The organism is Haloprofundus salilacus (genome assembly GCF_020150815.1).
GTDB classification, from domain to species: domain Archaea; phylum Halobacteriota; class Halobacteria; order Halobacteriales; family Haloferacaceae; genus Haloprofundus; species Haloprofundus salilacus.
This window is the reverse complement of the sequence record NZ_CP083723.1, coordinates 114,347-172,017: the sequence shown is the minus strand read 5'-3', so window position 1 is coordinate 172,017 and position 57,671 is coordinate 114,347. Positions and strand designations below refer to the sequence as shown.

Annotated in this window: 45 protein-coding genes and 2 pseudogenes (2 of these 47 running past the window's edge); 19 read left to right on the top strand and 28 right to left on the bottom strand. The window is 60.3% G+C overall.

Translation table 11 applies throughout. The features are described from left to right. From LAQ58_RS00760 to LAQ58_RS00750, 3 genes are all read right to left on the bottom strand, one after another. Positions 1-2,139, bottom strand: partial view of a PGF-pre-PGF domain-containing protein gene (locus LAQ58_RS00760; RefSeq protein WP_224448719.1) — the 5' portion only. Its footprint begins 426 nt before the window's first position; the window shows 2,139 of its 2,565 coding nt (coding positions 1-2,139); it begins with the start codon at positions 2,137-2,139; the stop codon falls past the left edge of the window. Between the two features lie 409 nt (positions 2,140-2,548). Continuing rightward, positions 2,549-3,991: a hypothetical protein gene (locus tag LAQ58_RS00755; RefSeq protein ID WP_425490679.1), complete on the bottom strand. Its 1,443-nt coding sequence runs from the start codon at positions 3,989-3,991 to the stop codon at positions 2,549-2,551. Continuing rightward, positions 3,984-4,727 (bottom strand): ABC transporter ATP-binding protein, encoded by a 744-nt coding sequence (locus LAQ58_RS00750; protein ID WP_224448717.1) that lies wholly within the window; start codon positions 4,725-4,727, stop codon positions 3,984-3,986. The genes LAQ58_RS00755 and LAQ58_RS00750 overlap by 8 nt, the downstream gene beginning before the upstream one ends. Before the next feature lie 291 nt (positions 4,728-5,018). Here LAQ58_RS00750 and LAQ58_RS00745 point away from each other — a divergent pair, with 291 nt between their 5' ends. Next, a complete protein-coding gene (locus LAQ58_RS00745) occupies positions 5,019-5,270 on the top strand; it encodes a hypothetical protein (protein ID WP_224448716.1) in 252 nt (83 codons plus the stop codon). A gap of 887 nt (positions 5,271-6,157) precedes the next feature. Here the strand turns inward: LAQ58_RS00745 and LAQ58_RS00740 are convergent. Continuing rightward, positions 6,158-6,433, bottom strand: coding sequence for a PadR family transcriptional regulator (locus LAQ58_RS00740; RefSeq protein ID WP_224448715.1), 276 nt, complete (start codon positions 6,431-6,433; stop codon positions 6,158-6,160). A 249-nt stretch (positions 6,434-6,682) separates the two neighbouring features. On the opposite strand from LAQ58_RS00740, the gene LAQ58_RS00735 reads away from it, so the two are divergent. Next, positions 6,683-8,533: an ABC transporter ATP-binding protein gene (locus tag LAQ58_RS00735; protein ID WP_224448714.1), complete on the top strand. Its 1,851-nt coding sequence runs from the start codon at positions 6,683-6,685 to the stop codon at positions 8,531-8,533. A gap of 183 nt (positions 8,534-8,716) precedes the next feature. Here the strand turns inward: LAQ58_RS00735 and LAQ58_RS00730 are convergent, their stop codons facing one another. Continuing rightward, positions 8,717-9,880, bottom strand: coding sequence for an FAD-dependent monooxygenase (locus LAQ58_RS00730; protein WP_224448713.1), 1,164 nt, complete (start codon positions 9,878-9,880; stop codon positions 8,717-8,719). Positions 9,881-10,097: 217 nt separating this feature from the next. Here LAQ58_RS00730 and LAQ58_RS00725 point away from each other — a divergent pair, with 217 nt between their 5' ends. Then, positions 10,098-10,769, top strand: a complete 672-nt coding sequence (locus LAQ58_RS00725) for a helix-turn-helix domain-containing protein (protein WP_425490678.1) — start codon at positions 10,098-10,100, stop codon at positions 10,767-10,769. Positions 10,770-10,958: 189 nt separating this feature from the next. Here LAQ58_RS00725 and LAQ58_RS00720 read toward each other — a convergent pair whose 3' ends face one another. Both LAQ58_RS00720 and LAQ58_RS00715 read right to left on the bottom strand, forming a co-directional pair. After that, positions 10,959-12,542, bottom strand: coding sequence for an ArnT family glycosyltransferase (locus LAQ58_RS00720; RefSeq protein ID WP_224448711.1), 1,584 nt, complete (start codon positions 12,540-12,542; stop codon positions 10,959-10,961). A gap of 220 nt (positions 12,543-12,762) precedes the next feature. Beyond that, positions 12,763-14,430, bottom strand: coding sequence for a gamma-glutamyltransferase family protein (locus tag LAQ58_RS00715; protein ID WP_224448710.1), 1,668 nt, complete (start codon positions 14,428-14,430; stop codon positions 12,763-12,765). Between the two features lie 153 nt (positions 14,431-14,583). Here LAQ58_RS00715 and LAQ58_RS00710 point away from each other — a divergent pair, with 153 nt between their 5' ends. From LAQ58_RS00710 to LAQ58_RS00700, 3 genes are read left to right on the top strand one after another with little or no spacing between them, the layout of a single operon-like run. Continuing rightward, positions 14,584-14,790, top strand: a complete 207-nt coding sequence (locus LAQ58_RS00710; protein WP_224448709.1) for a hypothetical protein — start codon at positions 14,584-14,586, stop codon at positions 14,788-14,790. A gap of 6 nt (positions 14,791-14,796) precedes the next feature. After that, on the top strand, positions 14,797-15,285 hold the full coding sequence (locus LAQ58_RS00705) for a hypothetical protein (protein ID WP_224448708.1): 489 nt from the start codon (positions 14,797-14,799) through the stop codon (positions 15,283-15,285). Next, entirely contained in the window at positions 15,282-15,731 is a 450-nt protein-coding gene (locus LAQ58_RS00700) for a hypothetical protein (RefSeq protein ID WP_224448707.1), read from the top strand. Before LAQ58_RS00705 ends, LAQ58_RS00700 begins: the two co-directional genes overlap by 4 nt. Before the next feature lie 4 nt (positions 15,732-15,735). Here the strand turns inward: LAQ58_RS00700 and LAQ58_RS00695 are convergent, their stop codons facing one another. Then, entirely contained in the window at positions 15,736-16,869 is a 1,134-nt protein-coding gene (locus LAQ58_RS00695; RefSeq protein WP_224448706.1) for an outer membrane protein assembly factor BamB family protein, read from the bottom strand. 289 nt (positions 16,870-17,158) lie between these two features. Between LAQ58_RS00695 and LAQ58_RS00690 the strand changes: the two genes are divergently transcribed. Beyond that, positions 17,159-18,235 carry a TrmB family transcriptional regulator gene (locus LAQ58_RS00690; protein WP_224448705.1) on the top strand — a complete coding sequence of 359 codons (1,077 nt, stop codon included), beginning with the start codon at positions 17,159-17,161 and terminating at the stop codon, positions 18,233-18,235. Positions 18,236-18,306: 71 nt separating this feature from the next. Here LAQ58_RS00690 and LAQ58_RS00685 read toward each other — a convergent pair whose 3' ends face one another. The 8 genes and pseudogenes from LAQ58_RS00685 to LAQ58_RS00650 form a co-directional block, all read right to left on the bottom strand. After that, a complete protein-coding gene (locus tag LAQ58_RS00685) occupies positions 18,307-19,014 on the bottom strand; it encodes a DUF2270 domain-containing protein (protein ID WP_224448704.1) in 708 nt (235 codons plus the stop codon). 270 nt (positions 19,015-19,284) lie between these two features. Then, the gene (locus LAQ58_RS00680) at positions 19,285-19,506 is read right to left on the bottom strand and encodes a hypothetical protein (RefSeq protein WP_224448703.1); all 222 of its coding nucleotides are present in this window, start codon (positions 19,504-19,506) and stop codon (positions 19,285-19,287) included. A gap of 185 nt (positions 19,507-19,691) precedes the next feature. Further along, positions 19,692-22,628, bottom strand: coding sequence for a PAS domain S-box protein (locus LAQ58_RS00675; protein WP_224448702.1), 2,937 nt, complete (start codon positions 22,626-22,628; stop codon positions 19,692-19,694). Between the two features lie 265 nt (positions 22,629-22,893). Then, the gene (locus LAQ58_RS00670) at positions 22,894-23,499 is read right to left on the bottom strand and encodes an OsmC family protein (RefSeq protein ID WP_224448701.1); all 606 of its coding nucleotides are present in this window, start codon (positions 23,497-23,499) and stop codon (positions 22,894-22,896) included. A gap of 206 nt (positions 23,500-23,705) precedes the next feature. After that, positions 23,706-24,515 carry a helix-turn-helix transcriptional regulator gene (locus LAQ58_RS00665; RefSeq protein WP_484494503.1) on the bottom strand — a complete coding sequence of 270 codons (810 nt, stop codon included), beginning with the start codon at positions 24,513-24,515 and terminating at the stop codon, positions 23,706-23,708. A 194-nt stretch (positions 24,516-24,709) separates the two neighbouring features. Then, positions 24,710-25,297 (bottom strand): carbohydrate ABC transporter permease, encoded by a 588-nt coding sequence (locus LAQ58_RS00660; RefSeq protein ID WP_224448699.1) that lies wholly within the window; start codon positions 25,295-25,297, stop codon positions 24,710-24,712. A gap of 40 nt (positions 25,298-25,337) precedes the next feature. Continuing rightward, positions 25,338-25,520 (bottom strand): annotated as a pseudogene (locus LAQ58_RS19030) (extracellular solute-binding protein); the annotation flags it as partial. Between the two features lie 36 nt (positions 25,521-25,556). Beyond that, the gene (locus LAQ58_RS00650; RefSeq protein ID WP_224448698.1) at positions 25,557-25,754 is read right to left on the bottom strand and encodes a hypothetical protein; all 198 of its coding nucleotides are present in this window, start codon (positions 25,752-25,754) and stop codon (positions 25,557-25,559) included. A gap of 104 nt (positions 25,755-25,858) precedes the next feature. On the opposite strand from LAQ58_RS00650, the gene LAQ58_RS00645 reads away from it, so the two are divergent. Continuing rightward, the gene (locus LAQ58_RS00645; RefSeq protein WP_224448697.1) at positions 25,859-27,817 is read left to right on the top strand and encodes an amylo-alpha-1,6-glucosidase; all 1,959 of its coding nucleotides are present in this window, start codon (positions 25,859-25,861) and stop codon (positions 27,815-27,817) included. An 82-nt stretch (positions 27,818-27,899) separates the two neighbouring features. Here the strand turns inward: LAQ58_RS00645 and LAQ58_RS00640 are convergent, their stop codons facing one another. The 4 genes from LAQ58_RS00640 to LAQ58_RS00625 form a co-directional block, all read right to left on the bottom strand. Further along, positions 27,900-28,439 (bottom strand): GNAT family N-acetyltransferase, encoded by a 540-nt coding sequence (locus LAQ58_RS00640; protein WP_224448696.1) that lies wholly within the window; start codon positions 28,437-28,439, stop codon positions 27,900-27,902. A gap of 439 nt (positions 28,440-28,878) precedes the next feature. Further along, complete coding sequence (locus LAQ58_RS00635) at positions 28,879-29,637, bottom strand: LolA-like protein (protein WP_224448695.1); 759 nt, start codon at positions 29,635-29,637, stop codon at positions 28,879-28,881. Positions 29,638-29,911: 274 nt separating this feature from the next. Beyond that, the gene (locus tag LAQ58_RS00630; RefSeq protein ID WP_224448694.1) at positions 29,912-30,553 is read right to left on the bottom strand and encodes a pyroglutamyl-peptidase I; all 642 of its coding nucleotides are present in this window, start codon (positions 30,551-30,553) and stop codon (positions 29,912-29,914) included. Further along, entirely contained in the window at positions 30,550-31,935 is a 1,386-nt protein-coding gene (locus LAQ58_RS00625; protein ID WP_224448693.1) for a M28 family peptidase, read from the bottom strand. Before LAQ58_RS00625 ends, LAQ58_RS00630 begins: the two co-directional genes overlap by 4 nt. A gap of 171 nt (positions 31,936-32,106) precedes the next feature. Here LAQ58_RS00625 and LAQ58_RS00620 point away from each other — a divergent pair, with 171 nt between their 5' ends. Further along, on the top strand, positions 32,107-33,585 hold the full coding sequence (locus tag LAQ58_RS00620; RefSeq protein WP_224448692.1) for a carotenoid oxygenase family protein: 1,479 nt from the start codon (positions 32,107-32,109) through the stop codon (positions 33,583-33,585). A gap of 186 nt (positions 33,586-33,771) precedes the next feature. Here the strand turns inward: LAQ58_RS00620 and LAQ58_RS00615 are convergent, their stop codons facing one another. Together LAQ58_RS00615 and LAQ58_RS00610 are read right to left on the bottom strand one after the other, a co-directional pair. Continuing rightward, positions 33,772-35,178: an FAD-binding oxidoreductase gene (locus LAQ58_RS00615; RefSeq protein ID WP_425490724.1), complete on the bottom strand. Its 1,407-nt coding sequence runs from the start codon at positions 35,176-35,178 to the stop codon at positions 33,772-33,774. Positions 35,179-35,554: 376 nt separating this feature from the next. Continuing rightward, entirely contained in the window at positions 35,555-36,457 is a 903-nt protein-coding gene (locus LAQ58_RS00610; protein WP_224450199.1) for a helix-turn-helix transcriptional regulator, read from the bottom strand. A gap of 168 nt (positions 36,458-36,625) precedes the next feature. Here LAQ58_RS00610 and LAQ58_RS00605 point away from each other — a divergent pair, with 168 nt between their 5' ends. The 3 genes from LAQ58_RS00605 to LAQ58_RS00595 all read left to right on the top strand — a co-directional run bounded on the left by LAQ58_RS00605 (position 36,626) and on the right by LAQ58_RS00595 (position 40,095). Next, positions 36,626-37,708: a class I SAM-dependent methyltransferase gene (locus LAQ58_RS00605; protein ID WP_425490723.1), complete on the top strand. Its 1,083-nt coding sequence runs from the start codon at positions 36,626-36,628 to the stop codon at positions 37,706-37,708. Positions 37,709-37,773: 65 nt separating this feature from the next. Further along, positions 37,774-38,562, top strand: coding sequence for a creatininase family protein (locus LAQ58_RS00600; protein WP_224448689.1), 789 nt, complete (start codon positions 37,774-37,776; stop codon positions 38,560-38,562). A 282-nt stretch (positions 38,563-38,844) separates the two neighbouring features. Continuing rightward, positions 38,845-40,095, top strand: a complete 1,251-nt coding sequence (locus LAQ58_RS00595) for an inorganic phosphate transporter (protein WP_224448688.1) — start codon at positions 38,845-38,847, stop codon at positions 40,093-40,095. A gap of 168 nt (positions 40,096-40,263) precedes the next feature. On the opposite strand, the gene chrA is transcribed toward LAQ58_RS00595, so the two are convergent. Continuing rightward, a complete protein-coding gene (gene chrA, locus LAQ58_RS00590) occupies positions 40,264-41,613 on the bottom strand; it encodes a chromate efflux transporter (RefSeq protein WP_224448687.1) in 1,350 nt (449 codons plus the stop codon). A 234-nt stretch (positions 41,614-41,847) separates the two neighbouring features. On the opposite strand from chrA, the gene LAQ58_RS00585 reads away from it, so the two are divergent. Then, entirely contained in the window at positions 41,848-41,988 is a 141-nt protein-coding gene (locus LAQ58_RS00585; RefSeq protein WP_224448686.1) for a DUF7503 family protein, read from the top strand. On the opposite strand, the gene LAQ58_RS00580 is transcribed toward LAQ58_RS00585, so the two are convergent. After that, positions 41,985-44,051 (bottom strand): hypothetical protein, encoded by a 2,067-nt coding sequence (locus LAQ58_RS00580; protein ID WP_224448685.1) that lies wholly within the window; start codon positions 44,049-44,051, stop codon positions 41,985-41,987. The two genes, LAQ58_RS00585 and LAQ58_RS00580, sit on opposite strands and share 4 nt — an antisense overlap. A gap of 447 nt (positions 44,052-44,498) precedes the next feature. On the opposite strand from LAQ58_RS00580, the gene LAQ58_RS00575 reads away from it, so the two are divergent. Next, complete coding sequence (locus LAQ58_RS00575; protein ID WP_224448684.1) at positions 44,499-45,590, top strand: DnaJ domain-containing protein; 1,092 nt, start codon at positions 44,499-44,501, stop codon at positions 45,588-45,590. On the opposite strand, the gene LAQ58_RS00570 is transcribed toward LAQ58_RS00575, so the two are convergent. Together LAQ58_RS00570 and LAQ58_RS00565 are read right to left on the bottom strand one after the other, a co-directional pair. Next, complete coding sequence (locus LAQ58_RS00570; RefSeq protein ID WP_224448683.1) at positions 45,580-46,815, bottom strand: DnaJ-like cysteine-rich domain-containing protein; 1,236 nt, start codon at positions 46,813-46,815, stop codon at positions 45,580-45,582. The two genes, LAQ58_RS00575 and LAQ58_RS00570, sit on opposite strands and share 11 nt — an antisense overlap. A 294-nt stretch (positions 46,816-47,109) precedes the next feature. Further along, positions 47,110-47,715 carry a hypothetical protein gene (locus LAQ58_RS00565; protein ID WP_224448682.1) on the bottom strand — a complete coding sequence of 202 codons (606 nt, stop codon included), beginning with the start codon at positions 47,713-47,715 and terminating at the stop codon, positions 47,110-47,112. A gap of 107 nt (positions 47,716-47,822) precedes the next feature. Here LAQ58_RS00565 and LAQ58_RS00560 point away from each other — a divergent pair. The 3 genes and pseudogenes from LAQ58_RS00560 (at position 47,823) to LAQ58_RS00550 (ending at position 53,114) form a co-directional block, all read left to right on the top strand. After that, positions 47,823-48,469: pseudogene (locus LAQ58_RS00560) on the top strand (sugar phosphate nucleotidyltransferase). A gap of 64 nt (positions 48,470-48,533) precedes the next feature. After that, the gene (locus LAQ58_RS00555; protein ID WP_224448681.1) at positions 48,534-51,524 is read left to right on the top strand and encodes a LamG-like jellyroll fold domain-containing protein; all 2,991 of its coding nucleotides are present in this window, start codon (positions 48,534-48,536) and stop codon (positions 51,522-51,524) included. Between the two features lie 144 nt (positions 51,525-51,668). Next, positions 51,669-53,114 (top strand): oligosaccharide flippase family protein, encoded by a 1,446-nt coding sequence (locus LAQ58_RS00550; RefSeq protein WP_224448680.1) that lies wholly within the window; start codon positions 51,669-51,671, stop codon positions 53,112-53,114. Between the two features lie 55 nt (positions 53,115-53,169). Here LAQ58_RS00550 and LAQ58_RS00545 read toward each other — a convergent pair whose 3' ends face one another. Then, positions 53,170-54,126 (bottom strand): glycosyltransferase, encoded by a 957-nt coding sequence (locus LAQ58_RS00545; RefSeq protein WP_224448679.1) that lies wholly within the window; start codon positions 54,124-54,126, stop codon positions 53,170-53,172. 86 nt (positions 54,127-54,212) lie between these two features. Here LAQ58_RS00545 and LAQ58_RS00540 point away from each other — a divergent pair, with 86 nt between their 5' ends. Beyond that, a complete protein-coding gene (locus tag LAQ58_RS00540) occupies positions 54,213-55,355 on the top strand; it encodes a glycosyltransferase family 4 protein (RefSeq protein WP_224448678.1) in 1,143 nt (380 codons plus the stop codon). A 1-nt stretch (position 55,356) separates the two neighbouring features. On the opposite strand, the gene LAQ58_RS00535 is transcribed toward LAQ58_RS00540, so the two are convergent. Next, a complete protein-coding gene (locus tag LAQ58_RS00535; RefSeq protein ID WP_224448677.1) occupies positions 55,357-56,916 on the bottom strand; it encodes an O-antigen ligase family protein in 1,560 nt (519 codons plus the stop codon). Positions 56,917-57,011: 95 nt separating this feature from the next. On the opposite strand from LAQ58_RS00535, the gene LAQ58_RS00530 reads away from it, so the two are divergent. Further along, positions 57,012-57,671 carry the 5' portion of a glycosyltransferase family 4 protein gene (locus LAQ58_RS00530; RefSeq protein ID WP_224448676.1) on the top strand. Its footprint extends 468 nt past the window's final position, so 660 of the gene's 1,128 nt are visible here — the first part of the coding sequence; the start codon lies at positions 57,012-57,014; its stop codon lies off the right edge, out of view.

Here is a 57,671-nt window from a genome sequence, read left to right as displayed (position 1 = left end):
GACCTCGAAGTACTCGAGAGCGGATTGCTGAGCCAGCTCCGGGGCGTGCTTCGGCGCCTCGGCAGGGTCGGAGACATCCATCTCAAACTGCCCAGGACTATCAAATGAGAAGTCGAAGGAAATCGAATCAACGGAACTGCTCGTGCCTTCGACCATCGATTCGAAGTCTGCAGTGAACGAGCTGCCGGATAGCACCTTCTTTGCGGAGAGGCTTGCGCCAGTCTCAGATTCATCGATCGTTACCTCGACAGGATTTGTCGGGGTGGAGTCATCCGATTGACTGGCTGGAGCACCTCCACTGCTTGGGGCGTCGTCAGAGGGACTCTCCTCGGAATCATCAGTCGGTGGCTCGTCGTCTGAAGTCTCATCTGAGGTTTCGTCGGTCCCTGAGTCAGTGCTGGTCTCCAGTGTGAACGTCTCGAGTCGATCGTCCTCGACGGTAATTGTCTGTGACTGAGCGTCAGTCTGAGGATCCTCAGCGTCCGGGGGAGCGACGAGAATGTCGATTGTCCCTGTGACTTCGATTCCAGGTTCGCCGCCTGAGATGAACTTTCCGTCAGCAGTCGTGGATCCTCTAACGGCAGTATCGTCGACGACTTCCGGATTATCGTGTGTGACGGTGACCGTAGCACCCTCTACAGGCGTGCCGTCTTGATCGACAACCTCAATCTCAAGTAGATGGCCATTGGGAATTGTAACGACTCCGACATCCGTGTCGGTAGCTGTGTCGACCATCTGTGCGGTGTAGAGGTCGGCAATTCCATCTCGTTTACCGAGGACGTCATCAGATTCACCCATCTGGACGAACGAGAGGCTAGTATCAGCAGTGCCAGGTGCTTCCACGGTGAAAGATCCATCAGTCTGTGCTTCGGCAAACCGGATGAATTCCTCCGAATCGTCTCGCGCAATTACGTACTCCCCACCCAGTGGGTCACCAGCACTGGTCTCGACCGTACCAGAAATCGTAGGGGGAAGATCGAACGTCACCTCCTCACTCATCGGTCCATCGACTTGGTAGTTGAAGGTCTTAGAGGTCGTTCCGGAGTACTGGTCCGGTGGTTGGACAGTGACCTCAACTGGGCCTGCAAGTTCGATGCCAGTGGTCTCTCCATCGTCGTGGACCAACTGTCCCTCAGCATTCGTGTTCATATGCAGTCCCCAATCGGAACCATCGTTCGCGACACTGTTGATCCAGACATTAGCGCCTTCAATTGGCTCTCCGTGTTGGTCGATAACCGTCAGTTCGAACACATGGCTGTCTGGAATCGAGAGGTCTCGAGTTTGCTCTCGGTCGGTTGCTGCAAGTTGTGAGTCCGCATAGATGGCAGGAACTCCGTCACGTATCGTCGAGGGGTCAATCTCTGAGAGTTGTCTGTAGACGACCTCGTACTGCGAATCACGCGGGACTGAGACCATATACGTACCATCTTCGACCGGGCCACTCCGCCCTCGCGGTCCATCAGCGTGGTTGTCGACGATCGTAACGCGCCCAGAGGTAATTGACGTTCCATCCTTCTTCGTGACGGTGCCGTCGACCCAGGTCCCCTTCTCGGTACTGAGCGTGAGATGGTCATCTTCAGAGACAGTCGTTTCAGTCCTCGTACGCATGTAGCCTTGCTCTCGGTTTTCTACAAGTTGGAGCGTAACGTCACCAGCAACTTCGACTCCTTGGGTGACTCCATCCGCTTGGACGAGCTGTCCCGACTCATCGGTCGTGAGACCGGATATCAGAGAAGAGTGCAAAGAGTCGAAGAATCCGGAAAAGACGTTCACGTCGGCGCCTAAAATTGGATTCTCACTCTCATCAGTAACGTCGGCAGTGAGGACGTATGCTCCTGGGAGTTTGATTTCTCCTAGATTCGTTGGTTCCTCAATAGTGTATTCCCCAAGTAGGTGTGTATCTGGGATACCATCGCGGGGATAGGTTCCGTCAGTAGAGGTGTCCTGAACGTATACGACCGTATAGGTGCCAGCGTAAACGTCAGTTGAGAAATTCCCATTCGAAGTAACCTCCGCCACTACAAATGTATCTGTAGTAGTGTTAGTGAGATGAACCTCACCGCCGCTCACTGGGTCGCCGTTTGCGTTGACGAGTTGCCCCTCAAAGGTAGACGTCGACGTTGTGGTAGTCGTACTCATCGTCTCTAACAAGATAGCATTAGAATTCGAGTCCGAGTCGACTCCGACAGCCACAGCTGGCCCTATCGCTGTAGTACAGAGGAAAAACGCACAAAGAATCGCCCCAAGCGTACGAGCGTCTGTCCTCATTGAGACCACCAAGAGAAGTGTTTGTGTGCTGGCTGTGCCATCCGCAAATCATTTCTAGTAATAATCACATACCAGCGTCATATCCATATCGTATAAACATTCCGGGTAGTCTATTGAGATTGAATGTTTTGTGCGTATTTGGAGTGGGTTCCGTAGCATACACATCGAAAAAGAGCACCACTACCGACGGCGAAGTCGGACAGAGCGGTGTCTGCAGAATTAATATGTGCAAATCGCAACCGCCTCTATGAGGGCAGGTCCTTTCTGGACACCTTGGTTTTCATCCTTCCTGATACCGGGTCGACCACTTCGGAATCGACCGTCGATACAAGACGATACCAGTAACACCGAGGATGATCCCACCACTACCGAGTACGGCCACGCTACCGACAGATAGTGGTGCGAGTGCAAATCCGACAACGAGAATCGGAACCAGCGGAAGCATCATTGCACCACCGAAGGCTGCAAACAGAGCAGTATCAAAGAGAAACTCGTTCGGGGAGAGCCCTGTGAGGTAGACTGTTACCCCAAAGATGTAACACGCGACGCCGACGAGCAAGACGGCCCCAACGAATGCCTCGAGACCTGGTCCCCCGCGCCAGACGAGCGCAAGCGCAAAGAAGGCAAGCCCAACAAGCGGACCGAGCAGGAGAAATGCCCGAAACTTCGCTTCAATGACGGCGGGTATGGAGACGGGATGGACGAGATACGAGTCGATGTCGTCGGACTGTGTAAGCCAGTTATACGTCGTGAAACCTGAGAGACCAAGGATCGCACCAAACGAGACGCCAACAGACGGCGAGACGCCCGTAATCTGACCGGCGAACTCAACGAGACTGACGGTGACGCCGAAGAGGATCGCTGCCGAAAAGAACACCTTCCAGAATCCACCAGAACTGCGATGCACGTCGAGAAGCGTCTTCGTCGCTAGCGGATCACCAATTCGACGCCACCATCGACGAAAGGACGGTTCGACGGCACGAACCGGTTGAGTTGCGGTCGCGTCGAACGTGACAGCTCCAACCAGAAAGATCGCTAGAACGAGAGCCACTGTCGAACTGATTCGTAGAAGTGTCTGATCGAGAAACACGCCATATGGCGTGTATGCGACGACATCAACGCCACTGATGACCGCCGCGACGACTAACACGATGAGAACGGCAAGTAGCGCGAGGCCAGAAACGCCTCGTCGGGTTATACCGAGCCCTGCGATTGTCGCCCCTAGCCCGAGAACAAACGTCAGCATGAGGGTCGTCCACAGGACGAGTGCAGTCACGGCATTAGAAATCAGCCCTGCAAATCCACTGATGACGAAGACCGCTAGCACCGACCCTACCGTTATCGGCAATAAGAAAAGTAACGCATAGAAGACGACATCTTTCACGACGAAAATACCGAGCAGCCGATTTTGGGAGAGTGGAAGCGTCTGAGCGGTAAATACCAAGAGCGTCATGTCACCGAGGAGATTACGGAGGGCGTCTCGTCCGACGAAGCCAATCGATCCCGTGTGGAGCCCGAAGACGAATACAAGCGCGTGCAGACCGGCGAACACTGTTGCCGATTCGGTGCCGGTAGTGACGAGTAGCCACGACATGCCTGCAGTCAGAAGGCCAATAAACACCGGGAAGAGTGCGAAATGACTACCGCGAAAGAGGCGGCTGTGCATTCGCCACTCTTCGATGAACATCTCGACGAAGACACGGCGAGTTCGCCCACTAGTCATCTACTGTAACACCTCGATCGACGGTCGCGTCAACGTGCTCTAAGAAGACATCGAGAAGCGTCTTGTCAATCGAGAGCGCTGCCGGACGAACGTCTGCGACGAGTGTCCCGTTATACACGATTCCGACGCGCGAACACAGTTCCTCCGCCACATCCACGTCGTGCGTCGTGACGATTACGGTGTTGCCAGCATCCCTATACTCGCGCAGGAACCGCTTCACCCGCTCTTGAACGATTGGATCAAGGTTGGCGAGCGGCTCGTCGATAAACACCAGTTCGGGGTCGTGGAGGAATGCGCCGGTGATCATGGCCTTCTGCTGTTGTCCCCGCGAGAGATCCGTGGACAGTGTGTCGAGTTTCTCCGAGAAGCCGAGTCTGTCAGCCCACATCTCGATCCGTTCATCTATCTTCTCATCAGAAATCCCTCGAATTGCGCCAATGAACTCGAAGTACTCCCGGGGCGTCATGAAGCTGGGTGGCGACTCTTTCTCAGGAAGAATACCGACTCGTTCACGGGCGTAAGTTGGGTGCTCGACTGGGTCGACATCCAATACGCTAACGTGACCGCGCTCCGGTGTGAGCTGGCCGGTTAGAATCTCCATCGTCGTGGTCTTGCCGGCACCGTTTGGGCCAAGAAGCCCGAATAATTCACCTTCGTCCACAGCGAGGGAGAGTCCGTCAATCGCGGTGATGTCTCCGTACCTCTTGTAGAGTGCTTCGATTTGAATTGCTGTCACGGAAGTCCTGCTACCATCGTTTCTCAAAATAGATAAACAAGTAGGTTTATTGGAATATTCTGTAGAAGTAATCCTCCGATTTGAACTTCGGGCGAAGGGCCGGTGAGGATTCTACCACTGGTTCGCTGTGGAGGATTGGTTGGAGTTTGAGTTTCGTCTAACCTTGGGGTGACGAAACTCCCGATGTAGAGTGTTACTGAAAATCGATACTAGCCAAATACACTTAATTTAACGCCAATTATGTAGCAATTAACAGGTAGACTGACAATGTATAGTGTATATTTGATTGATATGTTCAGAGAGAGTGAGAACGTCAGCGCTGAAACGACCATTGCCAAAGAAAACCTCACAGCAATTCCAGAAGCGTTCCGCAGTTCCGAAAACATCCACGAGGGGGATACACTACGATGGCAGTACAGCAATGGCTCATGGACCGTTGAAAAAATCTCAACCGATACTGCAGAGTCACTCCTCAACAACCTCCAACACCGCCGCGACAAGCTCACAGAAACACTTGAAAAAGGAATCAATCAAGATGAGTAGAGACGACTGTCCAAAAGATGCTCAAGGAAAAAACCGGGTCAGAAGCTGAAGAAGAGACCCCGGATATCGCATAATTCTATTCGACAACTCACTGTGGCTGTCTCTGTATTCGGTGGTCGGTACTTGAATCCGTTCAGTATTCTTGTCTAAGAAGACCTGATTGCTGTGGCTCTAATTCAAAATCAGCGGGCTTGAGGCCTGTATTCCCCTAGTAGTGGGTTCGATCAATCTCAGCATAAGAAGCTCTGAGAGAATGGCGAAAGCAACATAGGGGAGCAGCTTTCGCCCTTCTTCTCTTGAGGTGTAATACGACAATATCACACCCAGTGCTGAACCAGTGAAGTTGATGAGTGTCCTGGTTCATGACAGCCCGAGAAGGCCATCACTATTCAAGCTGCCATACATTCATATTAAATTACTTGTTTGGGCGCTGTGTTTGTACAGGAAAATATCCACAGGATGGAGTCAATAGACGAACGCTTCCGATTACAGCGAGTTAAAGATCAACGAAGCGAGTCTGCTTCGTATTCGGCAATCTCAGTGGATTCACAGCGAGGACAGCAGGTAACTTTCTTTGAAACCGCCGCACCGCAATCGCGACACTCATAAAGCGCGGTTTGCGGTGTCTTCCACCTGACGGCCGCTTTGACTGATTCGAACATGGGTAACGGGGGACGTTCACGGATCCCGACACATCGTCTCTCAGGCGAGTACTTGAATTCTCTCAAAGCGTAGTGAAAGTGATAACCAGATACAAGAGACTCAGTTGGGTCGGAAAATATGTTCTAAGAAAAACGAAGACAAATTGCTCAGGAGCACACCTCAAGGATAAAGTCTGTTGAGGTCTCGTTCTGAGAAGATGCCTTGCTCTGCAATACGGGAGAATCTCACCCTTCGGCGTACTGCGCTTCCCACTCATTTCGTGCACGGATTTCACGAACGCCTCGTTCTGTAATCGAGTAAGAATTAGTCCGCCTGTCGACCGTCCCTTTCTTCACTAATCCCTTTTGTACGAGCGTGTCGAGATTCGGGTACAGGCGGCCATGATGGATCTCGGATTCATAGTAGTTTTCGATTTCATCCTTAATAGCAAGGCCATGTGGGCTGTCAAGGCCTGAAACGACCAGTAAGAGATCTCGTTGGAAGCCAGTTAAGTCATACATCCTACCAATCCAGACATTACTTTTATTATATATCATTTCCGACTCTGTGAACGATGAGGATTCTTTCGGTCGAGTAACAGCCCAAACCGGGAATCTCTGGAGCGGACGCGCAGTTCATGCTTGCTGGGACCGTTACCTCCGGTAAGGGCGTCTCCGGGCGTCGGCGAGTATATGTCACACGCAGTTCCATCACCAGCCACCGGTGAGACAAATCCGGTTGACGACGGGCGCGGACGAGAGACGGACCCGATGGTCCGACTGTTCTCGGCTTACGGACGAGACGACCGCTGGCTGTTCGCCATAGGTCTCGTCGCGAGCCTGTTCAGCCGACTCGTCGCGCTCGTGCCGCCGCTGGTACTCGGCATCGCCATCGACGCGCTATTCACCCCCGGGACGGAGACAGCCTACCGACTACCGATTGTACCCGACGGGTCGCTACCCTCGACGCTCGAGGGCCAACTGTGGCTCTCGCTCGGCCTGATCGTCGGTGCGTCAATACTGTCGGTTGCGTTCTCGTGGACGCAGGGCGTCTCGCTGTCGCTGTACTCGAACCGCGTCCAGCACGCGATTCGAACCGATACGTACGCGACGATGCAGCGCCTCGACGCGGCCTTCTTCGACGACAAGCAGACTGGCGAGGTGATGAGCATCCTCAACAGCGACGTGCGGAATCTCCGCGAGTTCCTCGGGACGACACTCAGCGGCGCAGTCCAACTCGTCGTCTCCGCGCTCGGCATCGGCGCGGTGCTGTTCTGGCTGAACGCGCAGTTGGCGGCCGTCACGCTCGTCGCCATGCCCGTTCTGGTGGTGTTCACCGTCGCGTTCATGCGGACGATTCGGCCGCGCTACCGGGCGCTCCGCGCGAGCGTCGGCGCGCTCAACACTCGACTGGAGAACAACCTCTCGGGCATCGAGGTCATCAAGACCTCCAACACCGAGACGTACGAGGACGGCCGCATCGAAGACGCCTCGTGGGACTACTACCTGAAGACGTGGGCGGTCGCCAAACTGGAGTACTTCTACCAACCGGGAATGGAACTGGCCGCCAACGTCGCGTTCGCCGCGACGTTCGCCATCGGCGGCTACTGGCTGGTCACCGGGTCCACGGGTCCGCTGGGCGGTCCGGGCCTGCAAGTCGGCGAGTTCGTCACGTTTCTCTTTATGACCCAGCGATTCGTCGACCCGCTGGCGGGCGCGGGCCGCATCGTCAACTCCTACGAGAACGCCCGCGCCTCTGGCGAGCGCATCTTCGGGTTGACTGACCTCCCCGTCACCGTCGGAGATGAGGAAAACGCCGTCGACCTCGGGCGCGTCGAGGGCCGCATCGAATACGACGACGTCTCCTTCGCCTACGAGGAGGACCGCCCCGTCCTCTCCGACGTGAACTTCGTCGCCGAACCCGGCGAGACGGTCGCGCTCGTCGGACCCACGGGCGCGGGAAAGTCGACGGCCGCGAAACTGTTGCTCCGACTCTACGATGTGACCGAGGGTGCAGTCCGCGTCGACGGGATTGACGTGCGCGACGCGACGCTCGACAGCCTCCGCCGCGCTGTCGGCTACGTGAGCCAGGACGTCTACCTCTTCGACGGTTCGGTCAGAGAGAACCTCACCTACGGCGCGTTCGACGCGACGGAGGCGGAGATGGTCGACGCCGCGAAAGCCGCAGAGGCCCATGCGTTCGTCACTGACCTCCCCGAGGGCTACGACACCCGCATCGGCGAGCGCGGGATAAAGCTCTCGGGCGGCCAGCGTCAGCGCCTCTCCATCGCTCGCGCAATGTTACAGGATCCGGACGTGCTCGTGTTGGACGAGGCCACCTCGGCGGTCGACACCGAGACGGAACTGCTCATCCAGCGGGCGCTAACCCGCCTGACCAAGAACCGGACGACGCTCGTCATCGCGCACCGCCTCTCGACGATCCGCCGCGCCGACCGGATTCTGGTCCTCGAAGGCGGGCGCGTCGTCGAACGGGGGACGCACGACGAACTCGTTTCGCTCGGCGGATTGTACGCGACGCTATGGGGCGTGCAGGCGGGTGAGTTCGACCGACTCGACGACGCGGCTGTCGCGCGGTTGGTGCGCGACGGTGCAGACGATTGAGTTAGGCGGACAGAGTGGTCGTTCCACCATTACATGGAAGAGAGACCACATCGAGAAGCGAGAGTTTTCATACCGGCAGTACGTCAATTGTACTATCGGTGTCTCGAAATCCACTGGCGTCCCAAATTCGGTGCGTATCTCTCCTCACACGAGGCCATGCCGAGGGGATTTAGTCAAAACGACTTACGGGAGTGGCGTACACGATGCTCGCTGTCGACGGGCGCGCTGAAAGAGGACGTCAGGCACAAGTTCGACCGCTAAATTGCGCGTTCTGGACCCAATTTGGGATTGGATCGATCCGAGCCTCCCAAGCAGATGTGACTCCGAACGAATTCGGTCAGCTCTCGGTTTACGCTTCTGTTCGTACAGTTTGAATGCTTCCGATGGGACATCTGTCGCAGAAAGCAAGTGAGCCAATAGAAGGCCGTCCTCGATTGCCTGTGCCGCGCCTTGCCCGGCAAACGGCAACATTGCGTGTGCGGCGTCGCCGGCGAGACAAACAGATCCCTGATACCACTGATTGAGCGTAGGTACCTCGTTGAGAGCGGTGACGAAGATGTCGTCTTCACCCAATGAGTCGAGTACCGTTGGAATGGGTTCGGGATACGCGGCGAGCTGTTTGCGGAGTTCAGCTACCGTTTTGAGGTGGTCGACCTGACCGTTTGCAAGGGAGCCGGGCGCAGTCCCAAACCAGTAGAATCGATCATCGCCGAGTGGGGCACCGCCGGAATAGGCCTCATTCCCCCAGATTTCAACACCCCGTGTTTGGTGCTTTTCGGGAAGGTCGACGGTCGTAACTGCCCGGTATGCGACGCTATCTATCGCCTCCAGTTCGACGTCGGGAGCGACGGCGTCACGGACAGTCGAGTTGATCCCGTCTGCTCCAACGATGACATCTGGACGGATGTGACTACCGTCGCTGAACTGAACAGTCGGCTCATGGGTGTCAGAGACCGAATGACACTTCATTCCGGTTTCCACATCGGTGGCTAGTTCATCGAGGAGGATGGCCTGGAGGTCGGCACGATGTATCGCTACGAATCCGTAGCCGAACTCGTCGCGTTCGAGTCGGTTTAAGTCAAATCGTTTCAACACTCGTCCGCTGGGCGATTGAATGACACTATCGTCGAGAGCAACGCCAGTGTCTCGGACACGATCGGCGATTCCGAGGCGGTTGAGGACGAGTAGTGCGTTCGTCTGCAAGAGGAGTCCGGCACCGATTGGTCGATACTCGACGGCCGCTTCGTAAACGGTCGGCGACAAACCTCGCTGTTCGAGCGCGAGAGCCGTAACCAGTCCGCAGATCCCGCCCCCGATAATGGCGATTTCGGATGTCTTTCGCGTCATAGCCGACTCCGACAGGTATCGATCGCCGCGTACGGGTAACCGACTTTAGCGCTAGCATAGCAAACATGAAATCGATGTGCCCGTCCTCCGTCGTTAGCTCTATCATGACCTACGGCGGGTTGCATCCGGCTCATACTGCTCTCTTCGAGATGGAGTACCAAGCGCCGACTGCAGCGTATCCACGTTTTATTAAATACTCTCGCCGATGATTCTCCGTATGCGATATTTGACGGTCCTCGTTCACCCCTCCAACCACAACTCCTTTCATCCGCTCGGGAAACGACTCACGGACGAACCCTCAATCACGCGTGAAGCAATTCACCACGTCGAACTCCTCGGTGACGGGACAGTACTGTTGTTCGCCGAGGGGAGCGGCGACCGAGCTCGGTATGAGGAGATAATGCGAGATTCGCCACACGTCATTGATTTCCTTGTCGCCGGCGAGGAGCGATGGATGGCAGTGAGTCAGTTTGAGCCGACGGATGTGTCAAGGCGTTCACTCGAACTGCAACGGGAGTCGGAGATTATCATCGAGACACCGATCCGCTTCACATCCGACGGCTCACTTCGAGTCACGTACTTGGGAACCGACGAGGGGTTCCAACGACTGTTCCAGACTGTCGTTGAAGAGGAGGCTGTCGCGTTCGAGATCATCGAGAATGGGGAGTACGAACCGGACGAATCCTCGCTCGCGAGGCGATTGACACCACGCCAGCAGGAAGTACTCGAGGCTGCAGTCGACATCGGGTACTACAGGAATCCTCGTCAGGCGACACATGCGGACGTGGCCGCCGTCGTCGGCATTGCATCCACGACCGCAGGAGATCACCTCCGGAAAGTCGAAGAGCGCGTATTTGACGCGCTTACTCGCGGCTCTCGTGACCAGTGACCTCGTGTTCAGTGTCCGACACTACATCTATTGCGCGCACCTTTACCGCCAATCGATTGTGGATTAAAATCGGCGAGAATACTCATTCTGTGAGGGTGCGACTTAGTGTTTTCATTGAGAGGGCGATACGTCCGAATTCGTAGTCGCTACTGGGAAATGAAAATTGAATTTGAAGGAAATTAGCCCGGATTACGACTCAGTCGACACAACGCGGAAGACGACGACGCCGTCGTTCTCGTACGCCGGTTCGTAGCCGTCGGCGACCATCAGCGACTCGACGAGTTCGTCGCCGCCGCCGGTTCGCTTGCCGCGGACAATGTACGTGCCCTTCGGGACGTAGAGGTACTCTGGCGTCACGTCGGCTTCGTTCAACGTGTCCGAGACGCAGTCGGCGGAGTCACAGGTCGACACGGTTCGATAGAGTCGCACTTGTTTAGAGTACGTCTCGGAGCCTTCCCACTCGACGCCCCACAGACCGATGGTCATCGTCCGTTTGCTGACGTCTGGGAACCACTCGGCAGCGTCGCCGACAACGACGAACGTCGCGCCCTCGGGCGTCTCCTCGTGGACCCACTCCATCGCCGCCACGTCGTCGTCGTCGACGAACTCAGGTGCGATGGAGGGTTCGGCGACGGTCATCGAGTAGCCGACGACGCCGAGACCGGCGACCAGCGTCGCCGCGATGGCAACGGCGGCGACCGTCCGGCGATTCGGTCGGGGGATTCGGTCGGTGACTGCGATTCGGACGCGCGGGAGCGTCAGCGCGACGACGCCGAACGTGCCGACGAAGGCGACGAACCGCGCCTGCTGGAACAGAAGCGCCGCCGCCACCGTCCAGACGCCGAGGAACGGCCGCCGCACGAGAAACAGCGCCGCCGCCAGAACGAGCGGAACCGCGAGCCACGGGGTGACGGCGAAGCCGCCGCCAATACCGCCGTGGGTCCCCGACGCGGCGGTGAATACCTCAAGGCCGTGCGTCGAGACGTTCCAGAGGAGCCACGGCGCCGCGATCGCGAACCCGCCAGCGGCGACGACACCGCCGCGGAGAAAGCCCGCGAGCGACCGGTCGAGCGAGAGCCACAGGATGACGAAACTGCCGACGAAAAAGAGCGTGTACGTCGGGTGGGTTAGAAGCGTCAGCCCGAAACAGAGCGAGGCGACGGCGAGCCACCGGCGGTCGTAGCCGGTCGTCTCGACGGCGGCATACAGTCGATAGCCCGCATAGATACCGCAGACGGCGAACAGAAACGCCGGTGCGCGGACGAGGCCGCCGGCGGTGATGTGCCACTGCAGCACCTTCGGGTTGAGCGCGACGAGCAGGCCGACGGCAGTCGCCGCCGGGCGGGAGGCGAGCACGTCGCGCGCGAGCAGATACGTCGGCACGAGATACGCGATGGTGATGAGCCCTGGGAAGAGTCGCGCCAGCGCGAACGGGCCGACGCCAGTCACGTCACGTATCACGGCGATGACGTAGAACATCAGCGGCGGATACGCGAAGGGGACGCCGTCGACGGTGTAGTAGGGAATCTTCGTCGGCGGCAGGTAGCCATTGGCCGCAATCTGCTCGCCCATCAGGTTGTACAGGCCCGCCCCGTAGCCGGGGTAGGCGTTGACCGTGAGATACAGAACGTACACCGCGACGCCGGCCAGCAACACGGGCGAGACGTAAAGCGCGTCGGCGCGGGAGAACAATCTCGCGACTGCGCTTGAGCGGAACCGCCCAAGCTCCGAGACGACTCCCGAGTCGTCGGCGTCGCCCATCGGCTGCGTCATGCGTTACCACCACCCAGTCTGCGCGTGAGGAGGGACAGAAGACGTAGAGGTGTCACAACTGCCTATTCACGCTCGGGGTGAAAATATGTTCTCGGTTTCCGCCGAGCGATGCAACGTCCGTCGAAGGCGTTTGCAATGTGTGAGAAATACCATTCAGTTCAATGACTTGACCTGCGCTGACGACTGGGGGCTCAGCACACCGCCGGTCGGCGCGGAAGGCTCAGTAGCCCAGCGCGTTGCCGTCCTTTCTGGGTTCCGTCGCCGCCGAGAGCACGCCGCCGTCGTTGCGAACGAACTGCGCGCCACCGAACATCAGCGGCGCAAGAATCTGGACCTCGTGGCCCATCCGGGTGAGCGCCGTCGGTACGCCTGCGTCGGAGAACTCCTCGACGGCTAACTGTCCGTCCTCGCGGTAGCGCCAGCGCGGCCGATCCAGCGCCGCCTGAATCGAGAGGTCGTAGTCGACGACGTTCGAGATGACCTGCACGTGGCCTTGCGGTTGCATGTAGCCGCCCATCACGCCGAACGCCGCCCAGTCATCCTCGCCGAGTTTGGCGACGGCGGGAACGAGCGTGTGGAACGGCCGCTTGCCGGCTTCCAGGGAGTTGGGGTGGTCGGGATCCAACGAGAACGACGCGCCGCGGTTCTGCAGCGCGATGCCCGTATCGCCCGCGACGACGCCCGAACCGAACCCGGCGAATCGGGAGTTGATGTAGGAGACGACGTTGCCCTCGTCGTCGGCGACGCACAGGAGGACGGTGTCGGCATCCTCGGCGTTGGCGTCGGGAACACCGAAGCTCACGTCGTGGTTGGCCGTCTCGCCGACGCCTTCGGCGCGCGTTTTCGCCCACTCTTTCGACGCCAACGGCGGAATTTCCTCGTACTCCGGGTCGGTGATGTAGCGGTGGCCGTCGTGGAACGCGAGCTTCATCGCCTCCGCGAAGTAGTGGACGCGTTCTGCAGAGTCGAGCGGGTGCTCGGATGCGCCGAGTTCCTCGGCGATGTTGAGCGCTTCCAGTGCGATTAGTCCCTGGTTGTTCGGCGGCAGTTCGTATATCTCCGCGCCGTTGTACGTCGTCGAGACGGGGTCGATGAACTCCGGTTCGAAGTCCGCGAGGTCGTCGACGGTCATGAAGCCGCCGAGGTCCTGAATCTCGCTCGCGATGGTTTCGGCGATGTCGCCCTCGTAGACGACGTCCGCGCCCTCCTCGGCGATGCGCTCCATCGTCGCGCCGAGTTTCGGCAACGACGCCATATCGCCCGTCTCGGGTGCTTTCCCGTCGAAGAGGTAGGCGTCACGGGCGTGCTCCGATTTGAACAGCTCCTCGCCGTGCTGCCACTGCGCGGAGACGACTTCGGTGACCGGGTAGCCGTTGTTGGCGTACTCGATGGCCGGCTGCAGCACCTCGCCGAGCGTCAGCCGACCGAGTTCTTCGACAGTCGTCTCCCACCCGCGGGCTGTCCCGGGAACAGTGACCGCGTGCGGGCCGAGAAACGGCATCCCGGCGTCCTCTGCGGAGTCGACGGCGTAGCCGCGCGACGCCGGATACCACGACGAACGCGTCTCCTCGTCGGCCTCGGAGATGGCTTCGCGGACCTTCTCGATGCTCGTGCCCGAAGGCGCGCCGCCGCAGGAGCGCATCGCGCCGACCTCGTCGTCGGCGGTGCGGTAGAGCGCGAACACGTCGCCGCCGAGACCCGTCGAGGTGGGTTCGACGACGTTCAGCGCTGCTGCGGTGGCGACGGCCGCGTCGAAGGCGTTGCCGCCCTCTTGGAGTGTGGTGATACCCGCCTGCGCGGCGAGCGGTTGGCTCGTGGAAACCACGCCGCGGCGACCGTAGACGGTCGACCGGCGTGAAGTGAAACTGTCGAGGTTACTGGTGTCCATACCACCTCTTAGCAAATAGACCTCAAAGAGCCACGCCAGTGGGGGGTTCTTGCCGGTGGTGGCCGTAACAGTCGTCACGGAACGCGGCGTAGAAACTACCGGAATAGTGTACTACCGGAGCGCTTTTGCGTCCGGCGTGCGCCCACAAGAGCGATGCGTTCGACGACCGACGAGACGGAGCGCCTCGACCCGATAGCGGCCATCGCAGCGTTCGGCCGCGCGGCGTACTCCGACCTCGTGACCGTCGTCGCGCTGAGCGTCGCTACGTCGTTGGCCTCGCTCCACCTTCTCACGCTCGGGGCGGCACTGCTAGCGCTCGTCGAGACGCTGACGGACGTCGTCGAGGGCGAGGCTCTGTGACACTCAGTGAGCGAACGGGCACGGCTGGCCGCGTTTCGTGAGTCGTTTCGGGCTAATCTCCGGCGCGGCCTCCCGTTCAGCCTTCTCGCGCTCGCCGTCGTCGCGACGACGTACGCCTACTCGACTATCGCGCTCGCGGTCCGTCGGCCGACGTTCCTGCTCGGCGCGCTGGCCGGACTGTACGCCGTCGTAATCGTCGTCGTCATCCTCTTTCGGGCCGCGTCGCTGATTGCCCGCGCACCGGAGGAGACAGACGGCCCGTCGGCGACGACGGCGCTCCGAGATGCAGCCTACCACCTACTGGAGACGCCGTCGTTCAGCGTCCTGCAGTGCTGTTTCGCTGCGCTGTTGCTCGGACTCTGCATCGCAGTCGGAATCGCGGTCGTGTTGCTCCTGCCAGGGCTGTTAGCGCTCCTGGAAGTCGTTTCCTTCGATGAGACCACCGGGGAGGGCGCCGAGCGAATCGTCCTCGCGTATCGGGGTGAACTCGTGTGACCAGCCGAGAACTCCACGTCGCCAGCGCCATCCCGGTGGCGTTTCTCGCCGTCGCGTTCGGGTCTCATCCCATCGTCGCCGTTCCGCTGGTCGTTGGCGTGTTGCTGCCTGTACTGGACGCCTTCCGAGCAGACACCCACCGCTCGTGGCTACTCCACACGTTTCTCTTCCCGACGCTCCTGTATCAAGCGGCGCTGCGTCTCGACGTGCTGTCGGCGGTTCCCTCGGTGGCGACGGCGATTCACTTCCTCGCGCTCGGGATGGGCTTGCATTTCTTGGCTGATTACGTCTATCCGCGCAGACAGACGAACCCTGGCGCGGAGTGGCCTGTCCGGCCAGTCGGATTTTCGGCACCGTGGGGACTGCTTTGGCTCGGCATCTCGTGGGCGATTCAGTGGTACGGCTACCTCGCCGCGGCGTTTCTGCCGTGGCTCGGCGGCGTGTAAATCGTCAGTCTAAGGGGCGCTCAACAGCGAACAGGTCGGTCGGCGTACGGAGATACAGTCGGTCACCGTCAACTATGGGTGCCGTTCTGAAGCCGTTCGAGGGAGCCTCGTAGCGGTTGTGCCGCTCGCCCGTGGCCGCGTCCAGCACTGAAAGCGTCCCGTTGGGGTCGACGACGTACAGTTTGTCGTTCACTACGGTCGGAGAGAAGTCCGCCTGCATGCTCGTCATCGACCGTCTGCCAAAGAGCGAATTGAGCGTATTTTGACCGGTGAATTTCCACAGTTCGGTCCCATCGTCCGAATCGAGTGCGTACACACTGCCGCGGTGGGTCGCAACAAAGAGGCGACCGTCAACCACCGATAGCGTCGAGTGTACTGCCGCATCGAGTGATCGCATCCAGCGACGGTCGCCGGTATCCGAGAACGCATAGCAACGGCCTTCTTCGAGGTCTGTGGTTCCGCTTCCGAAAAATATCGTCTCGCCGTCTGTAGCTGGCCGACACTGTATCCAGTCTTCCAGGATATCAAATCGCCAGTGATGGTCACCACTCTCGATATCGATCACGTGGAGGCGACCCTGAAGATCTCCGAAGAGGGCCCTGCCGTCGGTTATGAGCGGTCCCGGTCCCTCGATCAACCGTTCGACATCCCAGCGTTCCTCGCCGGTGTCTGGCTCGAACGCTATACCGGCACTGAAGACGGTCGATTCGGTGGCGAGGAGTGATACGCCGTCGGGTGGGCGGGCCTCGCTCTGCCACAGACGGTCACCGTCGTCGATATCGAACGCAGTAAGTCCCTCAGCTTCGGGAACATAGACGCGCTCACTGTCGGCGCCGACACCTGTGACTAGATAGTTGTCATACCGTCTTTCATTTCCGTTGACCGACGTCGGTTCATACTCGTGACTCCACCGCTCGACCCCATCTGTCTCTAAGACTGCGACCGTATGGAAGTCGTTGACTACAATCGAATCGTCTAACACGGTGGGCTGAATCTGGAACGGCTTGCCACCGATAGCCCGTCCGAGTTCGTAACGCCATACCGTGTCGACCGGCGAGGGTGACAGTGTAGTACAACCGGAGAGACCGACGAGACCAGCAACGACTCCGCTTTGGAGGAGGGAACGACGGGAGACCACGAGTCGATTTTTAATTCTGGTTACAAGTACTTTCTGTGGTGTAAAGGAGTGACAACGGTCGCCGGTGCTGACCTCGAAGAACGTCCGTCGTCGTAGATAACGAATCCATCTCGGACGAAGCGTTTCCACCTGTGTTCAGCACGGCTTCTGAAACCTATCTCCGCGTGCGGGATTCACCAGAGTCACTTGAACCGAACTCGTCGCGCGGCGTCGTAGGCGAGCTATCGCTCGTCCGTCGGAACACCGAAACGCCGAAACCGTCCGGACTCCCTCTATTCGGTATCCGAGCATGGACACCGACCAACTCCGCTCGACGTTAGAGCGGACCGGACTCACCCAGTACGAGGCGGACGCCTACATCGCGACGGTCGAACTCGGCAGCGCCCCCGCGACCGAGATAGCCGACGCCTGCGGCGTCCCGCAGGCGCGCATCTACGACGTCCTTCGCAACCTCGAGAGCGATGGCTACATCGAGACGTACCAACAGGGGAGCCTGCACGCCCGCGCGCACGACCCCTCGGCGGTCGTCGGCGACCTACAGGCGTACGCGGAGACGGTGACGAACGCGGCCGCGGAGATTCGAGATCGCTGGGAGCGTCCGACGGTCGAGAACCACCGCGTCAGCGTGCTCAAGCCTCTCTCTTCTATCTTCGACCGTGCGCGCGAGGCCATCGAGGACGCCGAGAACGAACTCCAGTTGGCGCTGACGCCCGCGCAGTTCGACCTATTCCGCGACGTGCTGTCGGCGGCCGTCGACCGCGGGGTCGTCGTCAAACTCACGCTGACGCCCGAGTCATCCGGCGACAGCGTCGACGAACGCGAGTTCGCCTTCGCGGGCGTGGCAACCGAAGTTCGTCTTCGAACCTTACCGACGCCGTTTCTCGTCCTCGCCGACCGTATCCACGTCTGCTTCGCGCCCGAAGCGCCGCTGCATCCGAATCACGAGTACGGCGTGCTCGTCAACGACTACTCGCTGTCGCGCGTCTTCGACTCGCACTTCCAGACAGCGTTTTGGGAGACGTGGGAACCGCTGTACTCCGCGCGCGACGGCTCGTTGCCCGCGACCTACACGAACATCCGCGAGTGCATCCGCGACATCCACGATGATGTGGAGGCCGGCCGCAAGGTGACGCTCACCGTGACCGGACAGGACCGTACCGGACGGCAAAAACGGGAACTCACTGGCCGCGTAGCCGATGTGAACTACGTCGCCGGCGATGGGGACGCCGGACCGCTACTGTCGAGTTTTGTCGAGGCGGCGACGCTCGAACTCGACACCGGCGACGAAGTCGTCAGCGTCGGCGGGTGGGGCGCGCTGGTCGAAGATATCGAAGGCCAGCGGTTCGTCGTCGGGAAAATCGAGTGATGCCAATCTCTCTTTGAACGTCTCCCGCGGCGAAGTATGAACTAAACCCTCGCATCGTGGCAGGGAGGATATCAATCACGTTTCCACTTCCCCGGCTCTTCTCCGTATATCTCCCCTGCCGCTTCACGGGCGTTCGGCCAGAACGCGACAACCGCGAGACAGAGATACACGACCAAAAGTACGGCCGCAACGACCGTTCCCGGTATTCCCGGCAACGCTCCGTCGTCGAACCACGCCGCTTCAGGTGTCAAAATAGTGACCTTGACGACCCATGTGATGCCGACGATGACGAACAGGAGACCGTATATTCGACGAATGCGTCGCGAGAGGGCCTCGAGCATCGTCACTTTGAACGTCGGATAGCGAAGATCTCTACCCAGTTCCTCGCGCCACTCCGAGTGTTCTACTCCTTTAGGATCTAACGCGTTCGCGAAGACGTTCTGTTGAACGATTCGTACTCGGCTTCGGTAGAGGTCGTAGAAGCGATATCGCCGAGCTTCGTAGCTGAGAAAGATAGCCAGGATCACGATACCGACGAGCAGCAGGTTCGGGGAGATGCCCGGGCCGGCAAACACGACCGAGAGGAGTGCTGCGATTATCGTGACGACCCAGTTAGTCGTCTGATCGATTCGATTCTGGGCGTTGTTCGCCTGGCTGACCTCTCCCCGGTAGTAGTGGGGAATCGTCGATAGGAGCGCTTCTGCATCGTGAGCGAATTCGGCAGCGACCTCTTCGTCTTCGTCGTCGAGAGAATCGACAGGAGAACTGTGATCGTTCATACGCTACGTCGGTTCCTGAGCGGGAAATCGTCGCTGTCGAGAAACGAAGACAGTACGTTCCTAGGACGGGTCAGTCGTGTTCTTCGAGTCAGAGAGTGAACCGCCTCGGAGTCAAGCCCCGAGACACTCGCCTTGCTCATCTGTAGACCGCGACGGTCTATTGAAATATACAAAACATGATAGAAATCGCATGCCGAACAGAGGGCGCGAACGTAGCACGAGTCGATAGCTGGTCAACAGGAGAGAATCCGTTCAGTACAGGGGGCCTACTTACCAACAGTCACTTTCATCAGGCGACCATTCACAAGCGTTGCCAGTAGTCAGGTCGTTTTCGGCGATGTACGTCGAGAGACAAGCGTAGTTACAGAAGTATAGCGGCGATCCGCAATCGTCGGTACAGTTACGGACGCAAATCGGGTCGTGGTCGAAAATACGCGACCCACAGTACTCACACGTCTCGTCCGCGTCTGGGGTTGTGACAGTCGTGGACATACCTTGACTACAAACCAGACAGCAGAAAGCGTTTCGTAGATTCAGTCTCTACGTTCAGCGCACAGCTTCTGACAGTGGTTTGGTTGGTTTCGGCAATTCTTCCGGATGTAGCGCGCGTATTCATCAGCAGGGCTGCTCGATAAGTCGCCGCTCGACCGCATCCGAATCGGTCTACTGAGGCGAAATCACGTCTCCGGTGGGCTCGCGACCGGAAGCGTGAACGAGAATGTCGATCCCGCGCCCGGCTCCGAGTCGACCCAAATCTCGCCACCATGCCGTTCGATAATCCGCTCACAGAGGGCGAGTCCGATGCCGGTTCCCGGATGCTCGTCGCGGGTGTGGAGACGCTGAAACACGTCAAAGATGCGATTGGTAGCGGTCGGGTCGATGCCGATCCCCTCGTCGCGGACCGAGATCACGTGCACATCGAAGTCACGCTCGGCGGTGACACGTATCTGCGGCGGTTCGTCGCCCGAGTACTCGATGGCGTTATCGAGGAGATTCTGGAACACTTGGCGGATCTGGCTGGCATCGCCCTTGACCCGGGGGAGAGGATCGGCGGTGATCTCCGCGTTACTCTCCTCGATCTTTACCTGGAGGTTCTCGATTACGCCGTTGAGGATGGGATCTAAGTCAACCGGCTTGAGTGGGTCTCCTCGCGTCTCCACCCGAGAGTACTCGAGCAAACTGTCTATCATCTCCCGCATGCGCTCGGCTCCGTCGATAGCGAAGCCGATGAACTCCTCGGCGTTTTCGTCCAGCTCGTCCGCGTACCGCTGGTCGATAAGCTGGAGGTAGCTCGATACCATCCGCAATGGTTCTTGGAGGTCGTGGGAGGCCGCATAGGCGAACTGCTCTAACCGCTCGTTCGACTCCTCTAAGTCGTCGACCAACCGCTCGAGATCCGCCTGGTACCGATGGCGCTCGATCGCCTCCGCAAGGATATTTGCGACGCTCTGAACGAAGTTAACGTCCTCCTCGGTGAACTTCCGGCGGTGGGTGTCGTGGGTCCCGAGGATTCCCCACGGATCGTCGACTGAGCCAATAATAGTGCTGATACCGCTTTTGACGTCGTGGGAGGTGAGAAGGTCGGGGCCGGAAAAGCGCGTCTCGCTGTCGAGGTCCTCTACGATGACGGGCTCATCGGAGAGCAGCGTGTAGCCCGCCTGGGAGTTATCGTCGGAGGCCACGGTAGCGCGTCCGACGATTCCCTCCTGCCAGCCGACGCCTTGCCGTAACAAGAGCTTGCGCTCATCCGGGTCGAGGTCGAGCACTTTACAGTAAGCGTTGTCCAGAACGTCCGCAACTCTCCGTGCCGCTTCGTGCATCAGTTCGTCGAGGTCGTCGGCCTCGAGGGCGAACTGCCCGAACTCGGCTATGGCTTCTTGCTGGTGGGCTCGGGTTTCGAGCCTCCGATCGGCTTCCTTGCGCGCGGAGATATCGCGAATAACGCCGGTGAAATACCGGTCACCGCGATACCGGACCTCACTGAACGAGACCGCCAACGGGATCTCCGCCCCGTTTGCGTGCCTCCCGGGCAACTCGACGTAATCCCAATCGAGCGCTCGCTCGCCGGCTTCCAGATACCGTGTGATGCCCGCGTGGTGCTGTTCGCGGTACTCTTCGGGCATGAGTTCGGTCAGCGACTCGCCGATCAGTTCGATCCGGTCGTATCCGAAGATATCGGAGACCGCCGGGTTGACCGATTGGATGACGCTATCTTCGTCGATCGTCACGATTACGTCGTTGATCGACTCGGTGACCGCGCGGTACTGCTCGCGGAGTTCGGTGATGTCGTCTTCGACGATGACGACCCGGTCGAGCGTCCCGTCGTCGCTCTCGATGGGAGCAGCGTCGATCGAGAGCCACTTGCGCTTGCCGTCGGGGAGTTCGATTTTCGCCGTCCAGTCGTAGATAGGTCTGCCGGACTCGCGGACGAGCGCGAATGGACGTGCTTCCGCGGGAACCCGATTTCCGTTCTCGTCGAAGAACACACGGTCGTCGGCGTCGAGTTTCGCGGCGTCTGGGCGAAGGTGGCGAAGGGCCATCGCCTGCTCGTTCATCCGCTCGACCTGGCCATCGGCGGTGTGGACCGAAATCCCGACGGGGGCCGCATCCATCATCTCCGCGAGCAGTTCCCGTTCGCGGTCGAGTTCGTCTTTGATCTGCTTCCGAGCCACTAGACCTCCGATGTCGGCCGCGATCGAGCTGACGAGTTCGACGAGGTGGTCGTCTATGCCGCGCTCCTCCGCCATATGAAATTCGAGCACTACCGCCACTTCTCCCTCCGTCATTACGGGGACGCCTACCCCCGCTTGAAGACCGAACTGGGACGCAAGAGCCGTGCGTGGATAGACGGTTTCGGAGACATCGGTGACGTCGGGGAACCAGACAGGCTTACCCGATTCGATGACTCGTCCGGGGATTCCCTCGTCAGGTGCGAAGGTGAAGTCGCGAGAAGACTCCTCAAAGGGTGTGTATTTCGGATCCTCGACGTAAGCCACGGGCAATCGCTCGGCTGTTCTGTCGTCAGTCACGATCCATGCCTGCCCGATGACCCAATCGGTCCACTCGCAAACCTCCTCAAGCGCTGCTTGGATCCCAGCTTCGAGCGACGTCGCTTCTGCCACCGACCGGCTCACTGATAGGTGGAGCTGATGTTCCTCGCGAGCTCGCTTTCGATTTGTCATGTCGCGCGTGACCTTCGCGAATCCTTCGAGGTCGCCGTCGTCGTTTCGGATGGTCGTAATCGTGACGTTCGCCCAGAACTGCGACCCGTCCTTGCGCACACGCCAGCCTTCGTCCTCGATGGATCCCTGCTCAGCCGCAGCGGCCAAGTTCCCCTCAGGGATTCCGGCTGCACGGTCTTCCTCGGTATAGAAGGACGAGAAATGCTCGCCGACGATCTCCTCCTCAGCATAACCCTTGATGTGTGCGGCGCCGGAGTTCCAGCTCGCGACGTATCCGTCGGGATCGAGGCGGAAAATCGCGTACTCCTCGACGGCGTCGACTAGAGCGCGAAACTGAAGGTCACGATCATCCTGCGGGTGTTGATGGGTGTCGGCTGATTCCTTCAACCCCTCCTGTGAAGAGAACGGGTTATCCCCAGCCTCATCTGTCATTACCGCTTCCTGGTTGTAAGGGCGGAAAACTCTGACGGGAGGAGAGTTCTGCTGCGCTGAACAACGGCTCTGTCTTCGACACAACCTCATGAAATTCACCGAATGAGGGTGTCAACAGCGCGCCTGCGACCGCAATCCGAGACTGACCGTCGCTCGGACAACGAAGTAAAGCGCGGAAACAGGCGAAAAGAGGTGCACCCCCGAACTCCCCTTGTACCCTGCCGTCGTCGCGACACAGGCGGAGTCGTCGTTCGTGCGTACACCTCTAGTCGTCGGCGTGAGCCACCGTGGCCGCGTCGACGGCGATATCGATGTCCTGTGCGAGCGAGACGAGCGCGAACACTGGCGCGCGGCGCGCCCACTCGTCGATCGTCTCCTCGTCGATGTCCTCGCCTTCGACCTCTACTTCGGCGGTGAGGTTCTCGAAGACGCCGTCGGCTTCGTCGAGGTCGGCGAGACCGAAGAGGACGCTCGGGTCGCAGTCCGTCCGGACGCGCGTCTGGAGTTTCTCGATGTCGACGCCGTTGGCGACGGCGTTGATGGTGATGCCCACGTTGATGCACGAGGCGAGCGCGGAGAGCGCGACCTCGATCGGTTCCATCCGGTCGGTTGCACCGACCCATCCACCGGCGTCCAGCACCTCCTTCCATCCCCCGTACGGAATCGTGTACTCGCGGGTCTCGCGCTCAATCGTCTCGCTGCCGAGCGTGTACGAATCCATCGTCGCTAAGCTGTGCGCGCACGTCCCTTCGTAGGTCGAGCGGGCCCCGAGTCCGAGTTGCACCGCGTCGGGGTTTTCGGCCGCGTATTCGGCGAACTCGCCGAGTTTGTTCAGGTCCACTCCGTGGCTTATTTGTTCTCTTTCTGCCATGATTTTGTTTTGCCTCCCGGCGAGAGGCGATACGAGTGTTGAGGATAGGTAGCTATCTCGTGACGTCTCGGCAGGTCCTACCATCGTTTCAGTTACTGGCCACGCGTCAACAGTTGCTCACCGAACTCCGCCGAGGAATCGATGGCCCAACCAGTCAGTCCTGCAAAGTAGAGGGGAAGACACCGAGCAACGGGATGATATCGCGATCACTCAATGTAGGCTTCGGGTGCAACCGGTCGCGCGTCGATCTCGAACGACGCATACATCGATTCCGCCCACTCGCGGATAACCGGAACGTCGGTCTCGATCAATGCCTGGACCGACCCACTGGCCTGTTCGTAACAGCTGAGCGTAACTCGATCTTCAAGGAGGCCAATTCCGCATTGGGGGAGTTCGTCATGCTCAAGAATGGTAAAATTGTCCCGTTTCTCCATCTCTAAGCTGCGCTGGGGGTACGTCGCGAAGAAGTATGCGTGGCAACTCGGTCGGTCGATCAACGTCACGTCTAATCCGGTATCAATCAGGGAGAAGAGCGCGTCGAAGCAGGGCTCCATCAAGGCAACCTCGGGTCGAAGATAACGGACCTCGTTCGTCTGCTGGAGAAGCGACTCGAATCGGTTCACGGGGCGGTAGGGGGAAGCGGGCTCCGGGAGCGTGACAGTCATTTCGGACCAAGTCTCGGTTGGGAACTGAGTCACTTCGTCTGGAAGCCAGTGCCAGACGGCACGTAACTTTCGTTCAGTTTCGACAAGGCTAGTCAGGTCCTCCATCCCGTCTGCGATAGCCTCTCCCAGCCGTGTTGCCACGTACTGGCATCCCTCCTTCCGGACCCAAGTACGGTCTTCGAATTGGCGCAACGTTCGTCGAATCGTTGACGAAGACACTTCGGTCAACTCACAGAGTTCGGAGCGACTCCAGGGACGCTCCGTCAGCGCGACGAGCGTTGGGACACGATGTTCAGACCGTGCGAGATACGCGATGTCACCAATCGGTGAGTCAATGTCGACAGGTTTCATGGTACCTCATACCACGCTACTCGTTAGCAAGCATCAGAGATAACTATTCGGACTGTTCATGCGAGTAGAGGTCAGATTTGTGATGTTTGTAGATGGAGTAGGAGTCTTCCACGCGCCGTTTTGCGAGGTACGATGGCCGGTTCGACCCCGAGCGCGCGGATGGGGAAACCTCGCCGTTTACGGCGAGGAGGATGTTATCCCTTCATCCCGCTGAGGCTCATCCCGCGGATGAAGTAGTTCTGCGCCGCGAGGAACGCAACGAGGACGGGCGCGACAATGATGAGCGCGGCGGCCATCATCAGCCCCCATGCGGCGAAGTACTGGTTCCGAACGGCGAACAGCGCGATCGGCAGCGTGTACATCTCGTTCTCGTTGGCGATGATGAGCGGCCACTGGAAGTTGTTCCACGCGCCCATGAAGGTGAAGATGCCGAGCGTCGCCAGCGCGGGCTTCGCCAGCGGCAAGTACACCTTGTAGAACGTCTGGAACTCGTTGCAGCCGTCGATTTTGGCCGCGTCGCCGAGCGCCGACGGGAGGCTCTTGAAGTGCTGCCGAAACAGGAAGATGCCGAACGGTCCGGCTATCAGCGGTGCGATGAGTCCCTGGTAGGTGTTCGTCCAGTCGAGTTCGACGAGGATGAGATAGACGGGTATGAGCGTCACCATCCCTGGAATCATCATCGTCGAGATGAAGCCTAAGAAGAGCTTGTCGCGGCCCCAGAAGTCGAGCTTCGCGAGCGCGTAGCCCGCGAGGCTGTCGAACGTGAGGTTGAACAGCGTCACCGCGCCCGCGAAGATGACGGTGTTGGTCGTCGTCTCCGAGCGAATCCATCTCCAAGAGCACGTCCTCGGAGGCGAAGGAACTGAAGTAGCTCCCGTCGAGGTAGAAGACGTCCGGCGCGTTGCCCGCGCCGAGTTGCGTCTTCATCTTCTGTTTGTACTCCGACTGCACCGCGTTGTACTGGACGCTGATGTTCTCGTGGTCGGATTCGAACTCCGAGAGCAGTTCCTTGACGAGTTCGGATTCGGTGTCGTCGTCGGCTCACCCGGACAGCGTCAGGTCACCCGAAGGCGCGCCGCCCGAGCCACCGCTTCTGGAGCCGTTCGACCCGCCCGAACCGCCGGAGCCGCCCGAGTCGTTCGTACACCCGGCGACCAGCCCCGCCGCACCCGCAGCGGAGGCCGCACGCACGAATCGACGCCGTGTCATCCCGTCCGACCGCGTGGTATCGTTTGCCATGTTCAGCACATACGGACACCGATTAATAAACATTCGAGGTTTCTCACTACTGGGGTAGTGTGGACCGGGATGTATAACTGACTCCCGACCGGAGTCCACGCCGAATGAAGACTGACAGCACGGTGGCGCACGGGTCAACGTTTCTCGTAACGGACGAGGAGGGCGTTCCGACGCGTAGCCACGACGGCTTCTACCACCGGGACACGAGACGCCTCGACCGGTACCGACTCGGCGCGACCGGACGGACGCTCGAACCGCTCGAACTGGTCGACGTTCGACCCGCCGAGCGACTCGTCCACCTCGCGACGCCGCTGGAACGCGGCGCGCGGGCGCTGCAGCTGAGCCGCCGACAGTTCGTCACCGACGGCCTCTACGAGTCCGTCCGCGTCACGAACCTCACGCGCGACTCGAAGTCGGAGACGCTCGAACTGTCGGTCGGAACCCGGTTCGACGACCTGTTCGAGGTGCGCGGCTTCGAGGGGAACGCCGTCCACAAGCGTGACATCGCCGTCGAGACGCACGAAAACGGCGTGACGTTCGCCTATGACCCCGAGGACGTGGACTTCTCCGCGACGGTGTCAGTCGCCGTGAGTCGCGAGGCAGACCTGAGCGTCGACACCGCAAATGGCCGCGCGAACGCGACGCTGTCGATTCCACTCGAACTCGACGCCCAGGAGACGCAGTCGCTCTCGCTCGCGGTGACGACCGACGGCCCGGCCTCGGACCCCGAGGCGGCCGTCAGCGCCGCGCGCGAACAAGTCCGCGAACGTGAGCGGACGTGGCGAAAGGAGACCGTCCTCGACGACGTCCCCGAGGTTTGGGAGTCGGTACTCGAAGAAAGCCGCGAGAACCTGCTGGAACTCCGCCTCGACACCGAGTACGGCCCAATGCTCGCCGCGGGCGTCCCGTGGTTCGCGACGTCGTTCGGCCGTGACTCGCTCATCGCCGCCTACCAGTCGCTCGGTCTCTCGACCGCGCTGGCGAAAGGGACCTGTCGCTATCTCGCTGCCCACCAGGCCGACGAAGCCGACGAGTTCCGCGACGCCGAACCGGGGAAGATTCTCCACGAGGTCCGCTACGGCGAACTCGCCGCCCGCGGCGAGGTGCCGCACTCGCCGTACTACGGCACGGTCGACGCGACGGCGCTGTTCGTCGTTCTCGTCCACGAGACGTGGCGGCGAACCGGCGACGACGCGTTCGCCGAGGAGATGCGCCCGCACGTCGAGCGCGCGCTCGATTGGCTCGACGAGTACGGCGACCGAGACGGCGACGGCTTCCTCGAATATCCGACCGACGGCGGCGACGGCAGCCTCACCCACCAGGCGTGGAAGGACAGCGGCGACGGCATCATGCACCCCGACGGGTCGCATCCAACCGGGCCGCTGGCGGTCGCCGAGGTGCAGGGGTACGCGTACGACGCGAAGCGCCGCGGGGCGGACCTCGCGCGCTACGCTGGCGACGAGAGTCGCGCGACCGAACTGGAACGCGAAGCCACCGCCCTCAAGCGGGCGTTCGACGACGCGTTCTGGCTGCCCGAGGAGGACTGTTATGCCGTCGCACTCGACAGCGAGAAGGAGCAGGTCGCGTCGGTGACGACGAACGCGGGTCACTGCTTGTGGAGCGGCATCGTCCCCGAGGCGCGCGCGGACGCACTCGTCGACCGCCTCGTCGCCGACGACATGTTCACTGGGTGGGGCATCCGGACACTCGCGTCGAGCCACGGCGCGTACAACCCCCAGAGCTATCATCTCGGCAGCGTCTGGCCGCACGACAACTCGCTGGTCGTCCTCGGAATGGCCCGCTACGGCCGCGTCGGCGCCGCCAGAAGAGTCGCGGAGGGTCTCGTCGCGGCCGCCAAGGCGCGCGGCAACGACCGCCTTCCCGAACTGTTCGCGGGATTCGAGCGCGAGGAGACCGAGGTTCCCGTCTCCTACGGCGAGGCCTGCGAACCGCAGGCGTGGGCCGCCGCCGCGCCACTGGCGTTCCTGCAAGCCGTCACCGGAAGCGTCGCGGAGGTGCCGGACGAACCGGATTCACGGGACGCGCCGACGCCGAGTTCGTAAGCGCTGAGAACCAGTGAACCACCTCGGGGGTCAAACTCTGAGGCACTCGCCTTGTATATCTATAGAACCAGCGCGTTGACCGTTATCGACACTGTTGCTGCCACTCGGTCGCGAGTAATCCGTACAAGAGACAGTCGTGGTATTCTCCATCGACGAAATCGTGGTCTCGTTGCCTCCCTTCCTCGATGAAACCGATCTTGTCCAAGAGATGTTGGGCTGGCTCGTTGAATCCGATCACCTCCGCGACGAATTTATGAAGCCGACAGTGGTCGAACCCATACTCGATGAGCAGTTCGATCGCCTCGGTTCCATAGCCTTCGCCGGAGTAGTCTGGGTGTATCCAACAACTTGGTTCTGCAACACCTGCTGTCTCGTTTATCTCTGAGAACCCGACTAATCCAATAGGTTCCGTCTCAGCGGTGACGAGGAAGCGAACTGAAGATGATGGCTCCGAGTCCGAAGAGAAGATGGCGCGAATTTCGTTTAGCGTATACGGTTTGGAGGGCTCCATCGTTTTCCAAATTTCTGGCGAATTGATCGTTTCGTGGATGAACGCGATATCCTCCTCTTCGACCGTACAGAGTGATACAGTACTCCCTACAAGAAAGGCTGGCCCAGGCATGAACAGACTTGCTCGAAGCTCCGCTTAACGATTGTGAATGGGTTTCACAGTGGTCCGATACGCGGTACCTCCGTAGAATGGTGATAGACGTGATTGATGACTACATCCTCTGAATCCAGCACGTGCCTTCGGACAGATACTGGGTAGTTCGGTGTGACCGTGCCGTACAGAAGGCGTGAATCTCGAACCGGGCCACCCCTCAGCTGTCGAGAGCGCAGACCGTTCAATAACGGTGATTCTGTTGACCATCTCGACTGTGACGTTTCCCAATCGTCGTCTTGGTTCACTTCGAGCGCTACATCGTCGCACTCGGCAGTTCCGCCGGGAACCTCATGCTATTTGTCATCGTGGCTGGGTGGTGTCGACGAAGGGGTCGGCTATGCCTGATGATGCCGACAAGGATGCTCGGGAACGGGAAGTCGACGCCCTACCGGGATCGTCACTCCCCGGGGCAGCCGAGTTCGTACTGATTCGTTCGCGCTTCTGCGGGCAGGTCGACCGAGACAGGTTCTCCGTAGTTGCCGAACGTGGTGGTCATCGTCGTCCTCGCCGTGTTGTCCCCTTCCGACACTGTGAAGCGGAGTTCCGTCCTGAGGAGCCGCCCGGTGTCGGCGTCAAGCCAGGCGCGAAGTTCAGCGTCGTCAACGCTTGGACCGCCGAATAGCGGTTGCGACTGTTCGTCCTGGTACTCAGTAAGTGCGTCGGCGGTTGGTTCGCCCGTGATGATCACAGCCTGCTCGCCGTCGACAGTCTCGGTACCACTCCAGTACAGCGACCCCGACTCCAGCAGCGACAACTGCCGGACGGCAGGGGTCCGGTTCACCCACTCGGCGTCGCCGTTATGTTCCTCAACCGCCCAGCCGTCCCACGGGTGTGCACACTCCTGGTAGACGGTCCGATTCACCACGAACATTCGTCGCGACTCGCCGTTGCTGGTGGCGTTCGAGCGTATTTCCCGAGCCACAGCGTCGACGGATCCGGTCAGGTCGATGTCGACCCGTTCGGTGCGACTATCGGCGGTGGCGGTAACGGTCATTTCCGACTCAAAACGGTACGTCTCGGTCTCCGTCAGGGCGTCCGTCGCGTTGTTGAGGGCCTCCACTGCGCGCTCCTCGCGCGTGTGGTCGGGGCCAAGCTGCACACACCCTGAAATCAGGAGACAGACAGCCAGCAGGGCATGGAGGGCAGGGCGGGCCATGCACAATGTGATACATGTTATGAATAAAAACTTTGCCAACTCTACGGACGAGACTGACAAGAAGGAACAACTACGCACGCTCTTTCTAACAGCCGTTCAGCAGACCAAAAAGAGAAATAAACAGGCGCTCATTGATGGATACATTCCTCTGTATTCAGCACACAATCTATGTCACGTTCTGAGGGTTTTCGATGAGCAACTCAGCCAAATTCGTGGCAAACGAGGAATCGAGTAGCGCTAATTCAGACAGGATGAGACGTATCAGTTTGACGGCTCAGCTGTCAAGCGCCGTCTCGAACGTCAGTTCGACGGCTCGTTTCTGCAGTTCGAACGGAAGACTCGCTTTCACCGCACCGCCCGCCGTCGCTTCACCCTCGCTTGCCTTCTCGGCGGCCATCTCGGGTGTCAACGGCATGTGGACGAATCCCATCGGCGTCTCTAGTCCCTCTCGTTCGAGCAACGCGCGGGTGTTGTAGAGGATGTTGTTACACAGGTGCGTCCCTGCCGTGTTCGAGACGCGTGCGGGGATGCCGGCGTCCAAGAGCGATTCGACCACCGACACCACGGGGAGCGTCGAAAAGTACGCGTCCGCGCCGTCGGCGTCGATGACTTCGTTCCGCGGTTCCGCATCCGCGTTGTCGGCGACACCGCCGCAGTCGTTAGTGTTGATGCCGATTCGTTCGATCGACACCCCGGAGCGGCCGGCCGCGAGTCCGGTCGAGACGATTATTTCGGGGTCGTAGTCGGCGACGAGCGTCGCCATCTCGTCGGCGGCCGCGTCGTACTCGACCGGAAGCACACGCCCGACGATTTCGTGTCCGTTCACCGTTTCGCCGTCGAGTTCCTCGGCGAGCGTCTCGGTCGGGTTTTCGTCGTCATCACCGAATGGTTCGTAACCGGTGAGCAACAGCGTCATCGGCCCTCGTTCGCCCCGCTTCTCGCGTCGTCGTCGTACGGCCATCGCCCGCCCATCTTCAGTTCGGTGACGTAGCCGGCGTCGATGCTGTCGCGAATCTCCTCGCGCGTCCGGTGCGGCGTCTCCACGTCGTCGCTGGCGAGATAGTAGGCCGTACTCGCGAGAATCGTCGCCACGTCGCGCAGGTCGCGTGGGTCGAGTTTGTCGAGTGTGTCGGCGTGGGTGTGGCCCCACCCGCGACCGCTCTGCTCGGAGGTCGAGGTGGCCATGACGGCCGGGACGCCCTCCTGGACGAACGCCCACTGGTCGCCGTGCGGCGAGATGGTGTCGCCCGATTGGATCGGCACGTCGAGCGCCTCGCCCACGGTCTCGAACCCCTCGCCCATCGCGTCGAAACCGTTGGTTCCCACGCGGACGTTTCGGGAGTTCGCCGGGCCGTCGACGTTGAGCACGCACTTGACCGCGTCGAGGTCGTGGCTCTCCGCCCAGTGGTACGCCCCCCAGAGTCCGATCTCTTCGGAGCCGAAGGTGACGAACCGGACTCGGCTGTCGAGGTCGGACTCGACCTGCGCGAGCAACCGACCGATTTCGGCGACGAGCGCCGACCCCGCGCCGTTGTCGTTGGCGCCATCGGCGATGTCGTGGGCGTCGACGTGCGCGGTGACCAAGACCTCCTGCTCGGCGTCAGCAGGTCCCAGGACACCCTCGACGTTTCTCGACTTCGTGGGTTCGTTCCGGCAGTCGACGTCGAGTTCGATGACGAACTCCACCTCATTCTCCGCGTAGCGGACGAGTCGCTCGCCGACCTCCTTGGAGACGCCGACGGCGGGGATGGGACCCGGACGGTTATGATAGCCGACCTCGCCGGTCGGCGGCAGTGACCCCTCGATGTGGTTTCGGAAGAGAAAGCCGACCGCACCGTGCTCGGCGGCGTTGACGTACTTCTCCATGCGGTGGAGCCACCGGTCGGCGTTTTCGGGGGTGTTGCTGGAGACGAGCGCGATTGCGTCCTCTAGGTCGGCGGCGGCGGCGTCGAACTCCTCGTACGTGCCGTCGCCCACGTCGACGACCGGACCCGAAACCGTCCCCGAGGGCGACCCCGGCAGCGCCAACACCTCGTGTTGGCTCTCGTGGCGACGCGGGTGCGACCCGCGGAGTTCGAGCGAGGAACTGCCGCGCCACCAGCCGGGGATGTCGAACTCGTCGATTTTCACGCCGCGCAATCCCGCTCTCTCGAACGCATCGGCGACGACCTCCGCGCCTGCCGCCTCGCCCTCCTGTCCGGCCATCCGGTTGCCGACGTCGACGAGCGACTGGAGCGTCTCCCACCCGAACGTGCTGGTCTGTGCGTCGCCGACGATTTCGTCGGGAAGTCGTGTCATGAGAGAGCCTTCGTCGGGGTAGACAAGAGTGTCGGGGAAGCGGTAGCCGGCGCCAGTGGTGGGGAACCCGGCTACAGTTCGACACAAACGCCATTCCGCTGGCGACCGACCGTCTCCTATGGACTGCGGAGTCGCAGTCGGACCAATAGCAGTATTCGGAGGAACGAGTCGATGAGCAGCGACCACCGACTCGGACTACGACCAGCCACCACCGAGCACACCGACAAATCGCTGCAGGTTGACGGCGAGATTCCGTCGTGGCTCGACGGGACGCTCGTCCGCAATGGACCGGGGTCGTTCGCCGTCGGCGACCGGCGAGTGAACCACTGGTTCGACGGGCTGGCGATGCTCCGGCGGTTCGCCATCGACGACGGCGAGGTCCGGTATACCAATCGATTCCTGCGAAGCCGACAGTTTCGCCACGTCCGCGAGCACAGCCGCCTCCGTCTCCGCGAGTTCGGGACGGACCCGCAGTGGCGCGGACTCGGACGCCTTCGACGGTTCGGCACCCGCGTGGCGACGGACAATGCCTCCGTCGACGTTGTCTACCTCGGCGGCCGCCACCTCGCGGCGACGGAGACGCCGCGGTGGACCGCCTACGACCCCGAGACACTCCGAACGCGCGGGCCGAGAGAGTTCGACGACGAGGTGGGGCGGGCGGGACCGCTTGCACACGTCCACTACGACCCGTTTCGCGAGGAGACAGTGGGCGTTGCGACGCGCTTCGGTCTGCGAAGCGAGTACCTCGTCTACCGCGTCCCCGACGGGAACGAACGCCGCGAGGTGCTCGCGCACATCCCCATACACCAACCCGGCTACCTCCACAGTTTCGCGCTGACGCCGAACTACATCGCGCTGCTCGTCCCGCCACTGCGGACGACTCCGCTCGCACTGCTTCGGGACCGGCCGTTCGTCGAGAGCTACCGCTGGCAACCCGAGCGCGGGATGCGTATTTTCGTCGTCGACAGAGAGAGCGGCGAACTCGTGACCAACGCGCGAACCGCGCCATGCTTCGTCTTCCATCACGTCAACGCCTTCGAACGCGAGGGTGCGCTTCATCTCGACGTCGCGGCATTCGAGGACGCGAGCGTCGTCGACGCGTTCCGCCTCGACGCGTTCGACTCATCCGATTTCTCGCCGCCGGGCGCGGAACTTCGACGCCTGCAGATCGGCCTCGCGTCGGGACACGTCGTCGCGCGGACGCTCCACCCGGGCCACGTGGAGTTCCCGACGATTCACTACGCGCGGCACAATACCCGGCCGTACCGCTACGTCTACGGCGTCGGTACCGAGGAGCGCTCGCCGCAAGGCTTCTCAGACAGGATTCTGAAAGTCGACTTAAAGGAGCGAAGCGGGCAGTTTCAGACCTCGGAGACGTGGACCGAACCGAACGTCTACCCGGGCGAACCACTGTTCGTCCCGCGCGAATCGCCACAGGCTGACGGAGAACGCGGAGACGACGTCGCCGAAGACGACGGCGTGTTGCTCTCTGTGGTGCTCGACGCGGACGCCGAGCGGTCGTTCCTCCTGGTACTCGATGCGGCGACGATGGCCGAACGCGCTCGCGCGGTGTTCTCAAAGCCGATCCCGTTCGACTTCCACGGGCAGTTCTACCGGACGGGCGAGCGACCGACGCGCTCGATGGCGTAAGCGCGGCGAGCGACCAAGTCAGAGATGCGCTCTATCGAAATTCTCTGCACGAGATTGGTTTTAGCGGGCATGCTGACTACAACGCGCGTACACAGCAGGTCAACTGTCCAAGTAGAGACGTGCGGCGAGCGTTTAAGACAGAACCGCTATTTATCAGAACCGGTCGATCCAAGGACGGAGATGAGTTCAAACGGTCGGTTCGATATTCTGGTTCAGGTGGAACCTGTTTTCTGGATCCCACTCCGCTTTGAGGGCGGCAAGCCGATCGTAGACTTCCTCACCGTAGGCTGCACGAATCCGTTCTTTGTCGTCGGTTTCGGTGATGAAATTGACGTAGACGCCGCCCGAGGCGTGCGGCGTGAGAGCGTCAAATAACTCCCGTGACCATTTGATGCTCCGTTCGTCCTCCGGTTCGCGCCACCGAGCTTGGAGATTCAGGACCCACGGGGCATCCCGGTGGGGATACGGTGCTGAATCAGCAGATTGGCGTGAGATTTCACCACCAAGCGCAAGCATTCCGATGGTAGACTCGGGTGTGGGGAGTCTCTCAGCGTGTTCACAGAGGACATCGATGACCTCGTCGGAGAGTTCCGCGTAATGTGACTTCCAGTAGTTTCGGGCGCCCTCGGCGTTCGCCGCGTCGAATGTCGACTGGAAGGCAGTGTACGGTTTCGGCCCGACTGCGTCGGCGACAGGATCACCAATTTCGCGCAGCGGACCGAGTGCAGTCTTGCCTTCGTTAGGGTCTCCCGCGTAAATCATCGCAATTAGTAGGATCCTCTCGCCGTGGATTTCTTGAGGTAGAAATGGTGCGGGCGGTGCATGCCGGATTGCCATGAGGCAGGACACGTTGTCAGGCGCCTCGTGCATGACGGCGGCGACTTCACGCATAACCTGAGGAGCGTCCTCAAAGGTATGAGCGACCGGACCCGCGAGGACGGTCGGACTGAGGTCGTGTAGGTCGAACTCGAAGGACGTCACGACGCCGAAGTTCCCACCCCCACCGCGGAGACCCCAGAACAGATCCGGGTTCTCGTCCTCGCTCGCTCGAACGAGTTCACCGTCGGCGGTGACGAGGTCAACCGATCGAAGACTGTCGACGGTCAGGCCGTACTTACGCGAGAGATAGCCGAATCCGCCGCCGAGTGTCAGTCCAGCGATGCCGGTCGAAGAGACGAACCCACCGGGGACGACTAGCCCGTGAGCTTGCGTCTCCTGATCGACATCGTGTAGGACAGCACCAGGCTCAACGCGGGCGGTCCTGCTCTCGGAGTCAACTCTGACAGATCTCATCTTCGAGAGGTCGAGCATGAGCCCGTTGTCACAGACGGCGTAGCCTGCAACGTTGTGACCACCACCCTTAATTGCAATCTCTAAATCGTGGTCGCGGGCGAAACCCACTGCCTGCATTACGTCGGCTGCGCCAAGTGCTCGCACGATGATCGCTGGATATCTATCAATCATCGCATTCCAGACGGTACGGGCCTCGTTGTATCCATCTTCATCTGGCAGCAAAATCTCACCTCGGACGCGCGTTCGGAGCTGGTCAGCCGCCTCACTTTCGAATGGCCGATGTTGTGTGAATGTTACCATGAATTTGTGAAGTAGGGGTGCTACACCCACCTTTATTCAGACCTACGGGCGAAAACCATGTAAAGAGCTAGCGTCCCTCACACCCAGAGTTTGGTACGGATGACTGAGCGAGCCGAACAGATAACAGAAATCGTGTACTGAGTAGCCGTCTAACCTAGCGGCTGTTTCACACTCTATATGCAGTAAATAGATCTGTTCGATAAACTGGTATCTCACTGGGAAATTTGCGGAATACACCGCACGTATCCATCCTACAAGTTCGAACTAAGCAGGATTCATCTCGCTCGAAGCCACGGGGACACGAGAATACAGCCGCAAACAGTGGAACCCTCTTTCTCGGTTTACGATGGTTACGAGAGCCTGTCCGCAGATGTTACTAATCCCCCGGGCTATCAAATAGAGTCGAATCCGCCTTGATCGACGCGTAGACCCGTTCGGCCCACTCGCGGGCGAGAGGCGAGTCCGTATCGACGAACGCCTGCAACAGTCCCGTCTCGTCGTCGTATCCACCAATCCCGACGCGTTCGTCGAAGATAGCGAGTCCATAGGGCAACTTCTCGCGGGTCCGAAGGGTAAATTGCCCGCTGTCGATTGCCTCGTTCGCCCGGGCCGGGTACGTGTCCAAGAGTTTCTCGACGATAGAGAGTGGGTATATGACTTCGCTCTCGGTGGCATCGAATATCTGCTGGTAGAACTCACCGATGCTCAACGGCGCCATGTGTGTCGTATTGAACCCCCAGAACGTCTCCGACTCGCTCACGAGCGAGATGAATCGTTCGACCGGTCGGTACGGAACGGCCGGTTCCGCGACAGTTACGGTCGCCTCAACCATCGGTTCGATGGCGAACTCCGCGTGGTGCGGACAGATCACGTCCAACAGTGGCCCCATCCGATGGACGCTGCTCACGTTCGCCTCGAATCGAAGTACCTCGTCGGTGACCGCCTCGCCACGTCCCGTCAACTGGAACCGGCTATCGACTTTCTCGACGAACCCCTGTTCGTCGAGCCACTTCGTCAAGCGGTGACTCGTCGCCCGCGAGACGTCGAGGCGCTCTTCGATGTCGCGGCGGTCCAGTGGCTCCTCACGGAGTGCTTCGAGGACTGGGCCGTGTCGGACGATATCGCCGAGCAGGTCCGTGTCGATGCGCGAACCGGCCGCGTCCATACGCTTGCCGAGGTATTTCTGATTCCGCGCGTTCTGCAGGACGGCCTCTAGAATCGGCGACCCTGGCGGTTTGAACACGAGGTCGGGTGATTGGTCGTCTTCGGGGGTGTCCATGTCATTCACTAGCGCAGTGTATGATGGCACTGGTAGTAATTCTAGCCCGTAGGATGCCGAGTTCCGTTCACGCTCTGAAACGTTTACTCACACCCTGAAACGGTGTTCAGTTGGTCGAACGGTATCTCTGTGGATGAGGCCAATACGTCTGTTGCCTACAGTTCAGGTATGGCACCACCGACTATCGCCGACGAACCGATCGATGAAGAAAAATTAGACAAACTCGTCGGAATGGCCGTCAACGAGCTCGGGGCGGCATATTACGCGCCACTGATCGTCATCGGCGACAGGCTCGGCCTCTACGAAGCGTTGTCCGACGGCGGGCCACTCACACCTGTCGAGTTGGCTGAGCGGACCGACACCGTGGAACCGTACGTCAACGAATGGCTCGCCGCGGGAGCGGCAGGCGGATACGTTACCTACGATTCGGAGACGGGCCGCTACAGCCTCACACCAGAACAGGCGGCGCTGCTGGCCGACGAGGATAGCCCCGCGTTCCTCGTTGGTGGGTTCCAGGGTTTGATGGGCTATCAGAAACGCCTCTCAGAGATCGAAGCCGACTTCCGAACCGGTGAGGGTGTGGGCTGGCACGAGCAAGACGAGGACGTGTGTCACGGCACGGAGCGCTTCTACCGGCCCAGTTATGAGACGAATTTCATCGACGAGTGGATCCCTGCACTCGATGGAATGGACGCGAAACTCACAGCGGGTGCCCGTGTGGCTGATGTGGGCTGTGGTCACGGCGCATCGACGATCATCATGGCCGAAGCCTACCCCGGTTCGGAGTTCGTTGCTATTGATTACCACGATCACTCTATTGAGGTGGCCCGCAAGCGAGCCGAAGAAGCTGGTGTTGCGGACCGTATCAGCTTCGAGGTGGCGACCGCGAAGGAGTACAACGGGACCGACTACGACCTCGTGATGATGTTCGACGCGTATCACGACATGGGTGATCCGGTCGGCGTGGCGTCACACGTCAGGGAGACGCTCGCCGACGACGGGGTGTGGATGTTAGTTGAGCCGTTCGCCAACGATCGGATCGAGGACAACCTGAACCCGGTGGGCAGGGCGTTCTACTGCGCTTCGACGATGGCCTGTGTGCCGAACTCGCTCAACCAGGGCGGCGACCCCGTCTTGGGAGCACAGGCTGGCGAAGCGCGTCTCCGTGAGGTGATTACCGAGGGCGGGTTCACGAGCGTCCGCCGGGCGACCGAGACGCCGTTCAACCTCGTACTCGAAGCCAGATCGTGATGACGAGTACACCACCGGTCGAGCGCGCGGTCGGTACTATATGCCCGTGGGGATAACGGGTGGACATGACCGAGACGGCCGAGACGACGAGGTACCGCGTCGCGGAGATGACGTGGCAGGAACTCGAAGACGCGCTCGCCGAGACCAGGACGCTGTTGCTCCCGGTGGGAAGCACCGAACAGCACGGCCACCATTTGCCCCTGGGTGTGGACGTATACATGCCCGAGGCAATCGGCGAGCGGGTCGCCGCAGCCAGCCCGGCCTTGCTCGCACCGCCGCTCTGGTACGGCGTGAGTCCCCACCACACGTTCAAGCCGGGGACGTTCACCGTCTCGACGGAGACGTTCCAGCGATACGTCTTCGATATCTGCGAGTCCGCGACCGACTGGGGGATCGAACACATTCTGCTTCTCAACGGCCACTACCTCGCACAGGACCCAGAACTCGACATTGTCGTCCGACGGCTGAGAAACGAACTCGGCATCGAAGCGTTCCACGTGCCGCTGGTCGAACTATTCGCCGACGTCGCCGCGGAGATCCGCACCGGGGACGTCTCGTTTCACGCTTCGGAGTTCGAGACGAGCATCATGCTCGAACTGTTCCCGGATCTAGTGGACATGGACCGGGCGAAAGACGTCCCACCGCCCGAAGAGTCGTTGCCGCTGACCGATTACGACGCGCTCGGCGAGAACAAGGTCGGGTGGGCACTGAGCGCGGACGACATGGAGGAGTTGACGCCGACCGGCAACATCGGCGATCCGACCGTCGCGACACAACGGAAGGGTGCGCAACTTGTCGAGGCGGCGGTGTCCGACATCCGCCTGCTCGTCGACGCGCTCGAAACGGCTGAGTAACAGCCGTCGGTCGAGATGACCCCGACTTTCGGGCAGATGGCATCCTCCGACGCCGTGTACAGTGTAGCCTCCTTACACAGAGGGGACGATTGATATTCTCGAGCCGCATACACCCTCTGTCTGCAGCACATAGATTCTCTCGAAGAAGTGGTATCTCACTGGGAAGCTAGCTGAATACAATGCGCGAGTGCAGCATGAGGGACACTCAACTGAGTGAAGAATCGGACTATTGCTATATACACCGTTTTGTGTGGCTAGTCTCTACGAGAGGCCAGTGCTAATATGGTGACCCTTCTCGCTGCGATAGGCGTCCTCGTTGCGGTGTTCGTGGGGTTCAATATCGGTGGCTCCTCAACCGGTGTCGCGTTCGGCCCGTCCGTCGGGAGTCGCCTCGTGCGAAAGACAACCGCTGCGGCACTGTTCACTTCGTTCGCACTCGTGGGCGCGTGGACCGTCGGGCGGAACGTCATCGATACGATGAGCAGCAGCATCGTCCCCGCCACACAGTTCTCGCCAGTCGCCAGCGTCGGCGTCCTCTTCTTCACCGGTACGTCGTTGCTCGTCTCGAATCTCTACGGTGTTCCAGCCTCGACGTCGATGACTGCTGTCGGTGCTATCGTGGGATTGGGACTCGCGACCGGGACGCTCAACCAGGCACTGATGTTCACCATCGTCTCGGCCTGGATCGTTGCACCGCTAGTTGGGTTCGCGTGTGGGGCGTTCATCGGTCGCTACGTCTACCCGTATCTCGACCGTCGCATCGCGTTCACCCGGTTCGAAGCCCACCTGATTCGGTTGGACCGCTCCGGGACCGTCCCACGGCCACGGTTTAACGAAAACGCATCGGTACGCGACATCGTTGGCTCGGCCACCGTTGTGATCATCGCCTGTTACATGGCGTTCTCCGCCGGGGCATCGAACGCGGCCAACGCCGTCGCGCCGCTAGTGGGCGCAGAGGGACCGCTGACCGTCGACCAGGGTGTTCTTCTGGCCGTCTTCGCGTTCGGGCTGGGCGGGTTCACTATCGCCAGACGGACGCTCGATACCGTCGGGGACGACATCACCGAACTCCCGATCCTGGCGGCGCTCATCGTTTCCGTTGTCGGGGGGACCATCATCACGGTGCTGTCGGTACTGGGCATCCCAGCAAGTTTGGCCGTGAGTACCACTTGCTGTATCATCGGCCTCGGCTGGGGTCGTGCGAGTCGGGCGGCGACAGTAGTCGAACTTGCGACTCCTGCCCCCCAGCGCAAGCTCGACCTCGATGTCTCGACGGGTGCACTCGTCACCTCCAGGGCCGAAAACGTCCCCACGAGTCCGACCGTCGGCGACCTGGCACGGGGCGAATCACCTCCGGAGGAGTCGAGCGAAGAACTACCAGATATCCCAGACATCGGCGAAGTGGGTGCGGCAGATCTGGATCGGGAGAGCCTCTTCGACCCCAGAGCAGTCAAACGCATTGCAGCAATGTGGGTCCTCACTCCGACGCTCGCTGTGGTCGGATCGTACCTGCTGTTCCTGATCCTGTTGTGATTGAGGAAGACGCTCGATTTGCGCAAGAGTGGCCGTCTCTACGATTCAAGCCCGAACTACGAGGATGCCAAGACACGTCCGAATCTGGTGACGTCCTCACGCGCCCTCAAGCACGAGACGTCCGCCACAGGAAATGAGATGCGTGACTCTCCAAGGGTTTCAGCAGAGCTAGAACAGCAGAAAGCCGAGACCCAACACGCCGCCGCCGATAATGAGATACGCCGCGTCGACGCCGCGGACGAAGAGCAGAAACGCGGCGACGGCGAGTCCGGCGGCGAACACCGTCCCGACTGTCGAACCGAGGAGAATCGCCTCCGTCGACAGCGACACCGTCGCGCCGATAATCGCGCCGACAACGGCGGCGTTGACGCCGAGGAGTGCGGTTTTGACGACTTCGTTCTCGCGCACGCGAGCGACGTACGGGAAGAAAGCGACAACGAAGACGAACGACGGCGCGAACGCGCCGACCATCGCGACGAACGCGCCGACAACGGCCCATCCGACGCCCTCGGGGAGAAAGAGTGCGTAGCCGACGAACGCCGTCGTCATCACGACCGGTCCGGGCGTCAACTGCCCGATAGCAATCCCGTCGACGAACTCTCTGGCTGTGAGCCAGCCGAACTCGCCGACGACGTACGTCTCGATGAACGGGATGAGCACCAGCCCCCCGCCGTAGATGAACGACCCCGTGTACAACATGAACAGGAACAGTTTGACCCACGTGTTCGCCCAGAGCGCCGCGAATGCGCTGATGAGCGTCGCGGGAAGGGGTAGTTGTCGAAGACTTCCAACCAGTGCGTCGCGGAATCCGTAGAGAACGGCAGCGACGGTCGCGAGCGCTCCAACCGTGGCGACGCGGCCGAGGTTCGCGCGAACCCACTCGGTGCGATAGACGAGGACGGTGATACACCCTGCGACGACGAACTCAAGCACCGGGTTCGGCGCGACGAGCACCGTCGCCACGAGTGCGCCGACTAGGAGTACCGAGAGGAGATAGTCGACCCGCCACTTCTCGCCGCCGAGCGAAAACGAGAAATCGGCCCTCCCTTGTCTCAGTGCGCTTCGCGTCATCGAGTACGCGGAGCCCGCGATCAGACCGATTACCACCGGGTTGATGCCGCGGAACACCGCTTCGACGGAGGGCAGTTGTCCGTAGGCGAAGTAAACGTACGAGAACGCGACGACGATCAGAAATGTCGGTGCCATGAACGTCACACCGGCGACGAACGCGCCTGCGAGTCCGCCGCGAACCCAGCCCATGAAGATGCCCAGTTGCGTCGACGCGGGACCGGGCAGCGTGTTGCAGATGGCGAGTGCCTCCATGAACCGTGTCTCGTCGAGCCACTCACGGCTCCCCTCACCAACGAGTTCGTCCTCCATCATCGCGATGTGGACGAGCGGGCCGCCGAACCCGACGAGACCGATTTTGAGGAAGAACCGCGCGATCTCCATCAGTCGTCGCCGAGTGGGACGGCCGGCGTACCGGTCCGCCTCGGGGACTGTGTCTCCACCACCCATCACAAGGAGGTGCGTAAGAGGCGGTAAAAAGCGATATCGTCGGAGAGGACTGTAGTTGCTCGCCGTGCGAGAACGAGCGGAAGAATCACATACCCCCGTGGTAAACAGTAACCCGGTAGCGGTCGTGACAAGCGGCGGAAGAGTTATTCCTCCAATATACTGATATTGTATTATTGATTTTTGTGTGAGAAGTGTTTAAATAAATTCATTGTCTCGGGGGGCATCCCCTGTAGTATGAGCCAGAACGACTCTGCAATGGCGGACTACCTCGCGAACAACCCTCGAATGATCGGTGTCGTCTTCACGTTGATGCTGCTGCTCTCGCAGGCAGGAAACGCGGCGGCGGCGGCAGGTGGTTGGGTCTCTGGCCCTTAAATCTCGTAGCGTTCGATAGAATTACTCCATCGAAGTTGACCCTCGAACCGAACTGGTAAGTCTTCGAGACAGAAGAACTCGAATAGTTCCTCTGCTGAAACTACCTGTGTCTGTGGGTTACTCGACGGAAGAGAGTATTGCTGCTGATTGGAGATGTAGGGGATCATCAAACTCCCCATACCAAACTTATCTGTTGGATATCCATGAACAGCGATTTCGTAATCCTCTCCCTGACGCTTGACTTCGCAGAGGAACGGTGCTCCACTCTCTGGTTGAGCAATGGAGATACCGCCGTCGCCGACGACGACATACTGACTGCCGACGATGCTCTCGCCGCGGGCGATCTCGAGCGCCACCGACAGCGGGAACCCGCCGTTGAGTAGTCGGGCGAGCGTCGAACCGATGCGCACCGCGCCGCTGTTGATGACGTCCGACAGCGTGACGATGCCGCCGATGGCACCCGCGTCGATGAGCGAGAGTCCCTGTTCGTAGGAGGTGCAGCCGTTCAGCAGGAACGCGTCAACGCCCACGTCGTCGAGTTCGCGTGCGTCGAGGCGACCGTCGGCGCACTCGAATCCGCCGTCGTCGATGTGGCCAATGTAGTGGAGGAACTCCGTCTGCGTGTGGAGTACATCGGCTAACTCGTCGGTAGTGAGCGAGCGGTGGATCTGCACGTCGAACGGGAGTTCCTCGCGCGAACCGTACACGTGGTCGATATCGTCGCGTTCCTCGACCATCTGGGAGTCGTTACAGACGACGACGATGTCGATGTCGTCGTCGGCCGCGGTGCGCTCTAAGCGATTGCGGTACGCCTCGATGGTCGCTTTGTTCGCCCCGACAGGCGCTCCATCGCCGACCCACGCCTGTTCGACGGAGTTTGCGGACTCGGGTTCGACGAACTCCATCGACGACGACTGCGCAGCCGCCCCACGAGTGAAGTCGTCGCCGTCGCGGAGGAACTCCTCGACGGCATTGACCTGTATTTCCGGTGCGGTCGATGCTTCCTCCCTCGTGGGCGTGCGGATGATTGCGAGGTCGTCGACGAGAAACGGCAGTAGTTCCGCGCTCTGTGCTGTCGGTGCGACGTGGCTGACGAGTTTCCACTCCGGTTGGTGCGGTTCGAGTTCCGCGTACGGAATCGAGAGGTACGCTTCGAGACGCTCGGCGGACGGAAGCCCGTAGAGTCGCTTGAAGTCTATGTCGGTGGTCGCTTCGACCTCCCGGCGTTCGTGCAGTTCGACGGGGTACAGCCCTTCGGTCCGACAGAGGCAGTCGAGGAAGAAAACATGCCGCAGCACGCGTTCGAGTTCGCGTTCGACGCCGTCGCTTGTGTCGAGTCGGTGTTCGAAGCCTGCGTCGGTCACGAGTCGCGGTACCGGGCCGGGTTCGATGCGCGCGCCAAGATAGTACGCCAGCGGTGCGGCCGCATAGACGTACGAGAGTTCGTGTGGCAATTCGATGTGGACGCCCGTCTCAGGGGCGACGATGTCGTCGGGGGCCTCGAACGAGTCGCCTAACTCGACCGTCGGTGGATGTCCGCGAAGTGTTGGATACGCACGCTCGGGCGTCGTCGTCTTCAGCGCCGACCCGAACAGCGAGACAGCGCGCATCACGTCGTCGACGGAGTCGGTGACGGTGATAGTTCCCGCTGGATGTTCGTGGTGAGAGCGCGCACCCAGCGCCACGGTGGTCTCACCGCCGAAGTCGAGACGCTGGTTGGTCCGGTCGACGGTGAGTTCGCTCGTGACGCGCAGGTACATCTTGATGGGCGTACAGAGTTCGACGGCGTACTCACCGGCCGACAAGGAGAGCGACTCCGAGGGAGTGACGTGAGCCAGCATCGTCCCGTCGGTGTCACGTACGTAGATGGGAACGACCGTCGGCAGAGTCAGCGACGATGTCCGAAACGACACCACGGCGTCGACGGGGAAGCGGAACTCGTCGGTGGCGGCAGTCGAGAGCGAGACGTTTCCGGACGTCTCCAGCAGGTATCGGTGCCGCTCCACCGGGTCGACGACTTCGATTCCGTCACCGTCGTCGGCGCACCCGAACCGTATCGTCACGGAGACCACCTCCGGGTCGAGAACACGGTAGGGTGAGTAGTCATTACTCAGTGGATTCGGCTGAAACTATAACAATGTGTCGGCGTCAGCGAAGGACCGTCGACCGACTTTCAGGCAGAGCAAGAATGTCTTCTCGCAGAGCATGAAGACGCTCTATGCGGGAAAGAGGCCCATTTCGCCGGAGTATACGCGTTCTGGCACACCTACGCAACCATGGTGTCAATAGGTTAATCTTCTAGGATGGTTGTTATTACGCCCCGACGCATTTATCACGTGGCTAGATAGTTCGCAACCCTGCAAGCGTCGGGCGTAGCAGTTCGTCTCTCCGTCCTCATCGTCGCAGTCGCGAGTGGGCCGCTCGTTTCGGGCGTCTCCCTCACTCCCGAGACGGCCGACGCCGAAGATATCTACAGAACATACTTATAATATAAACTACTGGTACGCGTCATGGTGGACACCTATTACGAGCAGTTGGGGGTCGACCGAGACGCCTCGTACGCGGCGATCAAGGCGGGGTTTCGCGAGCAACTGCTCGAGACGCACCCCGACGTTCGAAGCGAATCGGACGCGCGGGAGTTGACGCGAGAGTTGGTCCACGCTCGGGGTGTGCTCAGGGATTTCCGGGACGAGTACGAAAAGACGCTCACCGAACTCGGACCCACCTACGGGCATCGGACGTTCGAGAAGTGGTGGGACTTCGGGGGCGGTATCTACGATGTGGACGCCTGGATCGAGAAACACCGACCCGACAACGTCGACGACCCGAGCAGCCTGTTCGTGGACGACCCGGAACCGGACGACGAGAAGGAGACCGCCCACCGCGGTCCGAAATACGAAACCGGAGGCGGTGCGCACCGAACGGACTGGAGCCGGTACGACCGACCGATGGAACGCGACGGGGAGTCGGACGACGAGGACGCGTACTGGGAGCGGTGGCGCGAGGACTTCCTCGACGAGAGCGACCCCGGAGCGCGAGGTCCATCGGAGACCGCTGGGGGCGTGGGCTCGTCCCGGGCGGCTCGCACGGCCCGATCAGCCCCTCAAGGCGGTGATGCAGCAGCCGAGTCGGATTCGCAGGCGACGGCTCGGACGTCGACTGCAGCCGGCAAGTTTTACGACCGCCTCGGCGTCGACCCGAAGGCGACGCAGACGGAGATTCACGACCGGTTCGCGGAGATCGACGACGCGTTCTCGTCGACCGACCGCGCGACCATCGAGGGCGAAACACAGTATCAGGGGTACGTAAAGGCCTTCGAGATTCTCGACAACCCCCGGCTTAGGGCGTGGTACGACACGCTCGGCCACGAGGAGTTCTCTGACGGGTGGGCCTCGCTTCGCGGCTGGCCTCCCGGTATCGACATGGTCGCGTACGCGTCCGAACGCGAATACGACGCCGACGCGATCGAAGCCGACGTCGAAACCGGTTCGACCTACCGCGTCGAACAGACACCCTCGAACGGGTTCCTTCGGCGCCGACTCAGCCTCGTCGTCGCCGCGCTCGTCGTTCTCGCCCTCGTGTGGGTGCTCTTCACCCCGTGAACCGACTCCGGAGGCGACTGAACAGCCCCTCTCGGGTCGGTTCGGGGACCCGCGTGTAGTAGAGCTCTTCGCCCATCTGTCGAAGGTTGAACGTCTGTTCACCGTAGTCGTATCTGATCTCTCGAATCGCGGCAACCGACGGCGTGACCTCGCGACAAATCGTACCGTCGTCCGCATTGATAGTGCAGGCGTCGAACTGCTTCCAGTCGGCCTCTTCGATTCCGTGGGGGAGCGACCCGAACTGCGTCTCCTCGGTTTTCACAGTGTACGCGTCGTGGACGAGCACGTACTGATGCGTCTCTCCGTCACCGTCGCAGGTCTCGCAGGTGAGGGTGCCGTCGCCCTCGCAGTTCTGACAGGGAACCTCAGTCGTCCCGTCGCAGTCCGGACACTCACGCGTGCCGGTCTCCTCGCACACCCGACACCAAACCTCGCCGTCGTCGCACTTCTCGCAGTCGACGCGCCCCATCGAACAGTCAGGGCACGCGCTCTGAATCGTCTGCTGGCCGGCGCCGTTGCAGGAGGTGCACGCCCGCGTGACCGAAACGGTGCTGCGGCCCCGGCAGTTGGGACAGCGAGCTGACTCCCCGTCGGCATCGGTCAGACTTCCACTGCCTTGACAGTTCGTGCAGGTTTCGCGGCTCGTGACCGACCCAGAGGAGTCACACGACGAACAGGGGACGGACCGAGAGAGATGTCCCTCCCCATCGCACGTCTCACATTCGAGGGTCACGTCGCCCTTGCAAACCGGACATGTGAGCGTGCCTGTCCCCTCGCAAGGACCACAGGGCACCGCCCCATCGTCGCATCGCTCGCACTCCGAATCGCCCGTCGCGTCGCAGCTCGAACAGTCGCTGACGGGCGACCCCTCGCAGGCCGTGCAGGTGCCGAAGGAGTGTTCCGTCGGCGTTTTGAACTCGCGATGTTCGAACGTCCCAGGGTGGCCGTCCGGGCGTTCGGTGAACTCCATCTGGACGAACGCCCCGTCCGACTGTTCGACCTCCTCGGAGTACTGGAGATGCTTCAGTCGGCGGTCGACCATCGAGAGCAGCACCGTGTCCGAGTGGAGGCGGACGTTCGTCACTTCGGTAAAGAAGTCCTCGGGGAGGGCGTCGCCCTCCATGTCCGCCAGCAGGTTGACCATATCCTCCGGCCGGTCGAGGTGGGCAGTGAGTTCCGCTCGCGTCCGCCCGGTGTATCCTTCGAGCAGTTCGTCGATATCCATGTTGGTTTGAATTTTCAATCAACCATAAATATCTGTTTGGGTACTGCTTTGATCGACTGGGAGCGGTGATTCCGCGAGTCTCGAAAGGACAGCGTTCGTCACCGATGATTCGGCGGTAGACGAATTACGTACGTCTCCGAATTCGACCATACGCCGGTCGGCGTCGTCAGCGGTTCTGACAGGGGTTCAGGGGATCGAGTTTACCGCGTCATCTCTTCGTAGTCGATGCCGTCGTGGCGTGTGATGATTCGGCGGCCGTCGACGACGATCGGCGAGCGCATCGCGTCGAATGCCTCATCGAGCGCCGCGAGTTCGTTCCAGTCGCTGGCCGAAGACGACCCACGCGAGTCCGAAGAACACCATCGGTCCCGCCCACGGGTCGGCCCCCTCTCCCATCACGTACGTCGTGAAGCCGTACGCGAGCGGGAGCCCGACCGGCAACGCGGCGACGAAGAGCCAGCTTTCGAGTCGCGGCTGGACGTCGGCACGGAGCCTCGCGACGCCGAACCCGAAGGCGCCGACGACCGTAACGAAGAATCCCAAGACAAACCCGAGGAAGGCGATGCCTGGACCGTAGATGGCTACCGGCAACGCGACCGCGGTCACGACGGTTCCGAGCGTGATCATCGCGAAGGTCAGTTGCGCAACTCTCCCGAACCAGTCGCGTTCGCGCAGGTAGAACGCCGGAAGTCCGGCCATAATCAGCAGGAACCCGATAGCGCCGAGTGGATCGGCGTAGACGAACTCCGCCTCGTTCAACACGGTGAACAGCGCGAGGCCGACCCCCGCGACGAGCACTCCGCCGAGAATCGCAGCGAGCGCGCTGAGCTGCCAGAATCGACCGTCCATCGATGTCGTCTTCTCGTACTGTCCGACTTCTTCCGTCTCGTATGTGACCATCGCTTCCACCGACTCGGGAGTGGTACGTGCGTACCGCGTTCGAATCAAGTAGATTACGCATTCTCAGAGCATAACGCGTGACCCTGACTTTCGAGGACCGGTTTGTGGTGAGTCAACCACCGAACGGAGACGGGGTATCTAAACTGCCTCCGGAGTTCTGCGCGGTTGAGATAATTGTCGTGGTCGGCTACAAGAAGGAGAAGGTCATGAGCTACTACGGCGACGAGGTGCAGGGCGTCCCCATTACTACGCACACCAGCGCGAGCAGAAGGGGCTGGCGCACGCGCTGTTGACCGTAGAAGAGTACATCGACGACGATTTCGTGTTGATGCTCGGCGACAACGTCTTCGAGGCGAATCTCAGCGACGTGCTCCGCCGACAGCGCGAGGAGCGCGCCGACGCCGCGTTCCTGGTTGAGGAGGTACCCGAGGAAGAGGCGGGTCGCTACGGCGTCTGTAACACGAACAAGTATAGCGAAATAATCGAGGTCATCGAGAAGCCCGACGAACCGCCGACGAATCTCGTGATGACCGGCTTCTACACGTTCTCGCCGGCGATCTTCCACGCGTGCCACCTCGTCCAGCCGTCGGACCGCGGCGAGTACGAGATAACCGACGCCATCAATCTCCTGCTACAGAGCGGGCGCACCATCGACGCGATTCGCCTCGACGGCTGGCGCATTGACGTCGGTTACCCCGAGGATAGGGACGAGGCCGAACGCCGGTTGCAGGACGAAGTCGTCGAGATGGCGTAGCTCGGAAATGGATACTCGCCGCTCTTCGGAGGATTTTAACCCTTCTTTCGCAGTGTAGCCAGCAATGACAGAGACGCGCGAGGCAACGGCCACCCTCCTCGCGGAGCGTCCAAACGCCGAGTCGGCGCTTCGCTCCATCCTCGCCGCCGACGAGAACGGCACGTGGACCTTCGACGACGTGGACGTCGACTCGGGACTGTTCGGCGAGATCGTGGCTGCGGATATCGTCGAGAAGCAAAATGAGGGTTACCGCGTCAGCGATCCCGCGGCGGTGCGGGCGGCGCTCGACGGCGAAGAGACGACAACGTCCGAGTCGATAACGGAATCAGGGACAGCGTCGTCGCTGACGATGCCTTCGCTATCGACTCCGAATATCGATCGAACCGCGGCGCTCGCACTTGTCGGGGCACTCGTCTTTCTCGCGCTCGTCCGACTCATCTCGATTTCGGCGGTGTTCCGCGAGGGCACTATCGTCCTCTCGGCAAACGACCCGTACTTCTACCGGTACATCGTCGAGACGGTGGCCGCGGAGACGAGCGGCCCCTTCGACTTCGGCGCGCTGGCGTCGCTGCCGCACCGCGTTACAGCAGGCGAACCTCTCCTAGTCGTGACGTTGTGGTTCTGGACGGAGCTACTCGGCGGCGACGCGGGCGCGTCGGGCGTCGTCCTCGCGCTCTACCCCGTCGTCGCTGCGGTGCTGACCGGCGCGCTGGTGTATCTGGCGACCCTTCGGCTGACCGACGATAGGCGAGTCGGACTCGCAACGGTGCTGGCGCTGGCGCTGATCCCCGTCCACGCCTACCGAACGAGTCTCGGGTTCGCCGACCACCACGCCTTCGACTACTTCTGGCTCGCACTGACCGCTGCGGCACTGGTGTCGCTCGCCGTACGGACGAGTCGCGCACGTGATTCGAGAGATGGCTTCGGTCTCGACCCGGGCACTGCACTTTGGGCAGCGGTCTTCGGCGTCGCAGTCGCCGGGCAGACGCTCGCGTGGGAGGCCGGACCGCTTTTGATTCTCCCACTGGGCCTCGTCGTTGTCGGCTGGGCAACCACGGCCGTTCGGGTGGGGAGGTCGCCGGTTCAGGAACTGGGCGGCGTGGTCGGCGGGCTTGCGCTCGCCGCTGTGCTGACCGCGGGTGCGCACTTCGCGCTCGGGTGGCATGGAACGACGGTAGCGTTCGCTCCGGCCGGGTTGTTCGTCGGCGCCGCGGCTGTGGTGGGCGTCACCGAGTTGGCGTCGCGGCAAGGGTGGTCGGTTCGAGCGCTTGCGGGCGGCGAAGTCGTCGCGGGCGTCGTCGTCTTCGGCGTATTGCCGTTCGTCGTCCCGCAGTTGGGGACCGAACTCCAGAGCGGGATTCAGTTCCTCCTCGAGACGGAGGGTATCGTCGAGACGCAGTCGCTCGTTAGCGCCGACCAGGGGTCGCTTGTCGGCCCGTTGCTTTCGTTCGGCCTTCTGGTTCTCCTGGGACTGCCATACGCCGGGTGGGCAGTGCTGCGGGCGGCTCGGGAGTACGAACCGGCGTGGCTCGCGATGGCGACATACGCGTGGTACTTCCTGGCGCTGTCGCTGATACAACTGCGATTCGCCGGTGAGCTGTCGGTGTTCGTCGCGATTTTTGCGGGGTTGGGCTTCGTCCACCTCGCGGCGAAGATCGACGCGGTTCGAATGCCGAAGCCGTTCGCTGAGTCGGAGTCGGGGCGGCGTGCTCGTGAGCCAGTGAACGAGGCAATCGGGCTGGAGCGCCCGGAGCGGCGCGAGGCGATGTCACTGATGGGACTGGGGCTGTTCGCCGGGAGCTTCAGTTTCGTCCAAATTCCAGTGAAGACTGGACAGTTGTTGGTTCCTGATGGAGTGTATGAGACGGCGATGTGGATGCGTGAGTACTCTGAGGAGCAGGGTTGGGAGTATCCCCAGAATTACGTGTTTAGCGAGTGGAGCTGGAACCGGGCCTATAATTATCTGGTGAACGGGGAGTCGGAGTCGTATGGATTTGCACAGCGAAACTACCGAAATTTCCAACTTTCAAGCAAACCAGTAGAGTCGTACGAAAAGCTACGTGACAGAGTAGGCTTCGTCGTCCTGACCGAAACGGAATCATCGTCTAAATCACTGCAGGCGCGACTGTATACTCACTTCGGAAGCGAGACCGACGCCACTGAAGCCCTGAGCCATTACAGAGCCGTCTATGCTCGAGACGGACACAGGGTATTCACACTGGTCCCCGGAGCAACACTCGTCGGGGTTCAAGGGAATACAGAGAAAGTGACTGTCGAGACTGACGTTCGTATCGATGGCACTGAGTTCACATATCGAAAAACGGTTGAGTCCAACCCGTACGGTGTGTATGGCGCGACAGTGCCCTACGAAGGAACGTATCGCCTTCCGGAGGGGACTGTCGAAGTCCCATCGAACGCAGTGACAGATGGAGCTGAACTCATGGGACACGACAGAGACGGTATTCTCCACTTTCCGTTCGACCTCGGCGAGGGTAACGTTGCGTACAGCCGAGTCAGTACGACGACGGGACGCATCGTCGGTGCTCGGTGGAGTGACGACGGCGTGAAAGGTGGTGCGTTGCGGTTTGACTCATCAAAGCCCTCCTACGTAGAGGTGGAGATGGACATTCCCCAGCAGTTCACCTTCAGCTTCTGGGTCAACCCGACGGAACTCGATATCAACCAGGAAAATAATTACCGAGAGCTTCTCACAACGCCGAATGGACTTCCTATTGCACTTGAAGAGAACGGCCGAATCACCTTTCGTATTCCTGGCGTGACTGATGAATTCTTCCCAGCAGGTAGTGTGCCGATTAACAAATGGACACACATAGCCCTAACGTACGACGGGCAGACGAGGCGGATTTTCATTGACGGAACGCAGCAGGCAGAGGACGGTGTTGGCGGTGGCTCGGTGGCGTTCGGCAGTCCGCTTCGGTTCGGCAGTCCGTTTTCTGAGGAGAGCAAACGAGGGTTCGATGGATATCTCGATGAAGTACGTATATTCAACCGGGCGCTTTCTCCCCAAGTCATCCAGCAGTTAGCATCACAATGATCGGACGAACGTCGTCGGCTCTAATCCTGGGTAGTCTAAGCTGGATACTAACATCAAGCTCGGCAACGCCGGATCGTCAAAGCCGACATGGCGGACTAGCCCATATGAGAATGTATAGGCCTACACGGATTCAGACCGCAAATAATGGCTAATCGGTCGACTGAGGGTCTTTCAGCGCACGTCTTTCGATACGGACTAGCCAGCGCACTCCCCGCTGTCCTAGCTCTCGTCCTCCTCTCGCTCTTTACGCAGGCGTTCACCCCGAGTGCGTTCGGCCGGTACTCACTGGCACTGTCTGCAGTCACGATCGCCAGTACCGTTCTGACTGGCTGGCTCGACCAATCCGTCCTCCGGTTTGAACCCGAACAGTCCCGCTCGGTGGTTGGTGTCGTCTCCGTCGTCGTCATTGGTCTCAGCGCGGCCGTCGTCTTGCTCACCACCCTCGCATACCCAATCGTCGAACCCGTGCTCGGAGCGTACGCCGACTACTACTTCGCAGGCGTCGCCCTGCTCGCGGCGACAAGTCTCTACAACGTCTACCGTGCCGTCCATCAGTCGAAACTCGATTCGAAAATCGTTTTGCGCATAGGGGTTGCTCGCGCGATAGTGAACGCGGTCGCAGCACTCGCACTCTCGTTCCTGCTCCTGCACTCCATCGTCGGATGGCTCTGGGGAACCGCGCTTGGCACAGCAATCGCCGCTACAGTCCTGCTGTGGCAGGCCGACGCTCTATCCACACTTCGCGGCCGGTTCGACCTGGCATTGGCTCGGCGAATGGCCGTGTTCGGGTTCCCGCTCATTGGGTGGGCACTCGCGCACAACCTCCTCAACTTCTCCGACCGATTCATCCTCGAACTCCTCCGGGGGAGTGCGTCGGTCGGCGTGTACTCCTCGAACTACACGCTCGCCGCAAGAGCCGCCGGACTCGCGTTCGGCCCGATGATTCAAGCGATTCACCCACTCGTCATGAACGCGTGGGACGGCGGGACTGAGGAGCAACTCGCGGCGGACGTCTTTCGCTACACTCGCTACCTCGCGCTCGTCGGTGTTCCCATCGTCGCATTCTCACTGGTCCTTAGTCGCCCCCTCACGGATTTCATACTCGACTCGCAGTACGCCGCGGGGTATCTCGTTGTCCCACTGGTTACGGCCGGTCTCTTCTTATGGAACCTCGCGAACGTCGGTCACAAGCCACTCGAAGTCGGGGAGCGGTCGCGGACGATGCTCGTAGGAGTGTGTCTTGCCCTAGCCGTGAACATCGTGTTGAACTTTCCGCTCATTCAACTCTATGGCTACCTCGGTGCCGCCCTTGCGTCGCTCGTCGGGTTCGCCCTCTACCCCGTCTTTGTGTATATCGTCTCGCGGCGTTTCGTTGCGTGGCGGTTCCCATGGCGTCACTGCGCGTTGGCAGTGATGTGTTCATTGGTGATACTCGCCGTCTACGCTCTCGTGCACTCCCTCGGATTCAGTGGGCTAGTCGTGGACCTACTCCTCGTCCTCCCGACGACGGCCATCTACGCCGCGCTCCTCGTCGCAACCGGCGTCGTCTCTCAGTCGGAACTCGCTCATGCTCGAACCCTGCTGGAATGATATGGCCGAACCCTGTCAAGCTCCACCCCCTCGGCGCGTTAATCCACAGACAATTTCACGCGGACAGTACGGCGCGCCAACTCCGCTGAAACCGCTCCATGTCGAACGTCTCGGCGGCCAGCTGATGCGCGTTGGTTCTAAGTCGCTTTGCGAGCGCCTCGTCGTCCCGGAGTCGGTCCATCGCCTCAACTACCTCCTCCGCAGTCTCGCAGACCAGTGCAGTCACCCCGTTTTCGAATACGGACTCTGGGTGTTGGAGCGTCACTATCGGCGTACCGCTCCCGATAGCCTCTAACGTCGCCAAGTTGAACGAATTCTCCGGCGGCTGCAGGAGGTTCACGTAACAATTCGCGTTCCGGTACTGCCGTTTCAATTCCCCCCACGACACCCGGCCAGGCTCCGTGACCAGCTGCGGGTTCGCGCCACAGACTCGGACATCCCGTCGCCCAATGACCTGCTGGAGGATGTCAAACTCGAAGTGCCCGCGGTGGAGTTCATTCCCGACCACGAGCGCGTAGTCCTCTCCATCTGTCTGTCCCCCTTCGTACAGTTCAGGGAGCACGGCTGGATATATCGTGTGCCCACCTATTCGCCAAGAGTCGGCGACGTAGTCGCTAATGTAAACGTACTCGATGTCCAGAGTTCGACCTACCGCCCAGAGAACCGGGATGACCGCCTGCTTTGCGGCTCTATACCCGGCTCTAGCGAGAGGGGACCTGAGATGGCCGACGCGGTCTGAGCGTCCGTGCATGATTTGTACGAGCTTGTCGGGCCAGCCGATTCGCCGTCCCATCTGCGCGAAACGGGCGAGGTCTGGCGTGATGAGGTGCGAAAGCCAGACGTCCGCGTAGCCGGCGTACTCGTCTGCCTCACAGGAGTCTATAAACCGTACGTTGTCCGGGTGGGAACGCGTGTCCACACCCCACTCCCCGACGACGACAAATTCCGCGTCGACATGGGAGAGAAGGTAGAGGTACGCGGGGTGCTGGTTATATGTAAACACCGTAGGCATACCGTGCTGAAAACCCCTCCACTCGAATAAATCCGGTGTCTCGTGCACACCGTGACAGTAAACTAACCCCGAGACGAAGTCGGGCCATGGCCTCGATCGGTGTTCTCCACCCTGATCTTTCCACCTTCGGCGGCGGCGAGGTCGTCTGTACGCACGTTCTCAAATCGCTTGAGGAGGACCATGACGTGGAACTCGTCACCGCCACCCCCGATGTCGAACTCACATCGCTCGCCGCTTTCGCGGGTGTTGAACCACCCCGCGTCTCGGTGAGGCCGGTCAATTCAGTCATCTCGCACATCCACCGACTACGCCGTGATCGCTTCGCGCTCGCGGAGATTGCCGTGTTCAACCGTGCGATCCGTCCGCTGTGCGACAACTACGACCTGGTCGTCAGCACGATAAACGAGCTAGCCCTCCCCGGTGACTCCGTGCAGTACATACACGTTCCACAGTTCGACCGGGCGAGTGTCCCCGGCGAGACCGACGTCAATACGCCCGCGTACCGCACGTACAACCGCGTCTGCCGCGCTATCGCGGGGTGGGACGAACGAGAGGTCACGGACAGCACGCTACTCGCGAACTCTGACTGGACTGCGGACGTGACGCGCGATATCTACGGAGTTCGACCACGGACGGTCTACCCGCCAGTGGACGTCGAGGCGTTCTCGCCGATTCCGTGGGAGGACCGTGAGAACGGGTTCGTCTCCGTCGGCCGACTCGAACAACGGAAGAACGTCCTCGAACTCGTTCGTATCGTTGACGCCGTACGCGACCGTGGGTTCGACATCCACATGCACGTTGTCGGCCGGCACGGCGACGACGACTACTGGCGGTGTGTCTCGTGCGCGATTGACGAACGGCCCTACGTCTCCTACGAGGGTGCGCTAGAACGCGAACAACTCCTGGAGTTGCTCGCTACCCACCGGTTCGGTCTCCACGGCCGCCGCTACGAACACTTCGGGATGGCGGTCGCCGAGATGGTCACTGCCGGTATGATCCCTTTCGTCCCCGACTCCGGCGGACAGGTCGAAATCGTCGGCAGACGGGACGCCGTCACCTTCTCCACTCCTCACGAGGCTGCTGAGAAGATCGGACGCGTCCTGTCAGGCAACCAAGACCCCAAGGCGCTCCGCGAGTCATTCCTAAATCCGGTCTCTAACTTCTCCGTAGACCGGTTCCAAAAGAGAATTTCTGCTGAAGTTCACCGACTACTTGAGTCTACCGACTAAATTATCTTGAGAATATGCCTCTTGGTGTAGGTAGATGTATTCCCCCACAGATTGCGCCAGCAATTCCAGCTACGGCCCAGATCGGGACGAATGCTGTAGGATAGTACAACTGGAGAATATCCAGCGATCCGAACGCGAAAGTTCCGAGTAAACCACATGCAAGCCCGCTTAGAAGAACGTTCTGTTCCCTGACTCCGTAGTATAGGCCCCCGAGAACCACCGATGCTCCTGCCAAAGTATACAGGAAGAATCCCGGAAGCCCGGTCTCGGCGAGGAGGGTAATGTAGATGCTGTGTATTGAGTAGGGGAACTCCCCACCCGGGGGATAGGGAGCGTCGTAACCCATCGCTACCAACTGATAGTTGGCCGCTCCGACACCGAACAGCGGGTGATTGATGAACATTTGAATTCCAATGATATACTGCTGGAGACGAACGCCGAGATTTGAGAGGTCGAAGAACGGAATACTGATGTTCACCGGATCGGGGTTTCCCGTCGGGGATGTCGGCGTAGTTGTTGGATTCTCCGGGGCTGTAGGGCCCGTTGACGGGTTTGACGTTTCTTGATTGACGAGTACCCCTTGTCCGGAAGTGGTTGACCGAATGAACGCAGGCAATATCGGTATTACCGCCGCTACGACTATTCGATTATCTACTCTCATTGCGAGAAGAGCTACGATAAACACTCCGAGCGCTATAATCAGCCCTCCCCGTGCAGCGTCCGACATTGTCACTCTGACTCCCACTGCTGCGATGACCGCTGCACTGCCCAAGGCGATACTAGACCATCTCTGTTGCCGCTTCAAAATCGCGAAGGCTATTATCACCGGTAAGAGAAGGACCAGATAATTCGCAAGTTCAAATGACATTGACATGAACCCGCTGATATACGTTCCAATCGGGACTTTGTAAAGGAATAATGATATATATACTCCGCTTGAATTTGCTCCTTCTCCGAGCGTAGTTAAACCAAAATTTGCCGTGTGAATCAATTGGAGAGCTGCAATGAGTCCTTGGCCGGCGCCGGCGAAGAGGAACAACGAGACAGCCTCGGTGCACGAGACGATTCGACGCTGAATCGCACGTCGGAAAATGGCATACGAGATAACTCCCAAGAATGAGTACGCAGCGAACCAGAACCCTGCCGCCTTTGCGGGGCCGATACCGAAGACGACAGAAATCGCAGCCCAAACTGAATACGCTGTAAGGAGGAGTTCAACGTGGTCCCACTCCCGCCAATCATAGAGCAAGTACGCTATACCCGGTATCGCAATGATTTCGATGAGGAAGATTGACCCGACAGACGGTCCAGCAAATGCTGCAGTTTCTTCCAGAACTGGGATATCTGCGGAGATCGTTGCTGCTGTAGCGAAGGCAGCAAGAAACCCAATTCGATACTCCTCTGTATATACGATATATCCTCCGTACGTAACTAACGTCAGCGCGAGACTTATCAGTCCTGGCAGTGGAACTAGTATCTCTTGGAGAATAATTCCGAGAAAAAGTGTTACTGGGAGAAGCAAGGTAGAAGAGACAATCCCATGCCGGTAGGCCGGTCGCATTAGTGTCTGTGTGAAACTTCCTCTGCAAAAGTCGTTTGATTCACGCTTGGGAAAGTCGAAGTGACTATGAGTGAGACAGGATATAGAGCCTCACAGTGACTGTCGGTATCGACGCCCGATCGCTCGCTGGCAATATCTCAGGTGTTGGTAATTACCTCCAGGGGGTTCTTTCATCAGATTCCTTTGACTTAGAAACTACAGGTTACTGTACATCCATCGATGAACTCCCGCTTGTCAATGACGCTATTCGACCTTTTTCGATTCCTCCTTCCGAAGTGATCTCCCGCGCCCTTGGTCCCGCCGCGCCGGCGTGGTGGGTGAACGTGACCCTCCCACGAGTCCTCCGCGTAGACGACATCGACTGTTTCCTCGGCCCAAACTTCCTCAAACCTATCTACTGCCCCGTGCCGAGCGTCATCGTCGTCCATGATCTCGTTCACCGCGTCCACCCCGCGGTTCACACCGCTGCGTACCGCGCGTACCTCCGAACGTTCCTCCCGCTTTCGATCCGCACCGCCGACCACATCGTCACCGTTTCCGAGAGCACGAGACGCGACCTCCAGCGGTTCTACGATGTCCCCAACTCGAGGGTATCTGTCGCGCCGCCCGCTGCAGACGACCGTTTCCACCCGCGCACCCTCTCCGACGACGAACGCTACAGGCTACGTGAGGAGTACAACCTCCCCAACGAGTTCGTATTGTTCGTCGGGAACGTCGAGCCCCGGAAGAATGTCTCGACGCTGGTCCGTGCACTT

Coding starts and splice junctions, on each gene's coding strand:
- LAQ58_RS00755 (WP_425490679.1), bottom strand. CDS start 3,991: ATGACTAGTGGGCGAACTCGCCGTGTCTTCGTCGAGATGTTCATCGAA.
- LAQ58_RS00745 (WP_224448716.1), top strand. CDS start 5,019: ATGTTCAGAGAGAGTGAGAACGTCAGCGCTGAAACGACCATTGCCAAA.
- LAQ58_RS00740 (WP_224448715.1), bottom strand. CDS start 6,433: ATGTATGACTTAACTGGCTTCCAACGAGATCTCTTACTGGTCGTTTCA.
- LAQ58_RS00735 (WP_224448714.1), top strand. CDS start 6,683: ATGGTCCGACTGTTCTCGGCTTACGGACGAGACGACCGCTGGCTGTTC.
- LAQ58_RS00730 (WP_224448713.1), bottom strand. CDS start 9,880: ATGACGCGAAAGACATCCGAAATCGCCATTATCGGGGGCGGGATCTGC.
- LAQ58_RS00725 (WP_425490678.1), top strand. CDS start 10,098: ATGCGATATTTGACGGTCCTCGTTCACCCCTCCAACCACAACTCCTTT.
- LAQ58_RS00720 (WP_224448711.1), bottom strand. CDS start 12,542: ATGACGCAGCCGATGGGCGACGCCGACGACTCGGGAGTCGTCTCGGAG.
- LAQ58_RS00715 (WP_224448710.1), bottom strand. CDS start 14,430: ATGGACACCAGTAACCTCGACAGTTTCACTTCACGCCGGTCGACCGTC.
- LAQ58_RS00710 (WP_224448709.1), top strand. CDS start 14,584: ATGCGTTCGACGACCGACGAGACGGAGCGCCTCGACCCGATAGCGGCC.
- LAQ58_RS00690 (WP_224448705.1), top strand. CDS start 17,159: ATGGACACCGACCAACTCCGCTCGACGTTAGAGCGGACCGGACTCACC.
- LAQ58_RS00685 (WP_224448704.1), bottom strand. CDS start 19,014: ATGAACGATCACAGTTCTCCTGTCGATTCTCTCGACGACGAAGACGAA.
- LAQ58_RS00680 (WP_224448703.1), bottom strand. CDS start 19,506: ATGTCCACGACTGTCACAACCCCAGACGCGGACGAGACGTGTGAGTAC.
- LAQ58_RS00675 (WP_224448702.1), bottom strand. CDS start 22,628: ATGACAGATGAGGCTGGGGATAACCCGTTCTCTTCACAGGAGGGGTTG.
- LAQ58_RS00670 (WP_224448701.1), bottom strand. CDS start 23,499: ATGGCAGAAAGAGAACAAATAAGCCACGGAGTGGACCTGAACAAACTC.
- LAQ58_RS00665 (WP_484494503.1), bottom strand. CDS start 24,515: ATGAAACCTGTCGACATTGACTCACCGATTGGTGACATCGCGTATCTC.
- LAQ58_RS00650 (WP_224448698.1), bottom strand. CDS start 25,754: ATGGCAAACGATACCACGCGGTCGGACGGGATGACACGGCGTCGATTC.
- LAQ58_RS00645 (WP_224448697.1), top strand. CDS start 25,859: ATGAAGACTGACAGCACGGTGGCGCACGGGTCAACGTTTCTCGTAACG.
- LAQ58_RS00640 (WP_224448696.1), bottom strand. CDS start 28,439: ATGCCTGGGCCAGCCTTTCTTGTAGGGAGTACTGTATCACTCTGTACG.
- LAQ58_RS00635 (WP_224448695.1), bottom strand. CDS start 29,637: ATGGCCCGCCCTGCCCTCCATGCCCTGCTGGCTGTCTGTCTCCTGATT.
- LAQ58_RS00630 (WP_224448694.1), bottom strand. CDS start 30,553: ATGACGCTGTTGCTCACCGGTTACGAACCATTCGGTGATGACGACGAA.
- LAQ58_RS00625 (WP_224448693.1), bottom strand. CDS start 31,935: ATGACACGACTTCCCGACGAAATCGTCGGCGACGCACAGACCAGCACG.
- LAQ58_RS00620 (WP_224448692.1), top strand. CDS start 32,107: ATGAGCAGCGACCACCGACTCGGACTACGACCAGCCACCACCGAGCAC.
- LAQ58_RS00615 (WP_425490724.1), bottom strand. CDS start 35,178: ATGGTAACATTCACACAACATCGGCCATTCGAAAGTGAGGCGGCTGAC.
- LAQ58_RS00610 (WP_224450199.1), bottom strand. CDS start 36,457: ATGGACACCCCCGAAGACGACCAATCACCCGACCTCGTGTTCAAACCG.
- LAQ58_RS00605 (WP_425490723.1), top strand. CDS start 36,626: ATGGCACCACCGACTATCGCCGACGAACCGATCGATGAAGAAAAATTA.
- LAQ58_RS00600 (WP_224448689.1), top strand. CDS start 37,774: ATGACCGAGACGGCCGAGACGACGAGGTACCGCGTCGCGGAGATGACG.
- LAQ58_RS00595 (WP_224448688.1), top strand. CDS start 38,845: ATGGTGACCCTTCTCGCTGCGATAGGCGTCCTCGTTGCGGTGTTCGTG.
- chrA (WP_224448687.1), bottom strand. CDS start 41,613: ATGGGTGGTGGAGACACAGTCCCCGAGGCGGACCGGTACGCCGGCCGT.
- LAQ58_RS00585 (WP_224448686.1), top strand. CDS start 41,848: ATGAGCCAGAACGACTCTGCAATGGCGGACTACCTCGCGAACAACCCT.
- LAQ58_RS00575 (WP_224448684.1), top strand. CDS start 44,499: ATGGTGGACACCTATTACGAGCAGTTGGGGGTCGACCGAGACGCCTCG.
- LAQ58_RS00570 (WP_224448683.1), bottom strand. CDS start 46,815: ATGGATATCGACGAACTGCTCGAAGGATACACCGGGCGGACGCGAGCG.
- LAQ58_RS00565 (WP_224448682.1), bottom strand. CDS start 47,715: ATGGTCACATACGAGACGGAAGAAGTCGGACAGTACGAGAAGACGACA.
- LAQ58_RS00555 (WP_224448681.1), top strand. CDS start 48,534: ATGACAGAGACGCGCGAGGCAACGGCCACCCTCCTCGCGGAGCGTCCA.
- LAQ58_RS00550 (WP_224448680.1), top strand. CDS start 51,669: ATGGCTAATCGGTCGACTGAGGGTCTTTCAGCGCACGTCTTTCGATAC.
- LAQ58_RS00545 (WP_224448679.1), bottom strand. CDS start 54,126: ATGCCTACGGTGTTTACATATAACCAGCACCCCGCGTACCTCTACCTT.
- LAQ58_RS00540 (WP_224448678.1), top strand. CDS start 54,213: ATGGCCTCGATCGGTGTTCTCCACCCTGATCTTTCCACCTTCGGCGGC.
- LAQ58_RS00535 (WP_224448677.1), bottom strand. CDS start 56,916: ATGCGACCGGCCTACCGGCATGGGATTGTCTCTTCTACCTTGCTTCTC.